The 55,776-nt window shown below is 56.2% G+C and carries 59 protein-coding genes and 1 riboswitch (2 of these 60 only partly in view); of the genes, 34 read left to right on the top strand and 25 right to left on the bottom strand.

Annotation, left to right across the window (positions count from 1 at the left end):
* On the bottom strand, positions 1–1,281 hold the 5' portion of the coding sequence (gene hemN / locus P1U45_RS02095; RefSeq protein ID WP_301057272.1) for an oxygen-independent coproporphyrinogen III oxidase. The gene continues 78 nt to the left of window position 1, outside the view; the window shows 1,281 of its 1,359 coding nt (coding positions 1–1,281); it begins with the start codon at positions 1,279–1,281; its stop codon lies beyond the left edge, outside the window.
* A gap of 203 nt (positions 1,282–1,484) precedes the next feature.
* Between hemN and P1U45_RS02100 the strand changes: the two genes are divergently transcribed.
* Positions 1,485–2,468 carry a complex I NDUFA9 subunit family protein gene (locus P1U45_RS02100; protein ID WP_301057273.1) on the top strand — a complete coding sequence of 328 codons (984 nt, stop codon included), beginning with the start codon at positions 1,485–1,487 and terminating at the stop codon, positions 2,466–2,468.
* Between the two features lie 71 nt (positions 2,469–2,539).
* The gene (locus P1U45_RS02105; protein WP_293607792.1) at positions 2,540–2,980 is read left to right on the top strand and encodes an OsmC family protein; all 441 of its coding nucleotides are present in this window, start codon (positions 2,540–2,542) and stop codon (positions 2,978–2,980) included.
* A gap of 62 nt (positions 2,981–3,042) precedes the next feature.
* On the opposite strand, the gene P1U45_RS02110 is transcribed toward P1U45_RS02105, so the two are convergent.
* The 3 genes from P1U45_RS02110 to P1U45_RS02120 form a co-directional block, all read right to left on the bottom strand.
* A complete protein-coding gene (locus P1U45_RS02110) occupies positions 3,043–4,038 on the bottom strand; it encodes a hypothetical protein (protein ID WP_301057274.1) in 996 nt (331 codons plus the stop codon).
* Positions 4,039–4,249: 211 nt separating this feature from the next.
* The gene (locus P1U45_RS02115) at positions 4,250–4,663 is read right to left on the bottom strand and encodes a hypothetical protein (protein ID WP_301057275.1); all 414 of its coding nucleotides are present in this window, start codon (positions 4,661–4,663) and stop codon (positions 4,250–4,252) included.
* Between the two features lie 87 nt (positions 4,664–4,750).
* Positions 4,751–5,605: an undecaprenyl-diphosphate phosphatase gene (locus P1U45_RS02120; RefSeq protein WP_301057276.1), complete on the bottom strand. Its 855-nt coding sequence runs from the start codon at positions 5,603–5,605 to the stop codon at positions 4,751–4,753.
* 249 nt (positions 5,606–5,854) lie between these two features.
* Here P1U45_RS02120 and P1U45_RS02125 point away from each other — a divergent pair, with 249 nt between their 5' ends.
* On the top strand, positions 5,855–7,300 hold the full coding sequence (locus P1U45_RS02125; RefSeq protein WP_301057277.1) for an NAD(P)-dependent oxidoreductase: 1,446 nt from the start codon (positions 5,855–5,857) through the stop codon (positions 7,298–7,300).
* Between the two features lie 4 nt (positions 7,301–7,304).
* Entirely contained in the window at positions 7,305–11,825 is a 4,521-nt protein-coding gene (gene gltB, locus P1U45_RS02130; RefSeq protein ID WP_301057278.1) for a glutamate synthase large subunit, read from the top strand.
* A gap of 195 nt (positions 11,826–12,020) precedes the next feature.
* Here the strand turns inward: gltB and P1U45_RS02135 are convergent, their stop codons facing one another.
* Positions 12,021–12,518 carry a DUF892 family protein gene (locus tag P1U45_RS02135; protein ID WP_301057279.1) on the bottom strand — a complete coding sequence of 166 codons (498 nt, stop codon included), beginning with the start codon at positions 12,516–12,518 and terminating at the stop codon, positions 12,021–12,023.
* 111 nt (positions 12,519–12,629) lie between these two features.
* Between P1U45_RS02135 and P1U45_RS02140 the strand changes: the two genes are divergently transcribed.
* From P1U45_RS02140 to fsa, 5 genes are all read left to right on the top strand, one after another.
* Positions 12,630–12,998, top strand: coding sequence for an MmcQ/YjbR family DNA-binding protein (locus P1U45_RS02140; protein WP_301057280.1), 369 nt, complete (start codon positions 12,630–12,632; stop codon positions 12,996–12,998).
* Positions 12,999–13,108: 110 nt separating this feature from the next.
* Positions 13,109–13,867 carry a phosphodiester glycosidase family protein gene (locus P1U45_RS02145; RefSeq protein WP_301057281.1) on the top strand — a complete coding sequence of 253 codons (759 nt, stop codon included), beginning with the start codon at positions 13,109–13,111 and terminating at the stop codon, positions 13,865–13,867.
* The gene (locus P1U45_RS02150; RefSeq protein WP_301057282.1) at positions 13,864–14,751 is read left to right on the top strand and encodes a hypothetical protein; all 888 of its coding nucleotides are present in this window, start codon (positions 13,864–13,866) and stop codon (positions 14,749–14,751) included. Before P1U45_RS02145 ends, P1U45_RS02150 begins: the two co-directional genes overlap by 4 nt.
* A 56-nt stretch (positions 14,752–14,807) precedes the next feature.
* Complete coding sequence (locus tag P1U45_RS02155; RefSeq protein ID WP_301057283.1) at positions 14,808–15,356, top strand: hypothetical protein; 549 nt, start codon at positions 14,808–14,810, stop codon at positions 15,354–15,356.
* A gap of 257 nt (positions 15,357–15,613) precedes the next feature.
* Positions 15,614–16,270 carry a fructose-6-phosphate aldolase gene (gene fsa / locus P1U45_RS02160; protein WP_301057284.1) on the top strand — a complete coding sequence of 219 codons (657 nt, stop codon included), beginning with the start codon at positions 15,614–15,616 and terminating at the stop codon, positions 16,268–16,270.
* Positions 16,271–16,331: 61 nt separating this feature from the next.
* Here fsa and P1U45_RS02165 read toward each other — a convergent pair whose 3' ends face one another.
* Both P1U45_RS02165 and P1U45_RS02170 read right to left on the bottom strand, forming a co-directional pair.
* Positions 16,332–16,709, bottom strand: a complete 378-nt coding sequence (locus P1U45_RS02165) for a hypothetical protein (RefSeq protein WP_301057285.1) — start codon at positions 16,707–16,709, stop codon at positions 16,332–16,334.
* A gap of 103 nt (positions 16,710–16,812) precedes the next feature.
* The gene (locus tag P1U45_RS02170) at positions 16,813–17,850 is read right to left on the bottom strand and encodes an alpha/beta hydrolase (RefSeq protein WP_301057286.1); all 1,038 of its coding nucleotides are present in this window, start codon (positions 17,848–17,850) and stop codon (positions 16,813–16,815) included.
* 165 nt (positions 17,851–18,015) lie between these two features.
* Between P1U45_RS02170 and P1U45_RS02175 the strand changes: the two genes are divergently transcribed.
* From P1U45_RS02175 to P1U45_RS02190, 4 genes are all read left to right on the top strand, one after another.
* Positions 18,016–18,591 (top strand): hypothetical protein, encoded by a 576-nt coding sequence (locus P1U45_RS02175; protein ID WP_301057287.1) that lies wholly within the window; start codon positions 18,016–18,018, stop codon positions 18,589–18,591.
* A 37-nt stretch (positions 18,592–18,628) separates the two neighbouring features.
* A complete protein-coding gene (locus tag P1U45_RS02180) occupies positions 18,629–19,003 on the top strand; it encodes a hypothetical protein (protein ID WP_301057288.1) in 375 nt (124 codons plus the stop codon).
* 79 nt (positions 19,004–19,082) lie between these two features.
* Complete coding sequence (locus P1U45_RS02185) at positions 19,083–19,664, top strand: hypothetical protein (protein WP_301057289.1); 582 nt, start codon at positions 19,083–19,085, stop codon at positions 19,662–19,664.
* 65 nt (positions 19,665–19,729) lie between these two features.
* On the top strand, positions 19,730–20,101 hold the full coding sequence (locus P1U45_RS02190) for a hypothetical protein (protein WP_301057290.1): 372 nt from the start codon (positions 19,730–19,732) through the stop codon (positions 20,099–20,101).
* Here the strand turns inward: P1U45_RS02190 and P1U45_RS02195 are convergent.
* Complete coding sequence (locus tag P1U45_RS02195) at positions 20,098–20,913, bottom strand: arylamine N-acetyltransferase (protein WP_301057291.1); 816 nt, start codon at positions 20,911–20,913, stop codon at positions 20,098–20,100. The genes P1U45_RS02190 and P1U45_RS02195 overlap by 4 nt on opposite strands.
* Positions 20,914–21,065: 152 nt before the next feature.
* On the opposite strand from P1U45_RS02195, the gene P1U45_RS02200 reads away from it, so the two are divergent.
* Both P1U45_RS02200 and P1U45_RS02205 read left to right on the top strand, forming a co-directional pair.
* Positions 21,066–21,581, top strand: coding sequence for a hypothetical protein (locus P1U45_RS02200; protein ID WP_301057292.1), 516 nt, complete (start codon positions 21,066–21,068; stop codon positions 21,579–21,581).
* 140 nt (positions 21,582–21,721) lie between these two features.
* Entirely contained in the window at positions 21,722–22,300 is a 579-nt protein-coding gene (locus P1U45_RS02205) for an NAD(P)H-dependent oxidoreductase (protein ID WP_301057293.1), read from the top strand.
* A gap of 8 nt (positions 22,301–22,308) precedes the next feature.
* Here P1U45_RS02205 and P1U45_RS02210 read toward each other — a convergent pair whose 3' ends face one another.
* From P1U45_RS02210 to P1U45_RS02220, 3 genes are all read right to left on the bottom strand, one after another.
* Positions 22,309–22,764, bottom strand: coding sequence for an SRPBCC domain-containing protein (locus P1U45_RS02210; RefSeq protein WP_301057294.1), 456 nt, complete (start codon positions 22,762–22,764; stop codon positions 22,309–22,311).
* On the bottom strand, positions 22,764–23,105 hold the full coding sequence (locus tag P1U45_RS02215) for a metalloregulator ArsR/SmtB family transcription factor (RefSeq protein ID WP_301057295.1): 342 nt from the start codon (positions 23,103–23,105) through the stop codon (positions 22,764–22,766). The genes P1U45_RS02210 and P1U45_RS02215 overlap by 1 nt, the downstream gene beginning before the upstream one ends.
* Before the next feature lie 66 nt (positions 23,106–23,171).
* The gene (locus tag P1U45_RS02220; RefSeq protein ID WP_301057296.1) at positions 23,172–24,542 is read right to left on the bottom strand and encodes an alpha/beta fold hydrolase; all 1,371 of its coding nucleotides are present in this window, start codon (positions 24,540–24,542) and stop codon (positions 23,172–23,174) included.
* 129 nt (positions 24,543–24,671) lie between these two features.
* Here P1U45_RS02220 and P1U45_RS02225 point away from each other — a divergent pair, with 129 nt between their 5' ends.
* The 4 genes from P1U45_RS02225 to thiC all read left to right on the top strand — a co-directional run bounded on the left by P1U45_RS02225 (position 24,672) and on the right by thiC (position 28,952).
* Positions 24,672–25,361 (top strand): hypothetical protein, encoded by a 690-nt coding sequence (locus P1U45_RS02225; protein ID WP_301057297.1) that lies wholly within the window; start codon positions 24,672–24,674, stop codon positions 25,359–25,361.
* Entirely contained in the window at positions 25,361–26,209 is an 849-nt protein-coding gene (locus P1U45_RS02230) for a DMT family transporter (RefSeq protein WP_301057298.1), read from the top strand. The genes P1U45_RS02225 and P1U45_RS02230 overlap by 1 nt, the downstream gene beginning before the upstream one ends.
* A 38-nt stretch (positions 26,210–26,247) precedes the next feature.
* Positions 26,248–26,406: riboswitch (TPP riboswitch) on the top strand.
* On the top strand, positions 26,402–26,989 hold the full coding sequence (locus P1U45_RS02235; protein ID WP_301057299.1) for a hypothetical protein: 588 nt from the start codon (positions 26,402–26,404) through the stop codon (positions 26,987–26,989). Its footprint overlaps the riboswitch before it by 5 nt.
* Before the next feature lie 4 nt (positions 26,990–26,993).
* Positions 26,994–28,952 (top strand): phosphomethylpyrimidine synthase ThiC, encoded by a 1,959-nt coding sequence (gene thiC / locus P1U45_RS02240; RefSeq protein WP_301057300.1) that lies wholly within the window; start codon positions 26,994–26,996, stop codon positions 28,950–28,952.
* A gap of 64 nt (positions 28,953–29,016) precedes the next feature.
* Here the strand turns inward: thiC and P1U45_RS02245 are convergent, their stop codons facing one another.
* Positions 29,017–30,051, bottom strand: a complete 1,035-nt coding sequence (locus P1U45_RS02245; protein WP_301057301.1) for a DUF4062 domain-containing protein — start codon at positions 30,049–30,051, stop codon at positions 29,017–29,019.
* Positions 30,052–30,392: 341 nt separating this feature from the next.
* Between P1U45_RS02245 and P1U45_RS02250 the strand changes: the two genes are divergently transcribed.
* The 4 genes from P1U45_RS02250 (at position 30,393) to P1U45_RS02265 (ending at position 33,097) form a co-directional block, all read left to right on the top strand.
* Positions 30,393–30,992, top strand: a complete 600-nt coding sequence (locus P1U45_RS02250) for a hypothetical protein (RefSeq protein ID WP_301057302.1) — start codon at positions 30,393–30,395, stop codon at positions 30,990–30,992.
* 448 nt (positions 30,993–31,440) lie between these two features.
* Positions 31,441–31,653, top strand: coding sequence for a SlyX family protein (locus P1U45_RS02255; protein WP_293607762.1), 213 nt, complete (start codon positions 31,441–31,443; stop codon positions 31,651–31,653).
* 567 nt (positions 31,654–32,220) lie between these two features.
* Positions 32,221–32,406 (top strand): hypothetical protein, encoded by a 186-nt coding sequence (locus P1U45_RS02260; protein ID WP_301057303.1) that lies wholly within the window; start codon positions 32,221–32,223, stop codon positions 32,404–32,406.
* Between the two features lie 133 nt (positions 32,407–32,539).
* On the top strand, positions 32,540–33,097 hold the full coding sequence (locus P1U45_RS02265; RefSeq protein WP_301057304.1) for a hypothetical protein: 558 nt from the start codon (positions 32,540–32,542) through the stop codon (positions 33,095–33,097).
* 74 nt (positions 33,098–33,171) lie between these two features.
* Here P1U45_RS02265 and P1U45_RS02270 read toward each other — a convergent pair whose 3' ends face one another.
* Positions 33,172–35,394, bottom strand: a complete 2,223-nt coding sequence (locus tag P1U45_RS02270; RefSeq protein ID WP_301059278.1) for a TonB-dependent receptor — start codon at positions 35,392–35,394, stop codon at positions 33,172–33,174.
* A gap of 216 nt (positions 35,395–35,610) precedes the next feature.
* On the opposite strand from P1U45_RS02270, the gene P1U45_RS02275 reads away from it, so the two are divergent.
* From P1U45_RS02275 to P1U45_RS02290, 4 genes are all read left to right on the top strand, one after another.
* Positions 35,611–36,078, top strand: coding sequence for a DUF411 domain-containing protein (locus tag P1U45_RS02275; protein ID WP_301057305.1), 468 nt, complete (start codon positions 35,611–35,613; stop codon positions 36,076–36,078).
* A gap of 362 nt (positions 36,079–36,440) precedes the next feature.
* Positions 36,441–36,656 carry a cold-shock protein gene (locus P1U45_RS02280; protein WP_293607757.1) on the top strand — a complete coding sequence of 72 codons (216 nt, stop codon included), beginning with the start codon at positions 36,441–36,443 and terminating at the stop codon, positions 36,654–36,656.
* A gap of 142 nt (positions 36,657–36,798) precedes the next feature.
* On the top strand, positions 36,799–37,671 hold the full coding sequence (locus tag P1U45_RS02285; protein WP_301057306.1) for a hypothetical protein: 873 nt from the start codon (positions 36,799–36,801) through the stop codon (positions 37,669–37,671).
* Positions 37,672–37,824: 153 nt separating this feature from the next.
* On the top strand, positions 37,825–38,754 hold the full coding sequence (locus P1U45_RS02290; protein ID WP_301057307.1) for a polysaccharide deacetylase family protein: 930 nt from the start codon (positions 37,825–37,827) through the stop codon (positions 38,752–38,754).
* 3 nt (positions 38,755–38,757) lie between these two features.
* On the opposite strand, the gene P1U45_RS02295 is transcribed toward P1U45_RS02290, so the two are convergent.
* The 4 genes from P1U45_RS02295 to P1U45_RS02310 all read right to left on the bottom strand — a co-directional run bounded on the left by P1U45_RS02295 (position 38,758) and on the right by P1U45_RS02310 (position 42,442).
* Positions 38,758–39,426, bottom strand: coding sequence for a DUF3299 domain-containing protein (locus P1U45_RS02295; protein WP_301057308.1), 669 nt, complete (start codon positions 39,424–39,426; stop codon positions 38,758–38,760).
* Positions 39,423–40,367: a zinc metalloprotease HtpX gene (htpX, locus tag P1U45_RS02300; protein ID WP_366144974.1), complete on the bottom strand. Its 945-nt coding sequence runs from the start codon at positions 40,365–40,367 to the stop codon at positions 39,423–39,425. The genes P1U45_RS02295 and htpX overlap by 4 nt, the downstream gene beginning before the upstream one ends.
* Before the next feature lie 103 nt (positions 40,368–40,470).
* Positions 40,471–41,244, bottom strand: coding sequence for a glutathione S-transferase family protein (locus P1U45_RS02305; RefSeq protein WP_301057311.1), 774 nt, complete (start codon positions 41,242–41,244; stop codon positions 40,471–40,473).
* A gap of 121 nt (positions 41,245–41,365) precedes the next feature.
* Entirely contained in the window at positions 41,366–42,442 is a 1,077-nt protein-coding gene (locus tag P1U45_RS02310; protein ID WP_301057312.1) for an NADH:flavin oxidoreductase, read from the bottom strand.
* 144 nt (positions 42,443–42,586) lie between these two features.
* On the opposite strand from P1U45_RS02310, the gene P1U45_RS02315 reads away from it, so the two are divergent.
* Positions 42,587–43,096, top strand: coding sequence for a hypothetical protein (locus tag P1U45_RS02315; protein ID WP_301057313.1), 510 nt, complete (start codon positions 42,587–42,589; stop codon positions 43,094–43,096).
* Here P1U45_RS02315 and P1U45_RS02320 read toward each other — a convergent pair whose 3' ends face one another.
* From P1U45_RS02320 to P1U45_RS02330, 3 genes are read right to left on the bottom strand one after another with little or no spacing between them, the layout of a single operon-like run.
* On the bottom strand, positions 43,097–43,543 hold the full coding sequence (locus P1U45_RS02320; RefSeq protein ID WP_301057314.1) for a hypothetical protein: 447 nt from the start codon (positions 43,541–43,543) through the stop codon (positions 43,097–43,099). It lies immediately after the preceding gene.
* Positions 43,544–43,562: 19 nt separating this feature from the next.
* Positions 43,563–44,096, bottom strand: coding sequence for a hypothetical protein (locus P1U45_RS02325; protein WP_301057315.1), 534 nt, complete (start codon positions 44,094–44,096; stop codon positions 43,563–43,565).
* A gap of 60 nt (positions 44,097–44,156) precedes the next feature.
* Positions 44,157–45,368 carry a DUF917 domain-containing protein gene (locus P1U45_RS02330; protein ID WP_301057316.1) on the bottom strand — a complete coding sequence of 404 codons (1,212 nt, stop codon included), beginning with the start codon at positions 45,366–45,368 and terminating at the stop codon, positions 44,157–44,159.
* 114 nt (positions 45,369–45,482) lie between these two features.
* On the opposite strand from P1U45_RS02330, the gene P1U45_RS02335 reads away from it, so the two are divergent.
* Complete coding sequence (locus P1U45_RS02335; protein WP_293607749.1) at positions 45,483–45,932, top strand: YaiI/YqxD family protein; 450 nt, start codon at positions 45,483–45,485, stop codon at positions 45,930–45,932.
* On the opposite strand, the gene P1U45_RS02340 is transcribed toward P1U45_RS02335, so the two are convergent.
* Entirely contained in the window at positions 45,929–47,143 is a 1,215-nt protein-coding gene (locus P1U45_RS02340) for a flavin-dependent oxidoreductase (protein ID WP_301057317.1), read from the bottom strand. The genes P1U45_RS02335 and P1U45_RS02340 overlap by 4 nt on opposite strands.
* Positions 47,144–47,450: 307 nt before the next feature.
* Here P1U45_RS02340 and P1U45_RS02345 point away from each other — a divergent pair, with 307 nt between their 5' ends.
* Together P1U45_RS02345 and P1U45_RS02350 are read left to right on the top strand one after the other, a co-directional pair.
* Positions 47,451–48,965 (top strand): pectinesterase family protein, encoded by a 1,515-nt coding sequence (locus P1U45_RS02345; RefSeq protein WP_301057318.1) that lies wholly within the window; start codon positions 47,451–47,453, stop codon positions 48,963–48,965.
* Between the two features lie 113 nt (positions 48,966–49,078).
* Positions 49,079–49,504, top strand: a complete 426-nt coding sequence (locus P1U45_RS02350) for a hypothetical protein (RefSeq protein ID WP_301057319.1) — start codon at positions 49,079–49,081, stop codon at positions 49,502–49,504.
* Positions 49,505–49,538: 34 nt separating this feature from the next.
* On the opposite strand, the gene P1U45_RS02355 is transcribed toward P1U45_RS02350, so the two are convergent.
* Positions 49,539–50,222, bottom strand: a complete 684-nt coding sequence (locus P1U45_RS02355) for a 2OG-Fe(II) oxygenase (RefSeq protein WP_301057320.1) — start codon at positions 50,220–50,222, stop codon at positions 49,539–49,541.
* 157 nt (positions 50,223–50,379) lie between these two features.
* On the opposite strand from P1U45_RS02355, the gene P1U45_RS02360 reads away from it, so the two are divergent.
* The gene (locus P1U45_RS02360) at positions 50,380–50,982 is read left to right on the top strand and encodes a YceI family protein (RefSeq protein WP_301057321.1); all 603 of its coding nucleotides are present in this window, start codon (positions 50,380–50,382) and stop codon (positions 50,980–50,982) included.
* A 64-nt stretch (positions 50,983–51,046) separates the two neighbouring features.
* Here P1U45_RS02360 and P1U45_RS02365 read toward each other — a convergent pair whose 3' ends face one another.
* Positions 51,047–51,877: a flagellin gene (locus P1U45_RS02365; protein WP_301057322.1), complete on the bottom strand. Its 831-nt coding sequence runs from the start codon at positions 51,875–51,877 to the stop codon at positions 51,047–51,049.
* A gap of 153 nt (positions 51,878–52,030) precedes the next feature.
* On the bottom strand, positions 52,031–52,705 hold the full coding sequence (locus P1U45_RS02370) for a nitroreductase (RefSeq protein WP_301057323.1): 675 nt from the start codon (positions 52,703–52,705) through the stop codon (positions 52,031–52,033).
* A gap of 233 nt (positions 52,706–52,938) precedes the next feature.
* On the opposite strand from P1U45_RS02370, the gene P1U45_RS02375 reads away from it, so the two are divergent.
* Together P1U45_RS02375 and P1U45_RS02380 are read left to right on the top strand one after the other, a co-directional pair.
* Positions 52,939–54,093, top strand: coding sequence for an iron-containing alcohol dehydrogenase (locus P1U45_RS02375; RefSeq protein ID WP_301057324.1), 1,155 nt, complete (start codon positions 52,939–52,941; stop codon positions 54,091–54,093).
* 86 nt (positions 54,094–54,179) lie between these two features.
* The gene (locus tag P1U45_RS02380; RefSeq protein WP_301057325.1) at positions 54,180–55,637 is read left to right on the top strand and encodes an NAD-dependent succinate-semialdehyde dehydrogenase; all 1,458 of its coding nucleotides are present in this window, start codon (positions 54,180–54,182) and stop codon (positions 55,635–55,637) included.
* 54 nt (positions 55,638–55,691) lie between these two features.
* Here P1U45_RS02380 and P1U45_RS02385 read toward each other — a convergent pair whose 3' ends face one another.
* Positions 55,692–55,776, bottom strand: partial view of an IclR family transcriptional regulator gene (locus P1U45_RS02385; protein ID WP_301057326.1) — the final stretch only. 662 nt of this gene lie beyond the right edge of the window; only the last 85 of its 747 coding nucleotides appear in the window; the start codon falls outside the window, past its right edge; the stop codon is at positions 55,692–55,694.

The raw sequence follows: 55,776 nt of genomic DNA on the forward strand, positions 1-55,776 counted from the left end.
CAACAGAACGCGCGCCTCTACCGGCACCTGAACAACGCTGCCTGTGACATCACAAATACCCAGACGCTCCAGCCCGCGCAAAAGCTCAAACGCGTCTGCAAAGTGAGAGAGTGGCACATCAAATCGCTGACAGACCTTGGCCACGTCGACTTGCATGTCACACATCAGCCGCTCGATCACAGCGCTGCGCAGTCGGTCCTCGTCGGTACGTCGTACGCCCCGGCGATGCGGAATATCACCCGCCATCACGCTCTCGGAATAGTCGCGAATGTCTTTGGCGTTCTGAACAAAGCCGCCCGGGAATTCTGAAATACCTGACGGGCCGAGCGCGATCAGCGTACGGCAGGTATCCGTCGTGTAGCCTTGAAAGTTTCGGTGCAGCGCACCTGTTTTCAGTGCACCGGCGAGCGCATCTTCTTCACGCGCAAAGTGGTCGAGGCCGATCTGCACATAGCCGAAATCCACCAGCGTTTCAGACAGGGCTTCGAACTGGTCAAAACGGGCTTTGGTGTCCGGAAGCGTCTTTTCGTCAATGGCACGCTGATGTTTTGCAAACCATGGCACATGGGCATAGCCGAACGCAGAGATGCGGTCCGGCTTCAGGCTGGCAGCCATTTCTGCAGAATGCGCAACGCTCTCAGCGGTCTGGTGTGGCAGGCCGTAGAGAAGGTCAAAATTGATAGCTGTAATGTCAGCGGCACGCAGCGCCTCCACAGCCCCCTTCACAAGAAGGAAAGGCTGGATTCGATTGATCGCCTCTTGAACCGTGCGGTTAAAATCCTGCACGCCAAGGCTGGCACGCGTGACACCGCCTGCAGCCAGCGACTGGATCATTTCAGGGTTCAGCGTTCGCGGATCAAGCTCGATGGATATTTCAGCGTCATCATCAATGCAGAAGGCATCGCGCAGCGCATCGAGCACGCGCAGCATGTCTTTCGGGTTCAGCGCGTTTGGCGTGCCGCCGCCAAAATGAAGATGCACACCGCCGCCATGTTGCGGTAACTTCGCCTTCCAGAGTTCAATCTCTTTCAGAAGAACATCAACGAAGCGCCCGATACGGGTATAGCCGTTTGGAACCGTCGTATGGCAGCCGCAATACCAGCAGAGCTGCTCGCAGAATGGGACATGCACATAAACAGAGATCGGCTCACTTGGCCCGATACCGGCAATCCAGCTCGAAACAGCGTCCGCATCCGGATTATCCTCGAACTGCGCGGCAGTCGGATAACTGGTATAGCGAGGGACGGGCTTCTGAGCGAGATCGAACCATTCAGGGCGCATGCTGAACTCCATGAGTGTCTGGGGAGTTGCAATATCTACGTGCAATTACCCCTTCTTAGAATGTGGCCATCTGGCACTGAGACAGTTTGAAGCGCTTAATAGGGCTTTTCATCCGATGAGAAGGTGATCTTCGGATAGACATTCGTGACAAATTTTGGTCTACAGCCTTCAACAAAAATCTCTTCAGTGCGGAGCGCATCAGCATGTCAGGTGAATTGATCACGGTATTCGGCGGGTCAGGTTTTCTCGGTCGCTATGTTGTGCGCAATCTGTGCCGCGCCGGTTATCGGGTTCGCGTCGCGGTTCGCAAGCCGCATCTGGCGGGTGATCAGCGCCTCGCAGGTGATGTCGGCCAGGTCCAGATCGTTCAGGCCAATGTCCGCAACCGTCCGAGCATCCAGCGCGCTCTTGAAGGCGCGGCCGGCGTCATCAACCTTGTTGGTATTCTGTTCGAGCGCGGCCAGCAGACTTTCGAAGGCACGCAAGGCCTTGGCGCGAAAAACGTTGCTGAACTTGCAGCTGAAGCCGGCATTACAAACTTCGTCCAGCTGTCTGCGATCGGCGCCGATGCTGAAAGCGAAGCTGAATACGCCCGCACAAAAGCTGCAGCCGAAGCAGACGTACGCCAGTACATGCCGAGCGCAGCAATCGTACGCCCGAGCATTATCTTCGGCCCTGAAGATGACTTCTTCAACCGTTTCGCCAGCATGGCCCGCTTCACACCGGCGCTTCCGCTGATCGGTGGCGGCGAAACCAAATTCCAGCCAATCTTCGTTGGCGATGTTGCTGATGCCGTTGTCAAAGCGCTGCAGTCAGACGCCGCCAAAGGCCGTACATTCGAAATCGGCGGCCCGGCTGTCTACACGTTCAAGGAAATCCTTGAATACATCACCAAAGAGATTGACCGTCCGCGCCTTCTTGCGCCGCTTCCATTCTTCCTTGCTAAACCAATCGGTCTCGTCACAGGCACGATTTTCAGCTTCTGGCCGTTTCCTGCGCCGCCAATCACTGGCGATCAGGTCGAAATGCTCAAGACGGACAATGTTGTCGGCATTAGCGGCGAAGAGAATATCGGCACGCTTGCAGACCTCGGTGTAACCGAGCTTGAGAGCGTCGAGACAATCGTTCCGACTTACCTCTGGCGTTTCCGCCCGCAGGGCCAGTTCCACGAAGTCAAAGACGCTTAAGCTTTTCAGGAACAAGTGAGGGGCCCCACCCGTTCTGTCTTCAGTAGGTTCAGACAGAATGGAGGCCCCTTATGAAACGCACAGGCACCGCTAAATGGAGTGGTTCGCTTAAAGACGGCAGCGGCACAGTGTCCACGCAGTCAGGCGTCCTCACCAACTCACCTTATTCGTTCAAAGGTCGCTTCGAAGACGAAGACGGCAAGACCGGAACCAATCCGGAAGAGCTGATTGGCGCGGCCCATGCCGGCTGTTTCACCATGCAGCTCTCGCACATGCTGGCAGAAGCAGGTCATCCGGCTGACATGCTGGAGACAACCGCAAACGTTTCGGTCGAGCCAGCCGATGGCGGCGGCTTCGAAATCACCAAAAGCCATTTGCAGCTTTCGGCACGCGTTCCAGGCATCGACAATGACGAGTTTATGAAGCTCGCGAACACAGCGAAATCCGGCTGCCCTGTATCAAAGGCGCTGGCCGGCACAGAGATTTCCATGGAAGCCAAGCTTCACGACTAAGCAGACAACAAAAAAGGCGCCTCTGGGGGGCGCCTTTTTCTTATCCGTGAACGGTGCGGAGCTTAGTATTCTCGCATTGGCTCTTCTTCCATCTCACCTTCGAGTTCCGGCTCATGCGCGTCATGCTCAGCATGATCGCCATGTTCGATGTGCTCACGATGGATAATTACCCGCGCCTCGCCATCAAGCTCGATATCCAGATCGCGCTCCAGCTCTTCCAGATCGATAATGCCTGCCAGGCCTTCCTCATCCAGCAGAGCCTGCAGCTCCTCAAGACCTGAAAGATCAATCTCTACGCCTTCAAGTTCGGCAATCCGTGCGATCTCGTCGGTATCGATTTCCTGAACGACGATAACGGCACGAGCCGCCTCACGCACAGCGGCGCGCGCTTCATCGCGGGCACGTGCGATTTCGATGCGGATATGCTCGCGGTCGGCAAGTTCCATCGCCTGCGCACGTGAGATATGCGCCTCGATTTCCATTTCTTCGATTTCGGACAGACGTTCCATTGTCCGCTCGATAATCTCCTGGATCTCTTCGTCAGACATATCCACGTCAACATTTTCGACCCAGCGATGCTCGCGAACTTCAATCTCGCCATCTTCAAGCGATCCAAGCTCGGTCCGGTTCACCGTAATGACACGGACTTCCTCGCCTTCGTCGCTGATGAAGACATTATCATTCACGCCAGTGACGACAGCTTCAGAGTTGAACTCGTCAGCCGAAATCTGGCCATCATCATTCGTATCGAGGATTTCAAATACAGCACTGTCGTTTGCAGAAATTTCGCCCGCGGTGAGAACACCGTCGGAATTGCGGTCAAGCCGCTCAAAAGCTTCGTCAGAAGCTGCGGATGGCATAGCGAGCAACATCGCGCTGCTGGCCGCGACTGCGCCGGCAGTTGCCAGCGACTTTCTAAGATTACGCTTCATAAGGGTCACAACGTCCTTCATCTGGAATTGGCGTTGTGACTGCCGGTCGTGCTCGTCGAGGAAACCCTCAATGCCTGCGCGCAGAGCTTCACTCGCGGTGAGGCCTTCTTTTCTGCATGCTTCCATGAAAGCGATTTTCTGCGAGTAAGAGAGTCTTACCTCGAGACTTTCACTCTTTTTTTCTTCACGCATAGCGCACTGCCTTTCGGGTTCACGACCATTCAGTCACGCGATCAACGGACCAGTAATTCACGTAAAAGAGAAACGAACTCACGTCTGGATGCCAGAAAAAACGTGTCCGGACACCTGAAATATCGGTCATTTTAGCCCTGGCGGCCTACCACTTAATGCCCATTTTCTGCTTCGCCCATTCGGCGAAATCAGCTGGCTGATCATAAGCGCGTTCATCCAGAGAGCCAAAGGCAAGAAGTATCTGTTCCGCCGTTTCAAGGCGAACGCCTTTCGGCGGGGCCTGCCCTTCCAGCCAATAGGACGCGTTGTTCATATCCTGGCTCGGATCGACGACAAACATGACGCGCGTGCCACCATTGCCTTCTTCATCACGGCCAAAAACAAGACCGTAAATCGTCTCACGTCCCCACATGCCACGACTGATCTGCTGCACTTTACCATCAAGCAGAACCTCGTCATGAGACATATGACGCCGCCATTGCAGAATGTGCATGTCATTCCCGTTGACGATCTTGATGTCGATTTTCCAATGCGCCATGCGCACGAGCGTTGTGTCCATGAAACCCTCCAGCATTTATCGAAAAGCAATATTACTGTTTTTCGATAAAGTCAAGCCATCAGCTTTTGTCCGGACAAAGTCCGGGCGCTAGCTGATCCAGCCGAATGCGAGCGGAGAGGCCAGAACGAGCACAATCGCGAGGACGATCCGGTAAAGCACGAAAGGCAGAAAGCTTATCTTCTCAAGCAGCTTCATCAGCGCCCAGATGGAGAAGATACCAGAGAGGAATGAGAGCGCAGCCACGATCAGACCGTCGCTTAGGTTCGCTGCCCCTGTCGTCTCTGCCGTCAGCAGCTCCAAAATCGCATAGGCACCTGTAGCCGCAAGGATTGGCGCACCGATCAGCATTGAGAACCGCGCGGCCTCTGTACGCTTATAACCAAACCAGCGCGCCGCCGTCATGGTGATGCCGGACCGGCTTGTGCCAGGAAGGAGCGCCGCAATCGCCTGCGTCGCGCCGATGAGCACTGCATGCATCACGCCCATCTCATCCATGGACTTTTCATTGCCGCCGCGCGTATCGGCCCACCAGAGTGCAATACCAAAGACCAGCGTTGTCGCCGCGACCGTGAGCGGCCCGCGAAGACCATCTTTAAGCTCGTCACCCGCCAGAATCTCAAACCCGCCAACAACGGCCAGAGTAATCGGCATGGATAGAAGAATGAGCATGGCAAGGCGCGCGTTTGAAGAAAGCGCTTTACGGGTGGCCGCAGCACCAACCAGCTCGAACCCGCCGCCAATTGCCCGGCCTACATCCTTCCAGAAATAGAGAAGCACGGCGAACAACGTTCCAAGATGCGCCATCGCATTGATCAGAAGTTCATCATGCGCGCCAAATCCGAAATAACTTGAGGCCAGAAGCACGTGTCCGGACGAGGAAATCGGCAGCCACTCGGTAATTCCCTGCAGAAGTGATATAAGTATGATCTGCATTAGCGACATAGCGTGCGTCCCGTCCCACGTTTCCGACGCGTTCTGGCATATCTGACTTCTGCAGAATCGACTAGCTGATCGCCCGATTTTTTAGATTAAAATCATTTTGATATATATTAATCCTATGCAAACCGGTCGCAATTCCTGAAACGTGCGTTATTCCCGCTATATAGATATCATATTGATACATAATATAGATTCTTCGCTTGCTAAGGCTATTTCTCAGAGATATGTTTCGGCCAAATTCAGGAGAAGCCCATGTCGACACGAATGCTCAAATTCGTTTCGACCGAGCAGGAGCGCCCGGTAAAACGGAGCGCTGAAGACCGGTCGGATGATTTCCACGAAATCTATCGTGAGTTCATCGAAGCTAAAGCCGAAGAACAGTCTGGCCGCTGTTCACAATGCGGCGTGCCTTTCTGTCAGGAACACTGCCCGTTGGGGAACAATATTCCGGACTGGCTGATGCTCACGGCAAACGGTCGCCTTGAAGAAGCCTATCAGGTCTCTTCTGCGACGAACAACATGCCGGAAATCTGTGGCCGCATTTGCCCGCAGGACCGTCTGTGTGAAGGCAGCTGCACGACCGAGCAATCAGGTCATGGTGCAATCACAATCGGCGCTGTTGAGAAATACATCACCGACACGGCGTGGGAAAACGGCTGGATCAAACCGATCACACCGCCGCGCGAGCGTGCGCAAAGCGTTGGCATTATCGGTGCGGGTCCGGGCGGCCTTGCTGCGGCTGAACAGCTGCGCCGCAAAGGCTATAAGGTCACGGTCTATGACCGTTATGACCGCGTCGGTGGCCTTCTGGTGTACGGTATTCCGGGCTTTAAGCTTGAAAAAGAGGTGGTTCAACGCCGCGCTGACTATCTGGAAGCGTCCGGTGTTGAGTTCGTACTGAACTGCAATGTCGGCGAAGACATTTCCTTCCAGGACCTGCGCGCCAAGCACAGCTCCGTTCTGATCGCGACAGGCGTTTATAAAGCCAAGTCACTGAATGCTCCGGGCGCTGGCGCCGAAGGCGTCTACCCTGCGCTTGAGTATCTGACGACATCCAACAAGCAGAACCTTGGTGACGCTGTTCCGGATTATGACAGCGGCAAGCTGAACGCTAAAGGCAAGAAAGTCGTCGTCATTGGCGGCGGCGACACAGCTATGGACTGCGTTCGTACAGCGATCCGTCAGGGCGCAAGCTCTGTGACGTGTCTCTACCGTCGTAACCGCGAAAACATGCCGGGCTCCCAGCGTGAAGTCGCGAACGCGGAAGAAGAAGGCGTCACATTCGAGTGGCTGGCTGCGCCGCGCGCGGTCATCGACAATGGTGGCAAGGCATCAGCCGTTCGCGCTGTTCGCATGCGCCTCGGTCTGCCGGACGCATCAGGCCGTCAGGCACCTGAAGAAGTACCGGGCTCTGACTTCGATATTGAAGCTGACATGGTTATTCAGGCACTCGGCTTTGATCCGGAAGACCTGCCGATCCTCTTCAACGAGAACCAGCTCACCGTGAACCGTTGGGGCGCTGTCCGCGTCGATTACTCCACCATGATGACGAGCATGGATGGCGTATTCGCTGTTGGCGACATTGTCCGCGGTGCATCGCTTGTCGTCTGGGCCGTCAAAGAAGGCCGCGACGCAGCTGAGTCCATTCACGAATACCTGCTCGCTTGCGCGACAGATCGCCCTGTAGCGGCGGAGTAAGATCATGACTGATTACACAAAAACATATCTCGAGAACCGTCAGAAGCTCATCGACGCGCACGCTTATGATCCACGTGATGAAAGCGATGCCTGCGGCGTAGGCCTCATCGTTGCTCTGGACGGCCAGCCACGTCGTGAAATCGTCGAAAAAGGCGTTCGCGCGCTGAAAGCGGTTTACCACCGCGGCGCGGTCGATGCTGACGGCAAGACAGGTGACGGCGCGGGTATCCGCGTGGACGTCCCGCAGGACTTCTTCAAAGAACAGGTTGCGCGCACAGGTCACGATCCAAGCCGCGCGCCTATCTGCGTCGGCCAGATCTTCCTGCCGCGTACAGACCTGTCTGCTCAGGAAGCTGCCCGTACAATCGTGGAAGCAGAAATCCTGAAATACGGTTTCTACATTTATGGTTGGCGTCAGCCGCCTATCGATCCGAGCATTATCGGTCAGAAGGCGAATGATACACGTCCGGAAATCGAGCAAGTCCTCTTCTATGACGCGCAGGACCGCTCCCGCGCTGATCTGGAGCGTGCGCTTTATATCTGCCGTCGCCGTATCGAGCGCCGCGCACGTGAAGCGGCTATTCCAAGCTTCTATGTCTGCTCACTGTCTCAGCGGAACCTGATCTATAAAGGCATGTTCCTCGCGGAAGACATCGACAACTTCTATCCGGACCTCAAAGACGAGCGTTTCGTTTCTGCTGTCTGCATTTACCACCAGCGCTACTCCACCAACACCTTCCCGCAATGGTGGCTGGCTCAGCCATTCCGCATGCTGGCGCACAATGGTGAGATCAACACGGTTCGCGGCAACGAGAACTGGATGAAGTCACATGAAATCCGCATGGTTGCTGATGCGTTTGAAGGTCACGAGAACGACCTCAAGCCTGTTATCTCAGCTGGCGCATCTGACTCCGCGTCTCTCGATGCTGTCTTCGAAATGCTGGTTAAGGCTGGCCGCTCTGCGCCTATGGCCAAAGCGCTTCTCATGCCGGAAGCCTGGTCGAAGCGTGACAGCGTCATGGCTGACGAGCACGCAGCGCTCTATTCTTACGCTAACTCCGTGATGGAGCCATGGGACGGCCCTGCTGCGATCGCAGCCTTTGACGGCCGCTGGGCGATTGCTGGCCTTGACCGGAACGGTCTGCGCCCGATGCGCTACGCCCTCACACGTGACAACATTCTGGCTGTCGGCTCTGAATCCGGTATGTGCCCGCTTGACGAAGAAGAGATCGTCAAGAAAGGCCGTGTCCGTCCAGGCGGCATGATTGCTGCCGATATTGAAGAGCACAAATTCTACGAGCACAAAGAGATCGTCTCCAAGCTCGCGGCTAAGCACCCGTATCTGGAATGGCTTGAAAACGTCAAAGAACTCGAGCCAATGATCGGCCCGGGTGAAGAACCTGTATCCTATGGCGCGGACGAACTGCGTCGCCGCAAGCTCGCTGCCGGCTTCACCATGGAAGATATGGAACTCATCCTCGCGCCTATGGTGGAAGATGGTAAAGAAGCTATCGGCTCTATGGGTGATGACGCGCCGCCGGCGGTCATTTCCGACACATATCGTCCGCTGTCTCACTTCTTCCGTCAGAACTTCTCTCAGGTGACAAACCCGCCAATCGACCCGCTTCGGGAAGATCGCGTCATGTCCCTGAAGACACGCTTCAAAAACCTCGGCAACATTCTGGCCTCCGACGCGACACAAACCGATGTGTTCGTTCTGGAAAGCCCGGTTCTGTCGAACGGCATGTATAAGCGCTTCCGCGAGATGATGGGCGACCGCGTTTGCGAGATCGACTGTACATTCGCGCCGCCTCGGGCAAATGCCTACACGGGTGACAGCCTGCGTGCCTGCCTCGACCGCATCCAGCAGGAAGCTGAAGACGCAGTACGTTCCGGCCATGAGCACATCGTCCTCACCGACGAATTCCAGGGGCAGGACAAAATCGCTGCGCCAATGATCCTCGCAGCCAGCGCGGTTCAGTCTCACCTTGTGAAGCAAGGCCTGCGCTCTTTCTGCTCGATCACTGTCCGCTCGGCGGAGTGTCTCGACACGCACTATTTCGCAGTGCTCGTCGGCTGTGGCGCGACATGCGTCAACGCTTACCTTGCTCAGGATTGTATCGCAGAACGCCACGCCAAAGGCCTGTTCGGCGACCTGTCTCTGAACGAGTGTGTGCGCCGCCAGAAAGCGTCTATTGAAGGCGGTCTTCTGAAGATCCTCTCCAAAATGGGTATCTCGGTCATCTCGTCTTATCGTGGCGGTTACAACTTCGAAGCGCTGGGCCTGTCCCGCGCGCTCGTGGCTGAATACTTCCCGGGCATGACAAGCCGTATCTCCGGTATTGGTCTTGGCGGTCTTGAGAAGAAAGCCATCGAAATCCACAACAAGGCTTATGATGAAGACGTCATCTCCCTGCCGATTGGTGGTTTCTACCGCATCCGTCGCAATGGCGAGCGTCACGCGCTTGATGGCAAGCTGATCCACCAGCTCCAGTCGGCGTGCGACACAGGCTCTTATGCCCGCTATAAGACATTCTCTCAGGCGCTGCGCGATCAGGACCCGATCCAGCTGCGTGATCTTCTGGACTTCAAACCGGCAGAACGCTCTGTTCCGCTCGACGAGGTTCAGTCCATCAACGAAATCCGCAAGCGCTTCCTGACGCCTGGCATGTCGCTTGGTGCGCTCTCTCCGGAAGCACACGGCGCGCTCAACATCGCTATGAACCGTATCGGCGCAAAGTCGGTGTCCGGTGAAGGCGGCGAGGACCGCGACCGCTACAAGCCGCTTCCAAACGGTGACAATCCGAACTCTGCAGTGAAGCAGGTTGCCTCCGGTCGCTTCGGTGTCACCGCTGAATACCTGAACCAGTGCCGCGAGATCGAGATCAAAGTCGCTCAGGGCGCTAAACCGGGTGAAGGTGGCCAGCTTCCGGGCTTCAAAGTCACCGAGATGATTGCACGTTTCCGGAATTCTACGCCGGGCGTGACACTGATCTCACCTCCACCGCACCACGACATTTACTCGATCGAGGACCTTGCTCAGCTCATTTATGACCTGAAGCAGATCAACCCGATCGCACGTGTCTGCGTGAAGCTGGTGGCCCGTTCTGGCGTCGGCACAATTGCAGCCGGCGTGGCGAAAGCGAAAGCAGACGTCATTCTGATCGCTGGCAATAATGGTGGCACAGGCGCCTCCCCTCAGACGTCGATCAAATTCGCAGGTCTGCCGTGGGAAATGGGTCTGGCTGAAGCACACCAGGTTCTGTCACTCAACAATCTGCGCGATCAGGTCACCCTGCGTACAGATGGTGGCCTGCGCACGGGCCGTGACATTGTCATGGCGGCTATGCTGGGCGCTGAGGAATACGGCATTGGTACGCTCTCGCTCGTCGCGATGGGCTGTATCATGGTTCGCCAGTGTCACTCCAACACCTGCCCTGTCGGCGTATGTACACAGCGCGACGACCTTCGCGAGAAGTTCACCGGCACACCGGACAAGGTTGTGAACCTGATGAGCTTCATCGCTGAAGAAGTCCGTGAAATCCTCGCTGACCTCGGCTTCACAAGCCTTGATGAAGTGATCGGCCGCACAGACCTCCTGTCTCAGGTGTCTCGCGGCGCGGCTCACCTTGATGACCTCGACCTGAACCCGCTTCTGGTCAAAGTCGAGCAGGACAAGCCGATCAGCTACAAGCCAAACCACCGCAACGAAGTAGCCGAAACGCTCGATCACCAGATCCTGCGTGACGCGCAGCCATTCTTCGAACGCGGCGAGAAAATGCAGCTGGCTTACGGCGTGAAGAACGTGATGCGCGCCATCGGCACGCGTGCGTCTTCGGAAATCGTTCGCCAGTTCGGCAATGATGCGATCCCGGCAAACCGCCTCTGGATTTCACTTCGCGGTTCTGCGGGTCAGTCGCTTGGCGCATTCGCCGTCAAAGGCCTCACCCTCGAAGTCACCGGTGATTCCAACGACTATGTCGGCAAGGGCCTTTCCGGCGCGACCATCATTCTGAAACCGTTCTCACACCTCGCGACAGAGGCTGCGACGAACACCATTATCGGCAATACCTGCCTTTACGGTGCAACGTCAGGCAACCTCTTTGCAGCAGGTCAGGCGGCAGAACGTTTCGCGGTTCGCAACTCCGGCGCAACAGCTGTCATTGAAGGCTGCGGCTCTAACGGCTGTGAGTATATGACGGGCGGTAAAGTCGCGATCCTCGGTGAAGTTGGCGACAACTTCGGCGCGGGTATGTCTGGCGGCATGGCGTTCATCTACGATCCGGACAACAATTTCGCGAACGTTGTGAACCCGGATTCAGTCGGCTGGTACCGTGTTCAGTCTTCTCACTGGGAAGGCGTTCTCAAGAAGATGATCCAGAACCATTTGAAGCGCACGGACTCGCGTCGCGCCATGACCATTCTCGATCAGTGGGAAACAGAGCTGCCACACTTCTGGCAGATCGTTCCTCACGAGATGAAAGACCGTCTGGATCAACCGATTTCAGAGACTGCGGCAGCCTGACGAACCTCCGGCTGACTGCACCCTCCGGCGAGCCCCAATATTTCGCCGGACCCTTGAGTAGAGTGCCCTTACCCCGGCTCTGTTTGCCCACAGAGCCGGGGTTTTCATTTCCCATCCATTACACTGCAAAAAGCCCCGGAAGAGCGAACTCATCCGGGGCTTTTGAAAGACATTACGTCTTATGAGGTGCTGGCTTTATGCGGCAGCTTTCTCATTCACGCCTGTTTCGGCGATCATTGTCATGCGCTTGTCGCCACCCATCGTGTCGTCAAGACACTTATAAAGGGCACGGGCCTCATTCTGTTTACCGAGGCGGCGGGCAAAGGCTGCACTTGAGCCGTAACCGGCCATCGCATAGTGCGCCATGCGTTGGTACTGGGTGATGATCACCGCGTCCTGCACTTCACTGTTTTCGAAGTCCGCTTCAATGCCATGGGCTTTTGCCTCTTTTACGAGACCTTCCATGCCTTTGCAGAACTCGCCCTTCGGGTCGGCATTATAGCTTTTCAGAATATCCGCGACGATTTCCTTACCGTCCTGAATACCTTTTACGCCATCGTTCAGCGCCTGTTTCAGGTTCGCGTCCGTTGCGTGTTCCGCCAGCTTGCGCGTTGCTTTTTCGGCCTGATTGTTCGCGCTGTAAATGTCCTGAAGCTGGTCGATATATACGTCTTTCAGTGTTGCAAGAGCCATGGGTGTCTCTCCTTTCAATTGGCGGGCACGATCATCGCGCCTCTTCAACAAATCAACGGAAAGCCCCCGCTCCATGTTCCGAAAAAATTCGGTGCGTGCTAGAAATCTTCTATGACACTGGATGAGTATAACGCCTTCTGCGACAGCCTTCCGCACACCACACATGTGGTGCAATGGGGCGGTTCTCATGTCTGGAAAATCGGCGGAAAGGTGTTTGCAATTGGCGGCGCAGATGCGCAAAACACGCTCGATCGGTGCTCGTTTAAAATTTCCCGCATGGGCTTTGATATTCTGAAGGAACAGCCCGGCCTGCAGGGCGCGCCGCATCTGGCCTCACGCGGCATGAGCTGGATTCAGCGCACAACCGACGAGACCATGTCAGACGAGGAGCTCCTCAGCTATATACGCGACAGCTATACGATTGTTGGGCGCGGCCTGACGAAGAAGCTGCAGCGTGAGCTGGGCCTGCTGATCGAATGATTATCCTCATAAAAGCCACACTTTCACCGCTACAACAGGCCGATCAGAAGGCTTGGGAAGATGCCCATCCTGATTATGGCTAGTCCGCTCTTTCATGGACGCTCAATTACATGACATATCATATACTTAAGTCACTCTGCCTTGCTCTCGCGCTTACGCCTGTTGCGGCCTGCGCAGAGGACGCGCCGTCGCATTGCGCACGCGAAACCGTTTATGACGCGCCTTTCGTCATTTGCCGGTTTGATCAGAGCGCGGACATCCGCCTGTTCCTCACCGCGCCCGACGGCGAACCGTATGGCCATTTTGAACGGCTTGAGGAAGCACTCAATGCAGAGGGCAAGACGCTCGCCTTCGCGATGAATGGCGGCATGTATCACGAAGATCGCACGCCGGTTGGCCTTTACATTGAGGATGGCGAACAGGCCCAACAGCTGATGACCCGCGAAGGGCCGGGCAATTTCGGAATGCTGCCGAATGGCGTTTTCTATATAGACGCGTCCGGCGCGCACGTTCTGGAAAGCCTCGCCTACCGCACGCTTGCGCCCGAAGCGTTATACGCCACCCAATCAGGCCCTATGCTGATCATTGATGGCGAATATCACCCCTCGCTAAACCCTGCAGGCACGTCGCTCAAACGGCGTAACGGTGTCGGCGTCAACGAAGAGACCGACGAAGTCGTTTTCGTAATCTCCGACACCTTCGTGAACTTTCACACCTTTGCCCGCGTTTTCCGCGACCATTTAGCCATGCCTAATGCGTTATACCTTGATGGGACAATTTCGCGTGTTTACGCGCCGGAACTGACCCGTAACGAGCAAGGCCTTCGCATGGGGCCAATCATTGGCGTGTTGGAGCCGCAAGACGAATGAAAACCTTCCGGACCGTGGTAGCAGGCCTGATCATCGTCTTTTCGAACGTCAGCGGTCATGCGTTTGCGGAGTCATTCACTCTGGAGTTCGATGTCGACGGCACAAGCCGCAACGCCATTATCCAGATGCCAGAGGGCGCAGGTGACGGCCCATATCCGCTCATCATGATCTTCCACGGTGGCGGTGGATCTGCCCACCGCATGCAACGCGTATCTGAGGATTTTGCGCGCAGCCTCAATTACGGTGGTTACGTCGTCGCTTTCATGAACGGAACAGCCCGACGCAACACACGTAATCTGCGCACATGGAATGCTGATCATTGTTGCGCCTATGCCGCCGATGAACACATTGATGACGCCGCTTATGTGAATGCCGTCTACGCAGCACTGACTGCGCGAACCCCGATCATCGAAGACGAAATATATCTGTTCGGGCACTCTAATGGCGCGATGCTGTCATACCGGATCGCCTCCGACCTCAGCTTCACGCCCGATGCTCTGGTCATCGTCTCCGGAGCCATGTTCGAGGACCAGCCTACCCTGCCTCGCGGAACCAGCATTCTGGCGATACATACACGCGATGACGAAACCCTGAGCTTTAGCGGCGATGGTGACCGTTCCGCCCGCCACCGCACCGCACCCATCCTCGCCTTTGACGACGTGAGAGACAGGCTCGAAGCTATGCAATCCTGCGGTGACCGAGAAACAAACACCCAGCTGAACGCCACACTCATCACCGGCGCGGCCTGCGAAAATGGCGGACGTGTTGTGACGCTCGTCTCTGATGAAGGCGGACATGCATGGCCGAAAGATCTGCCGGGCGTTCACCTCGACGGTTTCATACTGGGTTTCCTGCGCGGCGAGCGTGGCAGCGTTCCACAATAGCCCTGTTTCCCCTTACCAGCCCCCGTGCTAACGCGGGCAGACTAAAGAGGACAGGCATGACAGATACGATCACGATTGGCAGCCGCTTTAACGGACCGCCGGGCTCCGGAAATGGCGGTTACTCTGGCGGGCTGCTGGCCAAAGAGATCCAAGCCTCCGGCGCTGTGCTCGTTCAACTGCGCGCGCCGCCTCCGCTCGATACGCCGCTGAGCGTCATAACGTCAGATGATGGTCTTGATGCCACACTCGGCGAGACGCTCATTATCAAAGCCCGCCCGGCTGATCCTCTGAACGCCGCGCCCGAAGCGCCCGCCCAAAGCCTTGCCGCGAAAGGCCCTGAAACTTTCAACTCGGCTGAAGAACATGTCTTTCCGGCCTGTTTCGTCTGCGGCCCTCTGCGCGAACCGGGCGACGGGCTCTGCCTCTTTACCGGCCGACTTGAAGGCTATGACGGCGTTGGCGATCTCTGGACGCCGGACGAAAGCTTCTGCGATGAGACAGGTCGCGTGCGCGCCGAATTTCTCTGGGCGGCGCTGGATTGCCCGGGCGCCTTTGCCATTGGCAATCAGGAGAACCCGATGGTGCTCGGTCAGATGACCACGTAGATTCATGAGCGCCCGAACGCTGGTGAGACACTCACCGTTGCCGGCTGGCTGAACTTCCATGACGGGCGCAAACATGGCGCAGGCACAGCCATCTATCGCGCCGACGGCACATGCGTCGCCCAGTCCGAGCAGATATGGATTGAACTGAAGCCCAAAACCGCCTGATTGCAGCCAGTCGCGCTCAGAAAAGGCTTTCGCCAGACGCCCATTCTCCGTAAAGAGGGGCAAATCCCACCTGCCAATACAGGGGCACTCAGATGAAATTCTTTGTCGACACAGCTGAAATTGACGAAATCAAAGCCCTTCTGGAAACCGGCCTTCTGAACGGCGTCACGACCAACCCGTCGCTGATCGCCAAATCCGGCCGCAACATTCTCGAAGTTCTGAAAGAGATCTGCGCACTGGTTCCGGGTCCTGTTTCCGGCGAGGTCACAACGACTGTCGCTGCAGACATGATCGCCGAAGGCAAGAAGCTCGCAGAGATTGCTGACAATCTCGTCGTGAAACTGCCACTTACATTTGACGGCATCAAAGCCTGCTACGCGCTGAGCCAGGAAGGCATCAAGACGAACGTCACGCTGTGCTTCTCTTCGGCGCAGGCGCTTCTGGCTGCAAAGGCTGGCGCGACATACATCTCACCATTCGTGGGTCGTCTTGATGACATCGCACAAGACGGCATGGGTCTCATCGCTGACATTTGTCAGGTCTACTCCATGTACCCGGACATCCACACAGAGGTTCTGGTCGCGTCCATCCGTAACCCGATCCACCTGATGGAAGCTGCGAAAATGGGCGCTGATGTTGCAACCATTCCGCCAAAAGTTATTCACCAGCTCTTCAAGCACCCGCTGACAGATGCCGGTCTTGAGGCGTTCATGAAAGACGTTGCGTCCACCAAGCAATCAATTCTGTGACACGTCACACAAATTGAACAGAATAAAAGCGCAGGCCTCACGGTCTGCGCTTTTTCGTTATCTAATCAACGCAGAGCGTAGCGCCGACCTGTCCATTCTCAACGGTCGCATAGCAACCGAACGGGCTGGTCGTCATCTGGCACGTTCCTGTCATCGAGCCTTCCGGCAGCATGTTGCTTCCCGCAATATCTGCGCGGCACTGGCCCTCACACTCTGAACTGTCAAAGCACGGCTCACCGGCATCCGGATAAGGGTAGACGCACTGATACCATCCGCGCATACCGTCGCGCACATAATCACCGCCTGCGTCCCGGCAGGTTTCCGCATTCGCCGCCACAAAAGCTTCTGTTGCTTCGACCTGCGGGCGTTCAGCCACCGGAACCTCGGTCGCACAGGCCGCGAGCAGCACGCCAGATGTGATGATGATCAGATTTCGCATCGTTTATCCCCCTTGTTTCAGGTCAAGCATGCGCCCCGTGGGGACTATCGGCAACAAAAAAGGGCGCCAGCACAGGCGCCCTCTTCCAAATGGAGCTGTCAGATCAGCCTTCAGATGCAGCGATCTTGCCGCCTGATGCACTGAGCATCAGCTCAATCAGCGCCTGCGTGACTTCAGGTTCCAGCCCCTCGGTATGGCCTTTATCGAGGCGAATAACGTCTGCCACCACGCGTCCGTCATCACAGTCTGGATAGTTGAAGACTTCTGCTGTTCCCGGTCCCGGCATCAGACCCCAGACAGGGTTCGGATTGGCCTGCGCCTGCGAGTCGAACACATACCCGCCAAGCGTATCGACGATGTCCTCTTCGCGAACGCGCGCATCACAGCCAAGTTGATCGGCCCAGCTGGATGTATCCGGCAGTTCGACGATCTCAAGCTCGCCGGTTGTGTAGATATGGCTGAACTCGCACTGAGGCAGAACTTCCGGCGGATATTCACGTGGCGGACGCGGCCCCGTTTCACCACGGCTCGGGCGGTAGAAGTTCGGCGAGATCTGCGCGCGGCTGATCCGGCCACCCGACAGGCTGAGAAGACCATCCACCTTGTCCTCAAAGAATGGCGTGCAGACGATGCGGCGCGATGTCATTCCGCCCTGGGAGTGACCGGCCAGCCAGAAGGCATCAATATTCTCTGCGCCAATCTCGTCGATCAGATTGGTGACAATGCCCTGCAGATGTTCGTCATCGACTTCGGCCCAGCGCTGCGGCGGCGCATTCGGGGTCGCGACAACAAGATTATACTCGTCCACATAATCGGCGATCGGGAAGTAATGACGCTGCCAGTTCCCAAAGGAGCCTCCACCATGGAGGTTCAACACGACCGTTACGGGTTCGCCTTCGCGCAAATCGCATGAGTAATCGAGATAATAATTCCGGCCTGTTTCAGGGTTCACGGCAGGCCCCTGTTCGATGACGAGCGCGCCGCAATCCTCACCGCGCACGCAGCGGTCCACCGGTGGCGGCGTGCAAGCTGCAGCACTGAGCGTGAGCGGCGCAGCAGGCGGCGTTGTCTCACAAGCGGCGAGCGCAAACAGCGCACCGCATATCCCTGCGACACTCGCAGTAGATCGTTTGATGTTCATGATATTCTCCCTATTCACCCCATTATTTTTTCAGGGTTATCGGAAGGAACTCATGAGAGTCCGCTACAGTCAATATGACTGCTAAATTTGTTTAGTTTTTACAGCGCGGCGCTTCCCAACATCCGCTGCCCGCTCTAGCGTGGCGGATGGAACGGGGGACAGAGAATGAGCGCAGAGTTTGCCAGCCGGAAGTTGAACCGGAAGCTACAGAAGAAACTAAAGCCCGGCGAAACCGTGCTCTGGACAGATGAAAACTGCCGCGCAGCGCTGGATCTTCAGATCTTCTATTTGGTCTATTCGGCCATAGGCGCTGCCGTGGTTTACCTCGCGGTCTTCTACATGCCCTCCCATCTGATGTTCGACATCTTCCGCGACACCAATCCCTTCTCCTTCGTCTACTATATCTGGGCGACGGTGGTCACGCTGGCCGCCTTCGGCATGCCGGCCTTTGCCTTCCTCCAATCGTTCAGCTTCGCTTACGCAATAACAAGTGAGCGCTTACTTATTATGAACACATTTCCGCCCTCACTCTGCCGAACCATGCCGCCAGAAGAGATTCAGTTCGTGAAGGTTTCTGCAAACGGGACGCGCGGCAGCATCAAGCTGAGACGGCCTCAGCTGGTTCACATGTTCCGCAAGTATCGCGGGCACTGGAACTTCCTGATGCCGCGCAGGCTGATGAACATCACGAATGTTGAAACGGCGGCCGACCACCTCAACGCGCTGATGAACAGGCGTTGATGGCCGCTCCAATGTGAGGACAAAAAGGGGACGAAACATGACTTTCTCACTGTGGATTCAGGATCTCGATTACAACAATGTCGTGGACCAGCCGGTTGAATCGGCAAGCCCGGCCATCTCGCTCCTGAACGAATATGACTGGCCACCGCATCTTCAGAAATTCGAAGCTTCCGGCGGCATTCAGGGCGAGGCCTGCCCGCCTGTTCTGGGCGTGACCGACCAGACAACCGAGAGCTGGATCACCCTCCTCCCGAAGACGGACGGCAGCTATCACATCAGCTGGAACATGATCAGCGATGGTGGCGCCAATGCCGCGACGGGTGACCGCCAGGGCGTTGGCCATGCAGATGCCGAATTTGCCATTCGCTGCTTTATGGCGCGCGACACAGACTGGCTGCGCGAGCACATCTGACCGGCCATCTTCTGCTTGCAAACCGCCTGTTTTACGGTTCCACTAAGCGCAAAACAGGCGTTTAAGCGACAGGGGCCAGATGCCAGAACACTCAGTCACTGACGGCACGGAGAACGAACTGCCCGTAAAGGCGGTAAAACTGCTTCAAAGCATGATGCTGCCTGAAGAGCAGCTGATCTGGTCCGGCCAGCCCGCCCGCATCAAAAAGGCGCCGATCATCATCATGATCGTCTGCGCGCTGGTCGTCCTATTGATGCAAATTCCGGTGATTATGGATGATCCTGAAAGTCTGCCGATCGTGCTCGGGAGCTTTGGCGTTGTGATTGCGATTGCCGCCGTCAGCCTGTTTTTCATCATCCGAGGTCAGTTTCGCAATACCTGGTATCTCGTGACGACCAATCGCGCCATCGCCTTCATCCCGATGCTGGTTATTTGGGGGAACGCGTTTCAGTACCTGATTGGCCCGAATTCCTCGATTGAACTGAACGAGCGAAACGAGGTCGGCGACATCGTCATCCGCTCACCTGATTACTACACAAACACTCATAAACCGGGGCGCTTTTTGCGATTGTCCAGCGTCGCTGCACCGCGGGACGTGCAGTACAAAATCGCCTGGGTGATCGCTGCCAAGCGGCAGGCTGACGGGACGACCTCTCTTTAAGTTTTACGGATTTCCTTAACCGGAGCGCCAGCCTCCATTGCTAAACTGCAGGTGGAGGGACGCTTATGCTCATCACACCCAAGAACATAACCCATGTCATCATCATGGCGGCCTGCGTATTCGGCATGGCCTTTTTCGTGTTCCTCTGGGCCGTTGAAGACCGAAGCGCCGGTGAGACCAGCTATTTCTTCGGGCTGATCGCCGCTTTTGCCTTCGGAGCGATCTCACCGTTCAAAGCGGGCGCATGGATTGGCCGGATGATCATTGCATTCAGCCTGTTCGGGCCGACCATTCTGATCCTTGTGTTCCATACGGGTCCCGTCAGCCACTTTGACCTCTGGCCAGCTTTTGTCGTCGGCGGGCTGATGGCCAATTCCCACTATATCGAGAACACCATCCGGTTTGTCATGGACATGCAGCGCAAGTTTGCGCGCTAGGCATCAGAACGCGGAAACATCTGCCTGCGGCGCGCCGTCAGCATGGGCCAGAGGCGTTCAAGGTCCGGCTCTTCCAGCCCGAACAGATCACGCAGCACGGTTCTCATCTCATCGACCGATTCAATGATACGCGGCGCGTCCTTACTGCCCGGATGATTGGTTTCGAGCACCTGACCACGCAGCGTGTGATAGGACCGCCCACGCCTGATCTTCGCCGTCATCGTCTTGCGAAAGATCGAGTTCGGGTCTTCCACCTGCACATCGTGCTGGCGCTGCAGAAGCGCGTTATCAGCTGGCTCGGCGCGAAAGTCATAACTCATGGCAGAGCGCCAGCCGCCCTCATGCATACGCCAGTATCCATCCCCCGCATCCAAGAGAGCCATGCGTAGCGGACGATGCAGCGTTTCGGCTTCCTCCAGCGCAATGGCTGAAATCTGCGAGCCGCCAAAGCCGACATCCACCAGATAGTCGCGGTCCAGCGACACCATCAGGCAAAGGTGGTTTCCAAGCGCGACATCGCCCATTTTCTTGCGCCGCACACCGCCAGACAGTCGTGTCACCTCAAAACCGATTTCGCTGAGCACCCATTCAAACAGCGTGTTCATTTCAAAACACCAGCCGCCCTGTTTGCGCGTGACGATCTCGTCATAGGCGGCCTCAAGCGACCACTCGACAGTGCGTTCGGCATAGATATCGAGATTTTCGAACGGCACCGCCCGCACATGTGCCTCAATCAGCCCGTTCAGCGTCTCAAGATCGACACGCAGCGGCGCGCTATAGCTGATACGGTTGAGGTAATCGGTGAGGTTCATACCCGCCTTGTGGAGCAGTTACATAGCTACGGCAAGCGCTCGGAAGTCGCTTACGCATAAGCGTAAAATCAAGCGTCATCAAAGCCCTTTACAGACACCACACGCACAATTAGCAATTTAAGTCGGAGCGAAATGCACAAAAAGGGCAACGCATGGACAGCGAGAATGTGACACAGACTTTTCTCTGGAGTCAGGATCAGAACGATCGTGTTTCAATCGTGCCCTTCGCCATGCGCTTTATTCTAAAGCTCACTTTCTCGGCGATGTTAACGACGCTTATCATCATCGTTATATACGGATCGAACTTTCGCTGGACCGATGCTTTCATTTATCTCTGGCTTGTTATCTTTGCACTTTTCTCTGTCGGTCGTGAGTTAATTAAGTCCAAGGCCGACTCATTTTTTCTTGCCAGAGGACAACTGATTGTCATCAACAAGAAGTCAGGCCAGCAAATCGATATTTTCCCGGGCGACATCAAAATAGTCAGGCTCATGCGCGTGGGTAAGCCTGTGATCCTTATCAATCGGACCCCGTCGGGTCACAAACGAATCGGCAAGGCGCTACGCCGACCGCTTCTTATCTTCCCTGACGGCGACGCAATCCAGATTGCCAATACCATAGCCGATGCGCTTGGCACTACTGTCAGGCGCACAAAAAGAACATCCTGATATAAAAGTCCGGCGCACGCAGTCGGCGCAAATGCTCTACTACCGCGGCGATGACTAAAACTCCCACCTGCGACAAGGGCGCACCTTATAAAGTCTGACCTTTAAGGTATGGTACCGGAGTCGATTTGGGGAACGAAGCGTTGAAACTCTTCATCTGGGTGGGGCATCCACGCGAAACGTCTTTCTGTCACGCACTGGCAGATGCTTACGCCGAGGGCGCGGCCGAGCGAGGCGCCGACATCCGCCGGATGAACCTCCACGATATGTCGTTCGATCCGGATCTCACCTTTGGCTACACGCAGCGCAAAACACTGGAGCCCTGCCTTGAAGAATGGCGTGAAACGCTCCTATGGACCGACCATATGCTGTGGGTATATCCGCAATGGTGGGGCGGCATGCCTGCCAAGATGAAAGGCGTTCTGGACCGCGCCTTTCTGCCCGGCTTTGCCATGAATTATCATGAGAATGATCCCTGGTGGGACAAGCTGCTCACAGGGCGCACAGCCGACGTGATGATCACCGCCGATGCACCAGCCTTCTTCGACCGGCTCGCCTATGGCTCACCCGCACAGCATCAGGTAAAAAACCTCGTCCTGAAGTTTTCCGGCATCAAGCCGCTTCAGGTCAAACAAATGGGCACAGTGAAGTCCGCTAAGCCGGAGAAGCTCACACGCTGGATCAATGAAGCCAGAGCACGAGGCGCAAAGATCGCCGGCTAGCGAGCCGTTTACGCCTCCAGAACGGCTTGCATTTTCGCCATCGCCGCAGTCCACCCTGCTGCAACTTCGTCAAGAATATCGCCACTAGAGACAGCCGCCGTCTGCAGCGTTACCACCATATGCGTGCCATCCCCTTCAGGGGCGATGCCGACAGACACCTGACTGACGCCCTGCACCTGATCTTCCGACTTGATGATTTCGGTATAGATAATCTGCTCGCCTGCCACGATGTGGTGATAAACGCCCACCACCTCAGCCACGATATGGTCCCCCACCAGACAGAGCGATACGTCTTTTCCACCTACAGAGAAGTCATCTTCGGTGTAGCGGATCACGACATCATCAGATGGTGAATTCCATTTCGCCCGCTGCTCCAGATCAGCCCAGGCGGCAAACACGCGTGCCGGGCTGACGTTAAAATGTTTCTCTAAAACCGATGTTCGGTGCTGCATAAGTGCGGTCATTATTCGTCCCCTTCATTGAACATGGCGTCCATCCGGTCCAGCCGGTTCTGCCACCCTTTTTCATACTCGTTGATCCACCCTGAAAGCCGGGCGAGCGCCTTCTGATCAAGCGAGCAGATACGCTTGCGCCCTTCCTTTCGCGTGGTGATCAGCCCCCCGGCTTCCAGCACTTTCAAATGCTTCATGAAGCTTGGCAGGGCCATCTCGAACGGTTCGGCGAGCTCTGTTGCTGCCGCCTCCCCCTGCTGAAGCCTCGCAATCACGGCCCGCCGCGTTGTATCGGCGAGCGCATGAAACCCGAGATCAATCTGACTTTGCGTAGATGAATTAAAGTTAGCCATAAAGCTAAGTATCAGCGCAGCAGGCACCCGTCAAGATAGTTAGCCAATTGGCTTTGTATTGTTCGATTAGTCGTTCTGAGCTGGCACGGGCTGGACCGGCTCTGGCGCCTCAGCATCAGCCTCAGCACCTGCATCGGCTTCATCTTTGCTACCGTCCTCGGCACCAGCTTCGCTCGCAGGCTCTTCAACCATCACCTCGATCACTTCACCGTCTTCAACCGCATAGGCAGGCCTGAAGCGCGGGAAAGCGCCCGGCGCCTGATTATCCTCAGGCATGTCACGCGGCACAAACACCAGCGGATCAACCTCATCACCAATGCGAAGCGGCGCTGTCAGCAGATGGCCGACATCCAGCACTATGCCCCGTGTCGCATCATAGTTTCTGACCAGAGCATTCTCATTGAGGATGGCACTGCCCAGATGGCCCACAATATCTGGCGCTGTCAGGAAGCTTGAATGGCGCATACGGTCACCGCCCGGCACATCAGTCAGGTCCAGAACCGTGATCCCGCCCGCTTCCTGCAAACGCTCCAGCACTTCAGGGCTGGTCGGGTCTGTACCGCCGAGCCGGGAGGCCCCAGCAATCAGCCGCGAAAACCAGAGCGCGCGGTCATCCTGCGTCACCAGAATGGTGAAAGGCGGACGATCCGGACCGAGCGTTTCCATCTGTCGCCAGAACACATCCACATCGAGATCGGGAGACGCGAGGACAACATTCGTAATCTTGTCATTCAACCCGCCATTCCGGATGGAATACTGTCGAAGCGCTTCCATGGTGAGCCAGCTGCCCATGGAGTGCGCGAAGATAGTGATGTCACGCACTTCCTCGCGGTTGGCGATGCCGGTGATCAGATTTTCCAGATCATCACGTGAGTAATTCGCGCTCTCACGGTCATATAGATACCCGTTCAACCGCCCGCTGGATGGCCATGCAAACAGAACAGGTGCCTGACGCATGCCAGAGTCGAGCTTCATCTGCGCGAGGCCAAACACAGCCGCATCAAAGGTCACATTATAGCCGTGCACGAAAATCAGCACACTGCCGTCTTCGACTTGTTGCTCGAACCAGGACACAACCCGTTCGGTCGGGTTCTCGCCGATATAATCAATGCTGTTCGTGACGAAATGCTCGTTCGCATCCAGCCTTGAGCCATCATGCGGCAATTCAAGACGCCCTGTCTGGTGATCAGGTGGCGCGGCAATGTTGATGATAGAAATCTCGCCTCGCGGAGACCGCTCGCCGGAATAAACAACGCCCGGCTCATCAGAACGGGCCCGCGTTGATACCACCAGTACGCTCGCGGACTCACGCGCTTCCTCGTCGGGAACCGGCCTCACCATCAACCGGTTGTTCGGCCCCGAGATACAGGCCGAAAGGCTGAGTGCCGCAAGAACGACAGGAAAGAAACGCGAAAGCGGCGTACGTCTGAACTTCATCCCTGATCTATGCATCACCGGTGAACACTGTTCAATCGAAGAAGTTCCACACGAAGATGTTTTCAGCTTGCGCTTGTAGAGGGTGAAGACGCGGCTAATATCAACCTGCCCCGTTCTCAGGAGACGTTCTTGTCGCAACCCGAAATACGCTTCAAATCAGACCGCATTGATGCGTATCTTCGCGAACATCTGGCGCCGGATGAAAACGTTCTTTGGGTCGCTGAAAAATGTCGCGCAACCGCAGACGTGAAGACACTGTATGTTTTGCTTCTGATTTTTGTTCTCATCGGTTGGTCGATGATCACGCTGACGCCAATGTCACAGATATTTTTAGCATCGTGGCGGTCACTGTCTCTCTTTAGCATCTTAGCTCTTATGATCGCGATAGCGTGGCTCTGGCACGGAGTAGTATCGATTTGGTGCGTTGTGCGGGCGAACCGCTTCGCCTACGCCGTGACCGATGCTCGGCTCATCATTCTAAATGATTTTTTCCCACACATGGTCCGATCAGTTCCACCCGACGAGATCGAATACGTCGTTGTTCAGGTAATAGATGGCAACCAGGGCAGCATATTTCTCAGACCCTTCGTTTACACGTTCCGGCTGCACCTGTCTGGCAGCGTCATGCCAAGAAAAATCATGAATGCATCGGACATTCACATAGCCGCAAAACATCTAAACGCTCTGCTCGCGCAAAAGCAAAAGAACATCGCGCAACGGGAAAAAATCGCGCAACAGGAACAGAGTGAGGCGTCGAAACCACCCGAAACCGAAGAAGAAAAAGCTGCACGCCAAGGTCTATTCAGGACCTGGGGCTGATGCCTTCCACGCTTCGTATCCTCCTTCTTGGCAGTCTTGCCATGATCGCCTTTGCCGCCAATTCGGTGCTGGCGCGCTTTGCGCTTGTCGATGGCGCGAGCGGCGCGTGGAGTTTCACACTCATCCGCCTCATTTCCGGCGCATTGGCGCTCTCCATTCTGGTGCGCCTGAAGCTGAAAGGCACTGGCAGCTGGAGAGGGGCGGCGAGCCTGCTCGTCTATGTGGCCGGTTTCAGCTACGCCTATCTGGCGCTTGGCGCAGGCTTTGGCGCGCTGGTCCTGTTCGCCGTTGTTCAGTTCACCATGGTCGGCTGGGCTCTGAAGACAGGTGAGCGGCTCTCCGCCCTGCAATGGGCTGGCCTGATTGCGGCATTCGGTGCGCTCGTCTGGCTGTTATCGCCGAGCCTCAGTGCGCCGTCTTCCGGCCTTGCCATCCTCTCCATGATGGCCGCCGGCATGGGCTGGGGCGCTTATTCGCTGATAGGCCGGTCCAGCAAAGCGCCAACGCGCGACACAGCCGGAAACTTCCTCCGCGCCAGCCTGATCGCCCTACTCCTGACGCCTCTTGTCTTTGTCACTCAGCCCGAAGCCCTGCCGGGCAATACGGCGATTGCGGCAGCCCTCGCCTCTGGCATCATCACATCGGGTATCGGCTATGCGATCTGGTACGGCGTCCTGCCTGCCCTCGGCCGCGCTCAGGCCGGCATATTACAGCTCACAGTTCCCGCGATCGCAGCCCTTGGCGGGGTGCTTTTCCTGAGCGAGCCGTTGACGCTCCGCCTTGCCCTGTCTGCTGCGGTTATTCTGGGCGGCGTCGGCCTTGCCACGCTTCGCCGAAAGCCGCGCTGACGCCCCTTCCCAAATCAGAGCAACTGAACTAGGTTTACCCAATATCCGAGGGGCGCCGGTGCACCGGCTGAGATCAAGCCTGCCAGTTAGGAAAAGTGGGAACCGGTTTTCCGCCCGAACTGTCAGGCCACTGTAAATGAGCACCCTTTGAACCTGATCCGGTTTAGACCGGCGTAGGAACGGAGACGGCACATGCAGAGTTTCACCAAAGACCCCAAGGCCAGAGCCTTATTTGCACCCATGTTATCACCGGGTGAGAAAATCGTATGGGCCGCAAAAGGTACGGAAACACTCACGCTTATCGTCGCTGCTATGATCCTTGCAGACGTGATCATGCTCGCCCTGGCAGCCGTTTTCGCGACCGGTGCGCTGGAGGAACTGACTGCGAGAGAGGGATTAGTTATGCTTGGTTTCACGGTCCTCACTGTGATCGGGCAATTCCTTATCTTCAGAACGCGTCTGACCCGCTATTTCTGCCTGACCAATCAACGCCTGCTGAAAGCGGCCGAAGGGCACATCTACGAACTAACGAACCTTCCGCAGGCGCAGCTTTATATGCCTGAAGGCGCACGGTTTCTGGCATTCGGTGACACGGTAGAAGTCCGCCGTATCTCCGCTGAGACGACGCCGCCCAACACAAAGCAATGGGTGTTACCGTCGATTGCCGGCGTGCCAGACCTTCCTCAAATCGCGGATCACCTCACACAAACCTATGACCTGAAACGCGAGCAGAAAAGCGCCTTTATAATGCGCCTCGCTCGCCAAATTATGGAATTCTGAGACCATGAACAAACCTACTGACCAGTCCGAATTCGAGACCCCGAAAGTCACAACCGGCCCGCTGCCAGCCAGCCGCAAGGTCTACACACACCCGAAGGCAGACCCGAGCATTGCCGTGCCGCGCCGTGAGATCGACCTGCACCCGACAGCGAACGAACCGCCTGTGCCTGTGTATGACACGTCCGGCCCGTATTCAGACCCGAACGTAGAGATCAACGTCGAAAAAGGCCTGCCGCGCACCCGTACCGCATGGGTGAAAGAGCGTGGCCATGTCGAGGAATATGAAGGCCGCGACGTCAAACCGGAAGACAATGGCGGCGCGACGGGCAAATATCTTGCCCGCGAATTCCCGATCCGCAACACGCCTCTGCGCGGCACGGGCACCGGCCCTGTCACCCAGTATGAATTCGCCAAAGCCGGCATCATCACCAAAGAGATGATCTACGTCGCCGAGCGTGAAAACCTTGGCCGTCAGGAAGCGCTTGCCAATGCTGCCGAAACCGTGGCGCAGGGCGAAAGCTTCGGCGCGGAAATCCCTGAATTCATCACCCCTGAATTCGTCCGCGACGAGATCGCCAAAGGCCGCGCCATCATTCCGGCGAACATCAACCACCCGGAGCTGGAGCCGCAAATCATCGGCCGCAACTTCCTCGTGAAGATCAACGCCAATATCGGTAACTCTGCCGTCGCCTCCTCCGTTGAGGAAGAGGTGGAGAAAATGGTCTGGGCGACCCGTTGGGGCGCAGACAATGTGATGGACCTTTCAACGGGCCGTAACATTCACAACACCCGCGAATGGATCATCCGCAACTCGCCGGTTCCGATCGGCACCGTGCCGATCTATCAGGCGCTGGAAAAAGTGGACGGCATTGCCGAAAACCTCACATGGGAAGTCTATCGCGACACGCTGATCGAGCAGTGTGAGCAGGGCGTCGACTATTTCACCATCCACGCCGGTGTGCGCCTTGCCTATATCCACCTCACCGCCAACCGCGTCACGGGCATTGTCTCGCGCGGCGGGTCCATCATGGCGAAATGGATGCTCGCCCACCATAAAGAGAGCTTCCTCTACACCCATTTCGAAGAGATCTGCGAGATCATGCGCGCTTATGACGTCAGCTTCTCGCTGGGGGATGGCCTGCGTCCGGGCTCTATCGCCGACGCGAATGACCGCGCCCAGTTTGCAGAGCTTGAAACCCTTGGCGAGCTGACAAAAATCGCCTGGGCGAAGGGCTGTCAGGTGATGATTGAAGGCCCGGGTCACGTGCCAATGCACAAGATCAAGGTGAATATGGAAAAGCAGCTGCGTGAATGCGGCGAAGCGCCATTCTATACACTCGGCCCGCTTACGACGGACATCGCGCCGGGGTATGACCACATCACGTCCGGCATCGGTGCGGCTATGATTGGCTGGTATGGCACGGCCATGCTCTGCTATGTCACGCCGAAGGAACATCTCGGCCTGCCAGACCGCGACGATGTAAAAGTCGGCGTCATCACCTATCGCCTCGCCGCCCATGCGGCAGACCTCGCCAAGGGCCATCCGGCGGCGCAGGTGCGCGATGATGCGCTCTCACGTGCGCGGTTTGAATTCCGCTGGGAAGACCAGTTCAACCTCGCGCTGGACCCGGAAACCGCCCGCGATTTCCACGACCAGACCCTGCCGAAAGAGGCGCACAAGGTGGCTCATTTCTGCTCCATGTGCGGCCCGAAATTCTGCTCCATGAAGATCACGGCCGAAGTCCGCGACTATGCCGCGAACATGACAGATAATGAGAAGAAGGCGCTCAATCTGGAGGCCGGCCTCACAAGCGACCGCGCAGGCGCAGCTGCGTCGGCGACAGCCGACCTTAGCAGCGAGCAGATCAAAGAAGGCATGGCCGAGATGTCGGAGAAATATGCTGAGATGGGCAGCGAGCTGTATCTCTCGGAAGATGGTAGCAAACGTGAGGCGATTGATTAGGCATACAGTTCAATTTATTAGCCAAATCCTAATCATCGCCTCAAAGCTTAAGCTCCTTATAGCGCTATTTCGCCTTACTTTGTTTCGACTTTTTGTTCGACGACTCGGTAGGGCGACTAGCGCTTTGGGCCTCACGCTCTTTATTTTCCAAAAGCTTCCGCTCAAATGCAGCGAAGAGATCTATCCCACGTTGGTTTAAAAAACTTCTCCGCCACTGCACCCCCGCAACTTTTTCGTTACTTGCCAATCCGTGTGTTTGAAGCTTCGGAAGTAAATTAAAGTAAAAGAAAGTCTCCGCATCCGATGCCGAACCACTGTTCGACGCGCCACTGATGAGCGCATCCTTATTGAGAAAGGCGATATCAAATAAATTTCGCACTTCCTCTTCCTCGCCGCTAGCTAGGTGAGCTGGAATAATCAGATCGACGTTTCGAAGCAGCTCGACCAACTCCATATCGAGCGATGGCTTCGACATTTCCTCCGTCGGCTCTCGGTTGACTTTTAATTGCTCTACCTCATTGCGAAGTGCGTCATTTTCATCTCGTAGATTATTGATGTCTTGCAACAGCGTAGAAACGTCTTGCGCATCGCCCGCCGAAACCCAGCCCTTCAACGATGAATCCGCAGAAAAGTCAGACAAGCTTTCATATACCGCCAAGCGAACATCACTCTCATTCGAAAAAAACGACGACATTTTCATTAAAACTTTTTCTCTGAATTGCTTCAAGGCTTTAGGGTTTTCGGTCTCCATTACACTAGAGCCCTCAGTTTTTATTTTGGTCTCTAAGGCATCTTCTTTGATCACCACAGCAAACAGCCTCTTACCAGCGGCCGCGGCGTAATCATACTCTAGCTCAGTATAGCTCAGACCAGTGGTTTCTTCGATTGAACCATACCGCCCGCCAAGAATCAGCATGTACACATCAGATTCGTCGATCCATCTCTCAATGACCGTCATCTGCGCCTTATCACCCGCCGTAAACAACTCCATTCCTGCAGGAATATGACCGGCCTTTAATATTGCCAGAACCGCCGCTTGACGTTCTTGATGCAAGTCCGTGTAGGTGCTCGACACAAATACTTGAAGCTTCTTTTTCATTTCTTCCCCCTGAGAATTTCATCACCTCATATTGGAGAAAAATATATATATTCAACCTCTAAGATTTTTAGTTGGCGTCACTCCGCGACACGTAGGGTGCATTAGCCTTGGATAAATTCCGGGGCGTAACGCACCAGAAGAACCCGCCTCAATGGTGGATTACGGCGCCGCCTAATCCACCCTACAATTGACCTCACATTGTCATCCCGGAATGGCCGCAGGGCATATCCGGGACCCAGCGAAAAAAACTGGACCCCGGACCGTCGCGCGGCGATGTCCGGGGTTTCTAGTTTCCAAACAAACTTATCCTACCAATCAATCCGCGAGCCTAAACTTGGCGGATGATTACCGCGCCTGCCTCTGACACGCAAAACACCCTGCCCGGCCCGAACCGGCTGGTCGGGCTATTTCTTGCGCGCTTGCTGAGCTATCTCCTCCGCCTCCATCATGCGGGTCATACAGTCGTGCCCGCCGATATCGTCTCTATGGTGCGCTCTGCCAATGCGATGGTAGCAGCCTCCATCCGGTATCTCGCGGCCGGTCAGCTGAACGCTGCCGGATGCCCGGCTGCGGCGCAGGCTCTACGCTCAACCCTGGACAACCTCGCCCCTGCCACGTCTCACACATTTGCCGAGCCTGCCTCCCCTGCGGAGCTGATCGAGCAGCTTCAGACCACGCTAGACACCTTTGAATGCGCTGAGGCGTTGGCGCGCGAGCTTGCCTGCCTGATGCTCTGCGTGCATTGCCTCATCACCCGATGGCAGCGCGGACCTCGACATGCCCCCTCCGCCCTTCGGGCACGGTCTCGCGGACATGGATTCACAGGATCCGTGTCTATCGCTCGAAGCCCACAAACAGCCATAAGGGTTGCCCGAGGTCCGCCCATTCGCGCGCCCGACACCTGGCCACCGCACGAGCCTCACATTCGGCTCGCCGCGTAGGGTGTTATTAGCCCCGGATAAATTCCGGGGCGTAATGCACCAGAACGCCTCCCCTTCCATGGTGGATTACGCGTGCGCTAATCCACCCTACAAATCCCCACATCATTCCCCCGCGCGACAGAGCCCCCCCTCTGTGGCGATAATTGTGTTGATGTTTTTGTTAGTTTTGCTCGCCTTTGCGGTTCGCCATTCGGCTCACCCGGCTGCGCCTTCGCCTTGCTCGTATAGAGCACCCAGAACTAACGTCGGTATTGTGCGCGCCACAGCCCGACCGGGCGACGGGCGGGTAGCCCGCCCCGCCGGAGCCGCCGCGCGGCGTGAGGCGAGACACAAAACCTCACAAGCGACCGCGCAGGCGCAGGACGGTCGAGCCTGCGAGACACACGTCCGAGCACAACAAACAAAACCAGACATTGCACCGATTACCCGACAGGCGTATCTCCCTTCCATGACCGACACCACATCACGCCTCGACGAACTGGAAATGCGCACTGCCCATCAGGAGCAGACGATTGAGGACCTCAACACCGCGATTACCGAGCAGTGGAAGATTATCGAGCGTATGGAGCGCCAGCTGGCAGCGCTGCGGGACCGTGTCGCCGATGCCGAGCTTTCAGCGGGTGAGGCCGCGCCTGTCGACCGGCCTCCGCCGCATTGGTAGAGTTTTTTATCTCACGCCATTTCGCTTTGCTCACGGCTCCGATTGGGCGGGCATTCGCCCGTCGCCCAGTCGGGCTCTGGCGAGCCCAACCCAGACATTCGTCCAGGCCTCACAAGCAACCGCTTAGGTGCAACAGAGCCGTGCAAGAGAAACAATGCGCGCAGGCCAAATAAAACCCATCACCGGAATTCAGAAAAACGAAAAATAAAACCAAATAAAATTATGTATCCCGCGGGCCGGAATTTATTTTTATTTCGACCGGTGCAAAATATTAATCAGCGCCTATATATATGGAACACTGATGAGTATTTCAGCTCATCTGAAAGACCGGAACATTTTCGGCATATACGGAAACGACTCCAGAAAGACCCGCTGACCTTACCCGGACTGGCCGCTTTACCGCGCCGTCAATTGTCGCGCCCGTCTTCTGGACATTTTCGCAGCCCGCTTCCGCCCTCCTAAGGCAGACGCCGCTGCACCTCTCCGAGCCCGCGCCGTCACGTGACATGCGCGCCAGGCCCGGAAGAGCTTATCGGAGCCAAAGCTTCGATCACGAAAGACAAAGACATGACGATTATCACTTACAAAAATCCGCGCAGCCCGAACGCTGTAAAAGGCAGCCTCGCCGAGCAGGCTTTCGCGCCGCGTGCTGCAAAGCCGGTCTCTCAGCCCGCAATAATCCCGAAACGCCAGGATGCCGAGAAACGCCTACGCGGCACGCTCACCCTGTTTCACCCGGCCACGGCTGGCTGATTTGCTGCAGCCTTCAGAACATCCGGTTTGCGAAGGCTGAGCCCAACTAAAAACGCGCCCGAAGCCCAACAGGTCAGACCTGCATCAGGCGGACGGCGCAGACTTCCATTTCAGAGTGCACTGGACCCGTCTCATGAGTATCGACAAAGTTATCGAAAGCCTTCCAGGCATGTCCGCGAAAAATCGCGAGAAACTCAAATTCAACGCTGAAGCCATGCGTGACAATGGCAAGGAAGGTCAGGCAGAAAACGCCGAACGCGTTCTGCAGGCACTGATCGACGTCGCCGCTGAAGAGAAGCAGGCACGCTATGACGACCTGTCAGCCATGAGCATGGCTGAGCGCGTGCATGACGTGTTCATCACCTCGCCGGCGACCGCCACCGAAGCCAAGGCCATCACTGCACTGATCGACAATCCAGGCAAGACGGCCAGCGAACTCACTGCGATCTGCGGCTGGAAAACCCAGTCCTGGCAGACCTATTTCGGCAATATGTGCAAGAAGCGCGAAGCTGTGCTCTGGCCGGATAACGAGACAGACAGCATGACCGCCAGCAAGATGATCGGTCTTCTCGTCGACGAAAATGAAGAGGCAAGCGGCCTCACCATGAAACCCGATGTCGAAGAAATCTTCCGCAAAATGGGGCATGGCACGAAGCGCCGCCGCTCTAAAGCGGCGCGCGCTGCGGCTTAGGCGCAGGCACCGCATTGCAAACAACTTAAACCCCGGACAGCGCAGGCTCTCCGGGGTTTTTACCTTTATTATGGCTAGAATACATACTCCAGAGAGGCGCCGAATGTACGCGGCTCGGACCGGAAGGTGTTATAGCCGATAAAGCCATAGCCGGAGACGGCATAGTCTTCATCAGTGAGGTTCCGCCCCCAGAGCCTGAGCGTCACATCCGTGCCTTCAAAGCCGAGATCGAGCGCAGCCTGAAGCGTGGCAAACCCATCCTGACTACGCGCGGCGAGGCCTTCAGCATCGAGGAAATACTCGCTGCGATATTTGCCATGTACGGATGCAAGTGCAGAGATCGTATCCGTCACATCAAACGCGTAAGATCCGCCCAGCGTGAGCGATGTGTCCGGCGCGAATGGCAGCGGATTGCCATCAAACAGAGCCGCATTGCCGCCAATGTTGGAGGTCTGCTGGATTTCCGTCTCATTCAGGGTGAGCGAGCCGTTCAACGTGAGCGCATCGGTCGGGCGAAGGCTGAACTCGGCTTCAAAGCCGTAGGATTCTGCTTCGTCGAGGTTGGAGAGTGAGTTTGACGTAATCGTGCCGCCACCCGGCAGATCGAAAGAGACGAAAATACGGGCCTGCGGATTATCATAATCCAGATAGAAGGCCGCGAGGCTATAACTATAGCGCGGGTTTGGTGCGGATTTGAAACCGACCTCATAGGCCGTCACGGTTTCAGCTGCGAACAGGCCTTCATTCGCGTAATGGGCAGCATTGTTCGCGACTTCGCCGTTAAAGCCACCGGACTTGAAGCCGTTCGAAATGCTGGCATAGGCCATGCCGGCAGCAAAGTCGTAAGACAGCGCAGCGTTACCTGAGAGGCGCGTTTCGCTGATCTCGTTACCGCCAATCGCAGCGCCCAGACCGTCGCGATTATTGAAGCCGACCACGCCGTCATCAAAGATGTGAACGCCCTGCCCGTTGCCCTCAATCGTCTCGTCTGTCAGGCGCGCGCCAATGGTGAACTGCAGCGCCTCGGACAGATTAATCTGATGACTGGTGAACAGCGCGAACGTCTCGCGGGTCTGCTCGATATCAGTGACGAGCGTCGTTGCTGTGCCTAGGCTTGCTGGTGTCGGGCCTACACGTCCCGGCGCGCCGACATAGCTGCACGTGCCAAGCTGTGTGGCAGGGTCGAGCTGGCCGCACCAGATGGTGTAGCGCTGCTGGAACTCATCAGCTGAAAGCGCTGCGCCATAAAGCGCCGTGCCATAGCTCGTTTTCCCCGTCAGGCGGAGCTCCTGCGACAGCTGCACATAATCACGATTATAAGAGAGGTTCGCATTGAGGTTCTGATTGCCGAACGGCGCTGGCGTGCCATCAAAGTCGAATCCGTAATTCTGCTCATAGCCTTCAATGGCTGTGAGGGAGAAAAGCTCCCACGCGCCCAGAGTGCGGGTATATTCAGCAGACACGCCATAGAACGCGTTATCCGTTTCCTGAATGCCTTCGCCCTCGCTGGAGATTTCATGATCGCCGAGCGTCAGGCTGTCATTGCGCGGCGTCGTGTTCACGCCATTGTCTTCTTCATAGTGTGCGCTGAGGAGAAGTTCGCTGGCATCAAGATCGAAGAGGAGTCCCGCACGCAGGCCGAATTGGTCCGTTTCGCCGCCGGCAGCAGACGGGCCAGATACATTGTCCAGAACAGGGCCGCGCGAGGTGTAATTGCCCGCGACCCGATAGCTGACATTGTCTGTCAGCGTGTCACCAAAGGCGGCCGCCGCGTCATACCGGTCATAATTGCCAACGCCTATACGGATATAACGTGTCTGGTCATCAGACGGACGCGCAGAGATGAGGTTCACTGCACCGCTGGAAGCGTTACGCCCATAAAGAGTGCCCTGCGGCCCTTTCAGGATTTCAACGCGCTCAAGATCATAGAGCATCAGACCGGTCTGAACATTGGTCGCGAGGAATACCCCATCGGAATACACCGCAGCCGCTGAAGGGGTCAGCGCCTGATGGTCTACCGCGCCAATGCCGCGGATCTGGAACGCAACCTGAGTGCCGTTTGCGACAGCCGCCTCAACACCGGTGGCAAGGTCAGTCAGATCAGCCGCGCCAAGATAGCTCGACGCCAGATCAAGGCGTTCGCCATCCAGCACGGAAACAGAGGCAGGCAGATCGGAGACAGGCTGCTCGATACGGGTGACCGAAACGGTCACAGGGTCCAGACGACGATCCGCGCTGACATCATCCTGCGCGGCGGCATTTCCGACTCCAGCAAGGAGCGCGGCACTCAAAAACACGTTCAGATTTTTCATCATGGGGGCGCGTGTAATGACATTATCCCTGCGGGGCAATTGTAAATTTCTGATCATATCGATGAGCAAATTTGAACGACGAACACGCAGGAACTATACGGAAAATACTCCAGCTCCATTTCATCACACGTTAAGAGCTAGCTGGTGACATAACACGCTTTAAAGGGGACTTTCACATGACTTTTCTACGGGGAACCTGACATGATCAAACGCCTTACGCGCACCCTCTTTGTTGCCTTCACAATCAGCGCTTTAACCTTTGCTGCAATGGCGCAAACTGTGACCGTCCATAAAACGCCATGGTGTGGATGCTGCGCGCATTGGGTGGACCATCTGCGTGAGAACGGGTTCGAGGTTGAGGTCCATGAAACAGAAAGCATGACACCGATCCGCGAACAGCTAGGCGTTCCGCAGGAACTCACCAGCTGTCATACGGGCGTGGTGGAAGGATATGTTCTGGAAGGCCATGTTCCTGCGCATGAAGTCCACCGCCTTTTGGCTGAGCGCCCCGACGCGACAGGCCTCTCAGTTCCGGGCATGCCTATGGGCTCACCGGGTATGGAAACACCCGGCATGCCGGACACCTATAATGTCGTCCTGTTTTCTGACGACAGCGCAGAAACCTATGCGACTTATACGGGCGCCACGGCCATTCATCTTCGTGATTAATGCAGGAATCGCCCATTCCCGCAATCTATGGGCGCGGGGCGAAACTTATCCCCATCAAGCTACGCGCTTAAAGCAAATCAGAAAACACGTACCAGCCTGACGGTAGGGGCTTCAACATCGTCTCGATCAGCACCTGACCAAACATTTTTGCAACGGGACGCAGATTATTGCGTCCCGTCCAGTGATGTCCTTGCTAAAATTGCGTAAAACGCGTAGAGAGCGGTTATCGACATTCAGCTGATGATTTTAGCGCGACGCTCTTTCCAACTTTGCGGACCGGCTGAACCCTCTTCTCAATTTCGGTAAACTTAAAGACCGCAGACGAGGTGCGCCTCGCTGCAAACCCCCAAGGAATATACTACATGGCAACCGGCACTGTGAAGTGGTTCAATACCACCAAAGGCTACGGGTTCATCGAACCTACTGATGGTTCAAACGACGTTTTCGTACACATCTCCCGCGTTGAGTCATCTCCGCTTGGCACACTGAACGAAGGCGACCGCATCTCTTACGACATGGAACAAGACAAACGCTCCGGCAAAATGTCTGCAGGTAACCTGCGCCCAGCTGAAGACTAAGTTTCTGGTCTGAGCTCGAAAAGGAGCCGTAAAACGGCTCCTTTTCGCAAGTCGCCCGGTGCAAGCGACCGCTAAACTGCCCACGACATTTGCTTTCTGCCCAAAATATCGGACACTAGTCCGACATCAATGGGAGGGAACATTGTTTAATCATTTAAAACCAGCACTGATTGCGTCATTCAGCTTAGCGAGCGCATGCTCCACTATGCTGATTGGTCCAAGTGCATCGGCTCAATCGTCGGCGCCAGCACCAGCAGGCATGGTGGCGGCTCATGCCAATTGTCGTGTTGGCGGCGCATGTATCGATCGACGATACCGTGTATCCTCAACGCCCGTATTCGCGGTCGATGGTGTCAATGATGCCGGTGCCCCTTGCGTTACCTGGATAGCAAGCCTGCCAAACATGGTTTATGAGCTGAACGCCGACCTTTCGCAGGGGAATATCGCAAACGCTCCCTCGCACATCATCTCGATTTATTCAGATGGCGTCCAGGAATACTTCAACGCCGTCAAAAACCAACGTGACCATTGGGTTCCTACGACCTTCATTGGAAGCACGGGCGTCCGCACTGAAATGCGAAACGGATGCTTGCAAACCGTTGAGATGCCATCGAGCCGGATGGACTACGTAAACAGCAGCTCTACGCCTATCGTGAGGGCAAACGTCAACTTTCGGCGCGATGCACGAGTAGCCCTGCGGTTTCTGGAAACTGATGAAGGTAATTTGGCCGAAACGTCCCGCTATGTTTACAATCAACTCGAGGGTTACCTCCCTGAGGATCCTAACTCAATTTATCCTGCGACCCGCGTAGGTGAACCTCGCATCGAACAGATCTCACCGACTTCGTTTCAAACAACAATTAGGCGCAATAATCTGCAGCGTCGCTATCGCGCGTCAGCAGGGGCCAATAACGTCGTCAGTTTTGAGCGAGACAGCGTTTGCGAGAGCGTAAGTGACGGCCTGATTGTGGACGAAGGCCAGGTCTGCAATACAGGAATGGTTTTCACGGAATAACGATCGCCCAATCAGTGCAAATGAGAAAGAGCCGGGTTCCGGCTCTTCTCCTGCGTCTTTTGACGCGAACCCTGCCTGATATTTAAGGTTACAGCGCACCCACACCGCCCTAAGCTCGCTTCGGACGTGTTGGCGAAGTAAGCGCAAAACCTGATGGCCCTGAAACCTCTCCTTTCAACACTCACACTGTGCCTCGCAATCGCTCTGCCATCTGGCGCTGACAGCGACCGCCGCATTGCCCTCACCTATGATGATGCACCGCGCGGAGACAGCGCCATGCAGGGTGATGAACGCGTCAAGATGCTGATCAGCGGGCTCGACGCTGCTGGCGTGGAACAGGCCGCGATCTTTGTGGTCACCGAGCGCATCAACTCCCCGGAACGCCTCGCGCGTATTCAGAGCTTTGCCGAAGCGGGTCATGTGATCGCCAATCACAGCCACACCCATCCTTGGCTCAGAAACGTCACCGCCGAAGAGTATCTCGCCGAAATCGACACTGCAGAGATGATCCTGCAGGTGTTTGAAAACCGCCGCCCATGGTTCCGCTTCCCCTATCTCAATGAAGCGCCCGACATTGAACGCCGCGACGCGTTACGTGCAGGCCTTGCCGAGCGTGACCTCTTCAGTGGCTATGTCACCGTCGACACCTATGACTGGCATTTAGACAGCCTGTATCAGCGCGCCGTGAACAATGGCGAAAGTTTCTGCCTGTCCGGCCTTCGCGACCTCTACACGGGCATGCTGGTCGAGGCAGCGAACTTCTATGATCAGGCCGCGCGCGAATATCTGGACGAGGTACCGGCGCAGGTCATGCTACTTCACGAAAATGATGTGGCAGCCCTGTTCGCAACCGATCTTGTTGCGGCGCTTGAAGCCGATGGCTGGGAGATCATCACCGCTGATGAAGCCTATGAAGACCCGATTGCGAGCGTTCTACCTGACACCCGCTTTCTGGGCATGGGCCGCGTCGCTGCGCTCACCAGCCTCGCCGGAAAGCCAGGCCCTGAGTTCACATACCTCGCGGTAGAGGAAGACCAAATCAACGCGGCTTTTGAAGACCGTGTTCTTGGCGCGTGCGACTAGGCCTTATCGAGGCACCGGAAACAGCTCGAGAGAGCTTAAATCCACCGTATAGGCCGCATTGCCGAGATCATTCTCATTGCGCTCAATACTGATCACGCCTTCCAGATAATAGGGCGCCCAGATATCCTCCACACGCGCGGCGTCTTCAGAGCGCACATAAATCACCTGATTGGGCGGAGGCGGCGGGGTGTGAATGCAAGCGCCCTGAGACGGGACGAATAGAAACTCGGTATAGCGGTCGTCAGTTTCGAAGGTGAACGGCACAACATAGCCCGGAATACGGATCAGCGTGCCGTCTATATCCTCAACCGTATCAAACGTCCCGAATTGTGGCATATAATCGAGGTCTGAGCCTTCCTCGATTTCAGCGCCTGCCGTCAAATCAGACAGACGCGTCGCCTCTGCCTGAAGGCGCATTTCGAGGCGCTCATAAAACTCTTCCTGCTGGCGGAAATATTCGTCCAACGCGCCCTCTGGCAGAAGGTCGCTCCAGACAATCGGCAAAGGCTCACCGGGCTCGACGCCCCAGTATGGAGAGCTCTCTTCTTGCGACGTTTCAGAAGGCGCTACGGGCGGTGCAGTGTCGCTCACCTCCGATGACGGGTTTTGTGGCGAGTCACTGCAAGCTGAGAGGAGAAGAAGCGCAGAAACGGAGAAGAAAAGTTTCATCATCCCCACGGGCCCTTGCGGCGTGCTTCACGCGCTTTGGCCCAGGGAGAGGTGACCGTCTCAGGTTCTGCGACATCAGCCGGCTGGTAGGCGCCACTTACCTGCCCTTTCAGGCTCATGAGTGCCTCAATCCGGTTTTGTGTGGCCGGGTGCGTAGAAAAGAGATTATCGCCCCTCTGCCCCGCGAGCGGGTTCACAATGAAAAGGTGCGCCATAGACTGGTTAGCTTCAGTATTGCGATCCGGCATCAGCTCAGCCTGCCCAGAGATTTTGGCCAACGCGCGTGCGAGCGGTTCTGGATCACCCAGAATTTCAGCGCCCTCGCGGTCAGCTTCGTACTCTCGCGCACGGCTAATCGCCATCTGCACGATAGAGGCTGCAATCGGCGCCAGAATGGCAATTGCGATACCGGCAATCAGGCCGCCGCGATCACGGCCACCGCCGAAGAACATGGCAAAATTTGCAAGCAGACCAATCGCGCCAGCAATGGTCGCTGTGACGGTCATGGTCAGCGTGTCACGGTTCTTCACATGGGCAAGTTCGTGCGCCATCACGCCAGCGATCTCATCGCGGTTCAGCATATTGAGAAGGCCAGTCGTTGCTACGACGGCCGCATTCTCTGGGTTCCGGCCGGTTGCGAAGGCGTTTGGCTGGTCCATTTCGATGACACAGATTTTCGGCTCTGGAAGGCCTGCACGTTCCGCAAGACGGCGCACATCTTCAAGATAGGCCGCGACCTTAGCGTTGTTGCGGTAATCCTCTGCGGGCTTGGCGCGATAGCTGCGCAGAACGATCTGATCAGAGTTCCAATAGCTGAAGACGTTCAAGCCAATCGCCACAACGAAGGCGATCATCATACCGGCGACGCCGCCAACCAGATAACCGACTGCACCGAACAGCGCTGTCATCGCCGCAAGCAGCATAAAGGTCTTTGTATGGTTCAGCATGTTCATGCTGCGAGGTCTCCGATTGAACAGGCAAAAATATGCTCAATCGAAAATGTAGGAAGAGCGCGGCAGGCTGAAAAGAGCCTGCCGCAATAGGACCTTAATTACGCTCAGATGGCGGGCGCACCTGAACCGGCGTCAGATTGCCGGGCACGCCATCAGGCCGCGCAGTTGCCACCATGCGCTGATAGGCAGGACGCGCCTCTACGCGCTCTTTCCACGCGGCAACTTGCGGGAACTGGTTCACGTCCACCAGATTGAGCTGTGTCGCGACATTAAGCGGGAACCACATAATGATATCGGCAGCAGAAAATTCCGGCCCGCCGAAATAGTCGTAATCTTCCAGCCAGTTTTCAGCGTATTGAACCACCGCTTCGCTATCCACCAGAGGTGAGCGGCTGGTCGGCGGATTGGTCCGCCATGCGCGATAATCACTGAACAGACGCGCGGCGAGCGAGCCCTCCGCATAATGCAGCCACATCAGATGGGTCGGGTAGAACTCGCTATCGATTGGCGGGGCCAGTTCGCCCGGCGCATAGCGCGTGAGGATCGTCTCCATAATCGCGCCTGATTCAACGAGGATCTGATCGCCAATCACAACGGTCGGCACTTGTGGCATTTCATGGCCAAGCGCGCGCACAAGATTCATAGATGCCTGAAGATCGCCGGGCACATATTCCAGCTCATATGGAAGATCAAGTTCCTCCATCAGCCAGACAATACGTTCCGACCGCCGCCCTTCGAGGTGATAAATGGTGACAGGCGGCAAAGGCATCGCCTCGGCTTCCTGAACCCGCGTATGCGTTGTGGTGTTCACCGAAACGCAGGCCGCAAGCAGGGGTAATGACGCCAGAGCGCCAATAAGTTTTTTCATGATTTCCTCCCAGTTTATGGAAGGAGGCTATCGCTGTTTTACAGTGTAAGATAGATGCCATCCGGCGCTCAAAGACACCGGATGGTTCACATTTTTTTGAACTAAAATCTGTGAGTACAGACTAGCTCACCATGCGGAAGGTGGTGCGCAGATACTCAACGAATGTCGGGCTGATACCTTCTGCCAGATAATGCTCTGCAGGCAGTGGCCATTTCGGTGAGGCATAGTCAGCATCAGCGCGAACCTTCTCAGGAAAGTCGTGCGCGAGGATTGCCGCGCGCCCGATCATCGCAAAGTCACAGCCTGCTTCCAGAACTTTGCGAACATGCTCTGCATCGACGATTTTACCGGCTGTGCCGACTTTCACATTGCCACGCGGCAGATCCATAAAGTGCTGCAGGAGAGGCTTGTCTTTAAACTCTTCTTCTTCCGGCATTTTGAAGGAATCCCAGAGCGACAGGTCGATATAATCCACCTCGTCGCGGGTCACGAGCTCAGTGAAGAACTGCTTCATCTCGCCGAGACGCTGCCCGAAACGTTCAGGTGAGAAACGCACGCCAATCTGGAAGTCCGGACGACAGGCCTCACGAATGCCGGTGATCACCTCAAGGATCAGACGGCAACGGTTTTCAAAGCTTCCGCCATACTGGTCATCGCGCAGGTTGATCTCCGGCGACAGGAATTGCGCGAGAATATAGCCGTGCGCGCCGTGCACTTCGACGCCGTCAAACCCGGCTTTTTCAGCACGTTTAGCAGCCGTGATGAAGTCGTCGCGCAGCTGTTCGACTTCTTCTGTTGTGAGGGCGCGCGATCCGGTGTCTGCATCATCAGATGCGCCCACCGGCTGGCCGACAATCTCTTTCGGAGAGCGAATGCCTGCATGGTGCAGCTGAAGCGACGAGACAGCCCCGCCAGCGCGCAGGCCGTCTGCCAGACGCGTCAGGCCTTCAAGGTGATCATCGCTCCACACGCCAAGCTGGCCGGGAAAGCCCTGACCATTGGCCTGCACATGCGCAGCGCAGGTCATCACCATGCCGAAGCCTCCGGTGGCACGCATGGTCAGCCATTTATACTCATCCTCGGAGAGTACACCTGTATCATGGCTTTGCTGGTTGGTGAGCGGCGCAAGCGCCAGACGATTTTTCCAGTCCGGTCCACGCGTAAATGAAATTGGCGAGAAGATATCTGCAGCTGTCATTGTTTCCTGTCCCTTATTTTGCCCTGATTTAAGAGCAGTCTGTCACGCGAAGAGCAAGCCGAAACCGCCCTGACTGGACTTCGCGCCACGCGTCTCACATGATCTGGGTGTAAAGCATCAGGCCGCAAGAGCCGGGAGGGAAACATGAGAAAGCTGATCATCACCTTGTTTGCGCTGGCACTGAATTTCAGCGTCAACACGGCTCCTGTTCATGCTCAGGGATCAAGCACCATCAACATTGCTGGGCTGAACTTTTATTGCAACGCCAATAATGGCGCGCGGGTGCCAATCTATTTCACCGAAAACGCATGGCGGGGCGGCGGCGCTATGGCGGGGATTGATCCCTATCGCGGCTTCTACATCGATGTGAGCCCGAATTATCTCTACTCACTCAACCAATATGCGGCGGCTTACGTTTTCCTGCATGAGTGCGCACATGTTGCCCTGCCATTCGGTGTGGGCCTTGCCACGCCGTCGCAAGAAATGAACGCAGATTGCTACGCCATCCGACAGATGCGCAATCTACGCCTGATCAACAATCCGTATGAGTTCAATGCCGCTGTTTCAGCCGTCGCAAACATGCCGGGCTCGCCTGCAGGCCATCTTCCAGGCCCTGCCCGCATTCGGCATCTGGCGCAGTGTATCAGCTTCTGATCAGGCTTTCTCGGCCTGACGGAAGAAGAAGGCGCCCAGAAGCCAGATAAGCGCGAAAGCGACGGTCGCAGCGATTACATCCCAAGGCCATTTGGCCGCCTCAGAGCCCCAACCGAGCGCCAGCGCACTACTGCCAATGGCGACCTGCATAATCGCCATAATGAGGAGCGTTTTCTTCATCGCATCCGGGCTGAACCGACCGTAGACGCCGCCAACGACGCCCACGAGCAGCACGACCAGATAATAGAGATTGGCCGGATTATCGGCATCACCGATCAAGCCGACCGCCCCGCCAGCCCAGAACAATAGAACCGAGCCAATGATATGGGCAACAAAGCCCAGCCGATAGGAGATCGGACGCTTCAGGCGCAAAAAGATCAGGCCTGCAACGCCCAGCATGGCGAGCAGAACGCCCGCCACGATAAAATCACCAATCGACCAGTTCATTTAGGTGTGTCCTGAAAGCCTATTCCGGAATAGGCGGCCAGACGGTTGCGTCGACGAAGTCGCAGTCCGCCGGTTCCATGACCGCGTCATCCCAGTGAGCGCTATATGCACCTTCTGCGGAGATTACCCAAGGCTCTTCACCATATTGCGTGTCGCCGTCGACTTCGGTGACCGCGGTGAAATTCACGACGCCTTCATCATTCAGCTGGCCATCGCTGAGAGTGGTTTCAAACGACGCAAAATAGGCGTTCTCCGCATCGTGGATCGTGCCGTAATGACGGCCGGAAAATACACCTGCGATATCCAGCGTGATTTCCAGACCTTCCGTCGAGCTGTCTTCCTGCAGGAAGTAGCAGTACTCGCCCTCTGAAAGCGCCGAAATGGCTGTCGTCGCAGCGTCAGAAACTGCCTCAGTGACTTCGCCTGCAGCTTCCGCCACTGGAACAGCTGCTTCAACGGGCGCAGGTGCTGCTTCTACCGGTTCGGCTGTTTCAGACTGCCCGCACGCCGCGAGCACAAGCGCAAAAAGCGCTGGTGAGATAAGATGTTTCATAATTTCCCCTCGTATTCCCATGTCACACTCGCACCAGAGTCTTGTATTTACAAGGCAGGTTTAAGGCAGGCGCTGTTCGATAGGCACGTAGTCGACATCGTACCCAAAATAGCGCGGATGAAAGACCTCAAGGCCCGCATCACGTCGCCAGAGCGGATCACACTTCATTCCGAGCACCACAACGGCTTGCCCTTCCACGAAATCAGGATTGTTCACGCCTTCGCAGGTTTGGCGGTCAATAACCGTGATCAGATCAGGACAGGTCGCGATGACGTCGCCATTGCGGCGCGCCACGAGATGTTCGTTCTTGTAATCAAGCAGCATAGACTGGCCCTCAAACCTGTCCGTGCCCGAAAGGGTAAGATCACCAACAAGGAAACCGTCCTCATCGCGCCAGGTAAAACCCGTCACCTCGCCGGTGAACAGCTCATATCCGTCACCAGCGGCGCGTGCCGCCTCAATCGGGTCTGCGCCTGATGCCCTTGCCTCACGTACAGCCGCCCCGATCGCCATAGCCAGTGAAACTGACCCTTTCACCAACGCACCTTCCGATTTGGCGACCGCGCCAGTGATCGGCGCATCAGCGACACCAACCAGCTGGCTGACGACGGACAGCGCTCTGAAAATGTCTTCCTCCCGTGACGGGTCCTGCACCCCCTGAAGCACCACTTCATCGCCGAAATAGGTCACGCCTGCGGCGGGTGTCAGCGGATGACCGGCAACACGGACCGAGTGTTGGTTGATCTCTGGCGTTGCGCGCCCGACGGTATCAGCGTCCAGCGACGGAATGCCAAGCCGCGCTGCGCAGGACAGACCTTCAGCAAGACTGAGAGGACCAATCTCCCCCATAATCACGCCCGAAAAAGGCGTCCCCATATGGCGCTCGAGAAGCCGGAAGGCATCAAGCGTTGGCGCTTCAATTTTATTCTCAATCCGGTCAAGACGCGCCTGCATATCCTCACTCACAGGCGCAAGGCTTGCGAGCGCATACGGACAGGCGACGCGATCATCATCTGCAAGCTGATCGACGCCGATCAGAGAGAACACATGCCCGTTTGCAAGGTCTGAACGGATCAGCTCACGCGCTTCGGCAAGGCTTCCTCCGCCGCCGCACCCGAGATAGCTGCTTCCGATCAGAATATCGTCGAGGTTCTCCGCCGTGAGGCCGCGCCCCGAAGGCGTAGATGACTGGCCGCTGCTCGCCGAAGCGCAGCCACCGAGCGCACCTGCTGCAACCACTAAACCCTGAAGAAAATGTCGCCTGACCAGCATACTCACACCCCCGAAAACGCTTGCTGTGTCAGATTGGTCAGGAATGCGGCCCGAGGCAAGGTGGGTAGGCAAATAGAGCCTGCACCTGCATCCAATGCCATGCTAACAGGGCGCATGAAGATTTATATCGATGCAGATGCCTGTCCGGTGAAGGACGAGGTCTACAAGGTTGCCGAGCGTCATCGCGCGCATGTGTTCGTCGTGTCGAACAGCTTTCTGCGCGTCCCGTCCCTGCCCTATATAACGCAGCAAGTCGTTGATGCTGGCCCTGACGAAGCGGATAACTGGATTGCCGAGCGCGCGACGGCGTCAGACATCGTCATCACGAATGACATTCCGCTCGCCGAACGCTGCCTGATGAATGATGCCCGCGTCCTGCAGCCCACCGGCAAAGCCTACACCAAGTCAAATATCGCCGCAGCCATGGCGACCCGCGCCCTGATGGAACAGCTGCGTTCGACCGGCGAGCAGTTTGGCGGCGCGCCGCCTTTCAGCCAGCGCGACCGGTCACAATTCCTGCAAGCGCTCCACGAAGTATGCGTGAAGCTGAAACGCGGCGCTTAAGCAGACTTCTTAAGCCCGGTAAGCTGTTTGTAGCGATCAGCCATTTCCTTCAGCTCACCCGGCGCGAAGATGTCTTCGAGTGCTTTAAAGCCATCCGGTGCGCGTTCATGCGCGAGCTGCATACACTGTTCAGGACCGTTCTGACGGTTCGCACGAACAATGGCTGCCGTTGCAGGAAGGCGTTCGCCTTCATAGCGCGCAAGAATGTCTGCCACGCTGCCGCCTTCGGAAATCGACCGCGTAATGCAGAGCGCATCGATGATAGCCTGCGTCGCACCGTTAGAGCCGATCGGGTACATCGGGTGCGCTGCATCGCCCAGAAGCATGACATGACCATCCACCCAGGTTTCGACTGGATCGCGGTCGACCAGAGGAAATTCGTAAACACCTTCGGCACCTTCAATCAGACCGGCCACATCCAGCCAATCAAAATCCCACTGTTTGAACACAGGATAGAAGTCATCAAGGCGGCCTTCCCGGTTCCAGTCTTCACGGTCGAGAAGCTCCGGCACATTAAGCTCTGCAATCCAGTTGATCAGCTGTTTGCCATCTTCGCGAACCGGTGAGATCGGGTAGCAGACAAACTTCTCTGACTGATGCCCCGCCATGATCATGCTTGCGCCGGTCAGATAAGGCTTGGCCCATGTCACACCACGCCAGAGCACACGTCCTGCATAGCGTGGCAGTCCCTGATCCGGGTACATCTGCTCACGCGCGGCAGAGTGGATGCCATCAGCGCAGATCAGGATTTCAGAACGCGCTTCGACGGTTTCGCCATTCGGACGCTGCATGACGGCCACGGCCTCATCGCCCTCATTACGGAATGATTTAAGGCGGTGACCGGCAAGGATCTTATCCTCTCCCAGACGTTCACGAGCGTGCTTGAGCAGTGTCATCTGCAGATCGCCGCGACCGAGCGAGATTTGCGGCGTCGAAAACCCACCAAACTTTCCGCGTGGTTCTGTCCAGATATGCTGCCCGTATTTGTTGTAATATGAGAGCTCGCGCGTCGCGACGCCTGCCTCAAGCAGCTCGTCCACAACGCCAAGCGACTGCAGAATGACAGAAGCATGTGGCAGCAGATTAATGCCTACGCCTAAAGGCTGGATTTTCTCTGTTCCCTCATAGACCGTCATATCATGGCCAGCGTCATGAAGCGCCAACGCCGCTGACAGTCCGCCCATGCCTGCACCAATGATATTTATCTTCACAGTTATCGCTCCAACGGGGTCTCTTAACTCCGGTTATGGCTCTGCACAGGGACGACACGCAACCGTCCAACACCAACTTTGTACTCCTGCGCGACACAAAACCGGCGCAACGTTTCGTTTCCGCCACACGCCATTTGGCGCAATGAAGATGCTATAACTTACAAATTGGTACGCCATTTCAGAATATTATTCCAAACCCGCAACTTCTCTCGAAGAGACTAAACGCGTTAAATTCGAGCTTGCGTGCAGGCTTCCTCATCTGTCAGTCTGCAGAAAAAAGCAGGGTGAGGATATGAGGATGAAAATCATGAAAACAGCGGCCCTTATCGCGTCAGGATCACTGGCGCTGATTGCCTGTTCGCAGAACACACCAGCGCCGGAGGCCGCTGCCTCGCCAGGTGCGGTTTTCTTTCCGGCCGATGATGACACCGGTATCAGCCCGGATACGCCGCTTCGCATCACATTTCCCGATCCGCTCACCATCCATTCTGAAGGTGTGATAGAAATCACCGATGCAGAAACCGGCGAGGTCGTAGACCGGATCGACGTTTCTATACCTTTCGGCCCATTCCCGGACGGGCGTATGTCGGGCGCAACTCAGGAGGACAGGGTTCGCCTCGGCCGCGAGTCGGTCATGTCGGACTATCAGGTGAACACGCTTCAGGGCGTGGACTTCCACTACCACCCGGTCCTAGCTCTCGAGACCACCGCCATCATCACGCTGCACAACGGCGCGTTGGACTATGGCGAGACCTATAACGTGCATGTGGATGGAGACGTTTTCGGTCTCAGCGACACAGATTTTGAATGGAGCTTCACAACACGCGAAGCGCCACCCGACGCCGATACAGGTCGCGTGACTGTCGCCAGTGACGGGTCAGGCGACTTTGTGACGGTTCAGGGCGCTCTCGACTTTGCGCCCGCGACAAGCACTGAGCCCTTTGAAATATTCATCCGCAATGGACGCTATGACGAGCTGGTTTTCCTGAACGGTAAGTCAGACATTATTCTGCGCGGCGAGAGCCGTGACGGCGTTGTCGTGCGCTATCCGAACAATTCCGCCTTTAACCCGCCGCGCGGGAATCCATCCCGCCGCCCCGCCTTTCAACTCCATGAAGTGAGCGACATACAGCTTTCGGACTTCACCATACAGAATGATTTCATTGGGCAGGCAGAAGCGCTGCTGGTCCGCGGCGACCGCGTCATCATTGATAACATGCAACTCAATGGCTCTGGCGATGCGCTCACCACATATGGCTCCATCTATATGCAGGATTCAGAGCTGATCGGGGACGGCGACACCATCCTCGGATATGCGACGCTGTTCTGCCTGCGCTGCACAATCAAATCGGTTGGCCCGTTCACATGGACCCGCACCCCTGAAGGCCAACATGGCAACATTTTCGTCGATTCAGAGATGATTTATCTGGACCAGCCTCTGCCCTGGTCTGTCACCGAGGATAACCCTGAGGGACAGAAGACGCGCGGTGTGCTGGCCCGCCTGCCCTTTAATGGTCCGCGAGAGGGGCCGCGTCATGAGAGGTCTAATTTCCCGTTTGCCGAAATGGTTCTGATCAACACGCGCACGGATGGTATTCCACCGGAAGGCTGGGGGCCGGTTGAAGAAGAGCACGCTGAGTTCAGCTGGGAAAACATCCACCTCTGGGAATTCAACACCATGGGTATGGCGGGCAATCCAGTCGACATGTCAGAGCGCCATCCCCTCGTTCGTGTGCTTGATGCAGAAACAGACGCAGAGCTGATCGATAACTATTCCGACCCGACCTTCATTCTCAATGGCTGGACCCCCGAAGTGAAATAGACAGCGCATTTTAACCTGAAGGGCTTGCGCGCAAGCCGGTCGGCATGGAACGCTCGCGAACTGCCGGACGCAAGCCACCACCGGCCAACAGAAAATCGGGAAGGAAGTTTGAAATGAAGGCTATCAAAACTGCACTAATCGCAGCATCAGTGCTTGGCCTTGCAGGCGCGGCTCACGCAGATGAAGTCTGGTCATCTGATGAAGGCAATATCGTTTTTCTATCCGAGCTGGAAACAGGTGAAGCCATTATCGGCGCGCCGGTTGGCAACACGATGATCCGCATGATCTTCCCGGGGCTTGCAGGAAATTATGACAACCGGAGCATGCATGATGGCGTCTGGATCAGCTCCTCTTCATTCGGCACCGAACCGTGCGGCATCTCCGTTCAGGACCCTGAAACGGGTGAAACCTCTGCCTATTGGGGCCGCGCACAAATGATCTTCACCTCCACCGGCTACCCGTCCGACGTCGTGCTGACAGCTGGCGTCTGTTTTGGTGATCCTGAAGAAATGCTGTTTGGCGAAGCGCTGAACCAGTAAGCGACAAAGACCGGACTGACCGGCCTTTCTTATATCAGATATCCGGATTGACCGGCGTCGTCGCCTGCACGGCCTGAAGGCTCGGCGCGATGCCGCGGTCATTCACGCGGAACCAGCCTGCAATGGAGTAGCGGTCACGCATAGCGGGTAGGACTTCATGCGGGATGTCTTCGCTCAGAAAGATAACCAGCGTGCCGAGCTCTGGCAGAACCAGCTCGACGGCCTCCTCTGCCTCTTCACGATCAAAGATTGCCAAGGCGCCGCCATCTGTCTCGTCCCAGTCCTCATTCAGATAGAACACGGTTGAGAGCACACGGTTACGCGCACCTTTGAACGAATCCATATGGCGCTTGTAAAACGCGCCCGGCTCATAAACGGCAAAATGGGCTTCGTATGAAAACAGGCCGAGATAGAGCGCCTCGTTCACCGCAAGACGGACCATCTCCATCACGTCGAGATAGCGCGCCTGAACCTCTTCATCGCGGCTAAGCCAGCGCGTTTTATCGCGGCGAATGTCAGATTTGATGGTGTGGTCACCCGCACGCCCGATGCCGGCTCGTTCAAGCATGGCTTCGCTATGGAGCGTTTCAGCTTCAACACGCAAGGCACGTGATAACTCAGGCGGCACGACGGTACGGGTGACGACCCATCCAGTGTCCGCGAGCTGGTTGATCCAGTTCCACCCCTGAGGCGGGACCAGTAATTCGGCTGTGTTCAAACGCGTAAGGCCCAAACAAACAAAAGGTGAGCGCCGATACACTCACTCCGTGCACCTCGCAAGAAAAAATCCCCATAGTTACCCGAAAGTGCGGACTTAAAGCCTGCAATAACCACTCTATCTTTGTGTTTGCGTCACAGGACGGAAAGGACAGATCATGACTAAATTTACGCGTACACTTCTCGCGTCTGCAGTTGCAGGTGCGGCATTCCTTCTTCCAGCTCAGGCTGAGGTCGTTTCATATCAGGCAGAGCCTACACACTCATATGTCCGCGCGACATATACCCACCTTGGCCTCTCCCATCAGGGCCTCGAATTCCCAGCGATCAGCGGCACATTCGACATTGATCTGGAAGATCCGGAAGCATCCGTAATCGACGTCACAATCGATATGCTCGCGCTCGACACAAACACGGGCGGCGAAGAGTTTTACACCCACCTCTCCAGCAGCGACTTCTTCAACTTCGAAGAATTCGCGACGGCACACTTTGTTGCGACTGAACTGAGCGTTAGCGAAGAAGACGACACAAAAGGCACCATGACTGGCGACCTGACTATTCACGGCGTTACTCAGCCGGTCACGTTTGACGTCACGCTGAACTTCCAGGGCGACCACCCGATGATGGGCGTGCCAGCACTTGGCGTTTCGGCAAGCGGCGAAATCCTTCGCTCAGACTTTGGCGTAGGCGCTTACACGCCATACGTTTCTGACGAAGTTGAACTGAACATCCAGCTCGAACTCATCGTTCCAGCGGAATAAGATATCAGTCCGGGCGGGGACCAGTCCCGCCCGGACCGCTCTCCTCTACCCGTCAGCCCTTCGGCTATTCGTCGAAAAGCTGTGTCGCGTAGGTAGGAAGCTGGTTGGCGATATTGAGGGACTGGACACGCAAATCGCGTTTGGTCTGCTCGGCCTGAAGTTTTGCCGCCTCTCTGCCGAGATCGGCATCGACCAGTTTTCCAAGATTATTGCTCAGAACATCCGCCGTCTTCATGACGAGCGTCCGCATCGTATCAATCGTACGGATGCGGCCTCCCAGAATATTCATGACTTCATGATGCTTTTCGAGCGTCGACTCGATGCGCGACAGGGAATCCTTTGCGTCCTGCAGCGGGTCAATCACCATGCTCGGAATCATATCGGTATCGGCGCCGCCAGGCTTCAGATCATAGCCCGGAACCGAGATTTCCTTGCCGCCCTTTACGTCCGTGATCGGGCGCATGTTCGACGTGCTTCCATCGATCAGATTGAAGTCGTTAAAGCCGGCATTATTGATGATGGTATCGATCTGGTCACGAAGCTTGATGAAATCCTCATTGAGGATACCCCGGCTTCGATCATCAAGGCCCGGATCAGCCGCTGCCAGCGCCTTTTCCTTCATTTCCATGATGAGGTCAGTCAGCGACTCCGTCGCCGTAAGCGCAACATCACCAACCGCAACCGAGAGGTCGAGAGAGTCCCGCACGACGCCGAGGCCGGAAATATCGGCCCGCAGCGTTTGCGCCATCGCGTAAATGGCACCATTATCCTTAGCGCCATTCACCTTGCGCCCGGTATTCATTCGGCTTTCAACAGTCTGCAAATCCCTGTCGGATTTGTTCAGGCTGCGAACGGTCGTCATAGAGCTCGAATTGGTATTCACGCTGATCGGCATATCGGCACGTTACCTTCCTGGTCTTTTTTCCGCGCCGGCCGTTTTTTTGATGGCTCTTCTGACGCTTTTACAGCGTAGACTAACCTTCATTATTGAATGTCGGTTTGAATCCTTCTGCCAAAATCAGAACAGTTCAAAAGGTAAATGTTAGGGTTAATCAAACCCGACAAACACCGCAGCGTCATCGACAGATTTACGGCGCGAAACAACCGCATTCGCAGGGAAGGTTTCATCCGGCCAGCCCATAGCAATCGCCATCATGATGACCTGATCATCCGGAATACCAGCTTCTTCGCGCACGACAGGGCTTTGCATAATACCCTGCGAGTTGATCACGCAGCCAAGCCCGCGAGACCATGCCGCATTCACAATGCCATTACAGACCGCGCCGCAGTCAAACGTGGTGATGTCGTTGCCCTCAACCTCTTTATCGAAGGTGATGATAACGGAGACCGGCGCATCAAACTGGCGGAAGCCGCGCAGAATCCAGTCCATGCGCTTTTCCTTGTCATGGCGCTCAATACCCATGGCTTCGAACAGCTGCACAGCGATCTCGACCTGGCGGTCACGATGCACACCCTGATATTTGTCGCCGCCACGGAATTCGCGGCTGTCCGGCACACCCGCCATATTGCGCTCGACATTGCCTGTACGGATGCGGTTCAGAACGTCGCCGCCAATCACATAAAAATGCCATGGCTGGGTGTTCATTGAGGATGGCGCGCGAATGGCGAGTTCCAGAACCTCTTTGATCACCTCTTTCGGAACGGGCTTATCAAGATATCCGCGAATGCTGCGTCGACCGTTGATGACCTCATCATATTCCATGTTTCTTCCCCGTGACTTTGTTTGAGCGAAGTCTGAGCACGGGTGACACAAATTTCCAATCCTTCCCCTAGCGTCAGGTCGCAATTGATTTCAGATCGTGTCAAAACGCTCCTAAGTTTCGAACTGATCTTTTCAAGTAAAGTGTAGTCAGATACACCAAAGCCAAATGGACGCCGGACCAACCGGCACAAAACTCAGCTCATGTCAGTGAGCAAGGACCCGGAAACGCCCAAATGACGTCTTTTGAATTCAACACCACCCGTTCCATCATTAACGAGCCGGGCTCGATCAATCGCCTTGGCGAGATTTGCACGCGCCTCGGCTTTGAACGCCCGCTGGTGGTGACGGATCCGGGTATTGTGAAGGCCGGCCTTCTGGAGAAGCTGACGGCGTCACTTGATGCCTCCGGCACGTCTTACGCGCTCTACACCGACATTGTGGCCGACCCGCCGGTTGAGACCATTATGGCAACCCTCGAAGCGGCTAAGACGCATAACGCAGACGGCATTATCGGCTTTGGTGGCGGATCATCCATGGACGCCGCAAAAATTGCAGCTCTGCTGCTGCGTTCCGGTGAGAAGCTTGAAGACATTTACGGCGTTGGCATGGCGAAGGGCGAGCGCGCACCGCTCATCCTGATCCCGACGACAGCAGGCACTGGCTCTGAGGTGACTGCCGTTGCCATCGTGACCACCGGCCCGAACACCAAAGCGGGCGTTGTTGCCAATCAGCTCTATCCGGATGTTGCCCTGCTCGACGCGGAACTCACGCTCGGCCTGCCTCCAATCGTAACCGCAGCAACCGGCGTGGATGCAATGGTCCACGCGATTGAGGCTTATACCTCTATTCACCTTAAAAACCCGTATTCGGACATGCTCGCCCAGAAGGCGCTTGAGCTTCTGTCGAAGAACCTAAAGCCAGTCATCGCAGACGGTTCAAACCTTGCTGCACGCCAGAACATGCTATTCGGGGCCTGCCTTGCCGGACAAGCCTTTGCCAACGCACCTGTTGCGGCGGTTCACGCCCTCGCCTATCCGCTGGGCGCGCGCTATCACATCGCGCACGGCACATCGAACGCTCTGCTTCTGCCGCACGTTCTGCGCTTCAACGCACCGAATGCTGCAAGCCTCTACGCTGAACTCGCGCCGATCTGCTTTGACAATGTCCCGACAGGCTCTGACGAAAAGACCGCCCTCTGGTTTGCAGACCAGCTTGAACAGCTGAGCCTTGATGTCGGCCTGCCACCGCGTATGCGTGATGCCGGCGTTCTGGCAAACGATCTCGATCTGCTCGCAGAAGAAGCCATGGGCCAGACCCGTCTTCTGAAGAACAATCCGCGCGAAGTGACACAAAGTGATGCGCGCGACATCTACGAAGCGGCTTACTAAAAAACACGGGAACAATGGGCGCTGCACAGCGTCCATTGAGTAACCTCACACTATTCCGAAAACGGGACTCAGGGAGAATTTCAGGGATGACGGACCACAAGCTTTCCGACCCGGCACTTCTGTGCACGAAAGCCTATATCAACGGCAAATGGACTGACGCGGCAGACGGCTCGACTTTCAATGTCGATAACCCTGCGAATGGCGAACTGATTGCCGAAGTCGCCTATTGCGGCGAAGCGGAAACCAAAGCTGCCATTGAAGCGGCCGAAGCCGCGCAACCGGCATGGGCTGCCAAAACACCTAAAGAGCGCGCAAAACATCTGCGCGACCTCTTCAATGTGATGATGGCCAATCAGGATGATCTCGGCCGTATCCTCACTCTGGAACAGGGCAAGCCACTTGCCGAAGCTAAGGGCGAGATTGCCTATGGCGCGAACTATGTCGAATGGTTCGCTGAGGAAGCAAAGCGCGTCTATGGCGAGGTGATGACACAGCCGTCTCCGGACAAACGCGTTGTTGTGATCCGTCAGCCGGTGGGCGTTGCAGCGCTCATCACGCCGTGGAACTTCCCGAACGCTATGCTGACCCGCAAAATCGCGCCCGCGCTTGCCGCAGGCTGCACAGTCGTCTGCAAACCGGCATCTGAAACGCCGCTCTCAGCTTTGGCGATTGCCGAGCTTTGCGACCGCGCAGGTATCCCGCCTGGCGTCGTGAACATTGTCTGCGGCAATACACGCGCAATTGGCGGTGAGCTGACCTCTAACCCGAGCGTCAAAAAGTTGTCCTTCACCGGCTCTACCGAAGTCGGCAAAATGCTGACCGAGCAATGCTCCGGCACGCTGAAGCGCCTCTCCATGGAGCTTGGTGGCAACGCACCTTTCATCATCTTTGACGACGCAGACCTCGACCTTGCGATTAAAGGCGTCATGGCCTCCAAATTCCGCAATGCCGGCCAGACCTGCGTCTGCACGAACCGCATCCTCGTTCATGAGGATGTGAAGGATGCTTTCGTTGAGAAGCTCCTTGCAGCCACCAACGCGCTTAAAGTTGGCAATGGTTTGGATGACGGTGTCGATCTTGGCCCGCTCGTCTCTGTCAAAGCCCGCAAGACGGTTGAAGAGTTTGTGGCTGATGCGGTCGAAAAAGGCGCAAAAGTCCATGAAGGCCCGTCCACACCAAACGGCGAATGCTATTCGCGTCCGCTGGTCCTGACAGAAGCAACCCGCGAGATGCGTGTCTTCTCTGAAGAGATTTTCGGCCCGGTTGCGCCGGTCTTCACCTTCAAGACCGATGAAGAAGCCATCGCCATGGCGAATGACACAGAGTTCGGCCTCGCATCCTATTTCTACTCAAAGGACGTTGCCCGCTGCTGGCGTGTGGCTGAGGCGCTGGAATACGGCATGGTCGGCATTAATGAGGGCATCATCTCAAACGAGATGGCTCCGTTCGGCGGCGTGAAGGAATCCGGTCAGGGCCGTGAAGGCTCACACCACGGCCTCGATGATTATCTGGAAATCAAATCGCTGACATTTGGCGGCATCTGATCTCGCATCGACACGAAAAGAAAAGCCCGTCAGGACACTGGCGGGCTTTTTTGCTTATCCCAACGCACCGGTCTCTGAGATCATCGCCGTCACCGACATGAGCGCTTCGATAATCTGGCGGCGTTTTTCGGGGGAGTAT

Origin of the sequence: Ponticaulis sp. (assembly GCF_029210165.1) — a bacterium.
Taxonomy (GTDB): domain Bacteria; phylum Pseudomonadota; class Alphaproteobacteria; order Caulobacterales; family Hyphomonadaceae; genus Ponticaulis.

Excerpts from the sequence above, each read along its gene's own strand:
- P1U45_RS02100 (WP_301057273.1), top strand. The coding sequence starts at position 1,485 with ATGTCAGGTGAATTGATCACGGTATTCGGCGGGTCAGGTTTTCTCGGT.
- P1U45_RS02105 (WP_293607792.1), top strand. The coding sequence starts at position 2,540 with ATGAAACGCACAGGCACCGCTAAATGGAGTGGTTCGCTTAAAGACGGC.
- P1U45_RS02110 (WP_301057274.1), bottom strand. The coding sequence starts at position 4,038 with ATGGAAGCATGCAGAAAAGAAGGCCTCACCGCGAGTGAAGCTCTGCGC.
- P1U45_RS02115 (WP_301057275.1), bottom strand. The coding sequence starts at position 4,663 with ATGGACACAACGCTCGTGCGCATGGCGCATTGGAAAATCGACATCAAG.
- P1U45_RS02120 (WP_301057276.1), bottom strand. The coding sequence starts at position 5,605 with ATGTCGCTAATGCAGATCATACTTATATCACTTCTGCAGGGAATTACC.
- P1U45_RS02125 (WP_301057277.1), top strand. The coding sequence starts at position 5,855 with ATGTCGACACGAATGCTCAAATTCGTTTCGACCGAGCAGGAGCGCCCG.
- gltB (WP_301057278.1), top strand. The coding sequence starts at position 7,305 with ATGACTGATTACACAAAAACATATCTCGAGAACCGTCAGAAGCTCATC.
- P1U45_RS02135 (WP_301057279.1), bottom strand. The coding sequence starts at position 12,518 with ATGGCTCTTGCAACACTGAAAGACGTATATATCGACCAGCTTCAGGAC.
- P1U45_RS02140 (WP_301057280.1), top strand. The coding sequence starts at position 12,630 with ATGACACTGGATGAGTATAACGCCTTCTGCGACAGCCTTCCGCACACC.
- P1U45_RS02145 (WP_301057281.1), top strand. The coding sequence starts at position 13,109 with ATGACATATCATATACTTAAGTCACTCTGCCTTGCTCTCGCGCTTACG.
- P1U45_RS02150 (WP_301057282.1), top strand. The coding sequence starts at position 13,864 with ATGAAAACCTTCCGGACCGTGGTAGCAGGCCTGATCATCGTCTTTTCG.
- P1U45_RS02155 (WP_301057283.1), top strand. The coding sequence starts at position 14,808 with ATGACAGATACGATCACGATTGGCAGCCGCTTTAACGGACCGCCGGGC.
- fsa (WP_301057284.1), top strand. The coding sequence starts at position 15,614 with ATGAAATTCTTTGTCGACACAGCTGAAATTGACGAAATCAAAGCCCTT.
- P1U45_RS02165 (WP_301057285.1), bottom strand. The coding sequence starts at position 16,709 with ATGCGAAATCTGATCATCATCACATCTGGCGTGCTGCTCGCGGCCTGT.
- P1U45_RS02170 (WP_301057286.1), bottom strand. The coding sequence starts at position 17,850 with ATGAACATCAAACGATCTACTGCGAGTGTCGCAGGGATATGCGGTGCG.
- P1U45_RS02175 (WP_301057287.1), top strand. The coding sequence starts at position 18,016 with ATGAGCGCAGAGTTTGCCAGCCGGAAGTTGAACCGGAAGCTACAGAAG.
- P1U45_RS02180 (WP_301057288.1), top strand. The coding sequence starts at position 18,629 with ATGACTTTCTCACTGTGGATTCAGGATCTCGATTACAACAATGTCGTG.
- P1U45_RS02185 (WP_301057289.1), top strand. The coding sequence starts at position 19,083 with ATGCCAGAACACTCAGTCACTGACGGCACGGAGAACGAACTGCCCGTA.
- P1U45_RS02190 (WP_301057290.1), top strand. The coding sequence starts at position 19,730 with ATGCTCATCACACCCAAGAACATAACCCATGTCATCATCATGGCGGCC.
- P1U45_RS02195 (WP_301057291.1), bottom strand. The coding sequence starts at position 20,913 with ATGAACCTCACCGATTACCTCAACCGTATCAGCTATAGCGCGCCGCTG.
- P1U45_RS02200 (WP_301057292.1), top strand. The coding sequence starts at position 21,066 with ATGGACAGCGAGAATGTGACACAGACTTTTCTCTGGAGTCAGGATCAG.
- P1U45_RS02210 (WP_301057294.1), bottom strand. The coding sequence starts at position 22,764 with ATGACCGCACTTATGCAGCACCGAACATCGGTTTTAGAGAAACATTTT.
- P1U45_RS02215 (WP_301057295.1), bottom strand. The coding sequence starts at position 23,105 with ATGGCTAACTTTAATTCATCTACGCAAAGTCAGATTGATCTCGGGTTT.
- P1U45_RS02220 (WP_301057296.1), bottom strand. The coding sequence starts at position 24,542 with ATGAAGTTCAGACGTACGCCGCTTTCGCGTTTCTTTCCTGTCGTTCTT.
- P1U45_RS02230 (WP_301057298.1), top strand. The coding sequence starts at position 25,361 with ATGCCTTCCACGCTTCGTATCCTCCTTCTTGGCAGTCTTGCCATGATC.
- P1U45_RS02235 (WP_301057299.1), top strand. The coding sequence starts at position 26,402 with ATGCAGAGTTTCACCAAAGACCCCAAGGCCAGAGCCTTATTTGCACCC.
- thiC (WP_301057300.1), top strand. The coding sequence starts at position 26,994 with ATGAACAAACCTACTGACCAGTCCGAATTCGAGACCCCGAAAGTCACA.
- P1U45_RS02245 (WP_301057301.1), bottom strand. The coding sequence starts at position 30,051 with ATGAAAAAGAAGCTTCAAGTATTTGTGTCGAGCACCTACACGGACTTG.
- P1U45_RS02250 (WP_301057302.1), top strand. The coding sequence starts at position 30,393 with ATGATTACCGCGCCTGCCTCTGACACGCAAAACACCCTGCCCGGCCCG.
- P1U45_RS02255 (WP_293607762.1), top strand. The coding sequence starts at position 31,441 with ATGACCGACACCACATCACGCCTCGACGAACTGGAAATGCGCACTGCC.
- P1U45_RS02260 (WP_301057303.1), top strand. The coding sequence starts at position 32,221 with ATGACGATTATCACTTACAAAAATCCGCGCAGCCCGAACGCTGTAAAA.
- P1U45_RS02265 (WP_301057304.1), top strand. The coding sequence starts at position 32,540 with ATGAGTATCGACAAAGTTATCGAAAGCCTTCCAGGCATGTCCGCGAAA.
- P1U45_RS02275 (WP_301057305.1), top strand. The coding sequence starts at position 35,611 with ATGATCAAACGCCTTACGCGCACCCTCTTTGTTGCCTTCACAATCAGC.
- P1U45_RS02280 (WP_293607757.1), top strand. The coding sequence starts at position 36,441 with ATGGCAACCGGCACTGTGAAGTGGTTCAATACCACCAAAGGCTACGGG.
- P1U45_RS02290 (WP_301057307.1), top strand. The coding sequence starts at position 37,825 with ATGGCCCTGAAACCTCTCCTTTCAACACTCACACTGTGCCTCGCAATC.
- P1U45_RS02295 (WP_301057308.1), bottom strand. The coding sequence starts at position 39,426 with ATGATGAAACTTTTCTTCTCCGTTTCTGCGCTTCTTCTCCTCTCAGCT.
- P1U45_RS02305 (WP_301057311.1), bottom strand. The coding sequence starts at position 41,244 with ATGAAAAAACTTATTGGCGCTCTGGCGTCATTACCCCTGCTTGCGGCC.
- P1U45_RS02310 (WP_301057312.1), bottom strand. The coding sequence starts at position 42,442 with ATGACAGCTGCAGATATCTTCTCGCCAATTTCATTTACGCGTGGACCG.
- P1U45_RS02315 (WP_301057313.1), top strand. The coding sequence starts at position 42,587 with ATGAGAAAGCTGATCATCACCTTGTTTGCGCTGGCACTGAATTTCAGC.
- P1U45_RS02320 (WP_301057314.1), bottom strand. The coding sequence starts at position 43,543 with ATGAACTGGTCGATTGGTGATTTTATCGTGGCGGGCGTTCTGCTCGCC.
- P1U45_RS02325 (WP_301057315.1), bottom strand. The coding sequence starts at position 44,096 with ATGAAACATCTTATCTCACCAGCGCTTTTTGCGCTTGTGCTCGCGGCG.
- P1U45_RS02330 (WP_301057316.1), bottom strand. The coding sequence starts at position 45,368 with ATGCTGGTCAGGCGACATTTTCTTCAGGGTTTAGTGGTTGCAGCAGGT.
- P1U45_RS02335 (WP_293607749.1), top strand. The coding sequence starts at position 45,483 with ATGAAGATTTATATCGATGCAGATGCCTGTCCGGTGAAGGACGAGGTC.
- P1U45_RS02345 (WP_301057318.1), top strand. The coding sequence starts at position 47,451 with ATGAAAACAGCGGCCCTTATCGCGTCAGGATCACTGGCGCTGATTGCC.
- P1U45_RS02350 (WP_301057319.1), top strand. The coding sequence starts at position 49,079 with ATGAAGGCTATCAAAACTGCACTAATCGCAGCATCAGTGCTTGGCCTT.
- P1U45_RS02360 (WP_301057321.1), top strand. The coding sequence starts at position 50,380 with ATGACTAAATTTACGCGTACACTTCTCGCGTCTGCAGTTGCAGGTGCG.
- P1U45_RS02365 (WP_301057322.1), bottom strand. The coding sequence starts at position 51,877 with ATGCCGATCAGCGTGAATACCAATTCGAGCTCTATGACGACCGTTCGC.
- P1U45_RS02370 (WP_301057323.1), bottom strand. The coding sequence starts at position 52,705 with ATGGAATATGATGAGGTCATCAACGGTCGACGCAGCATTCGCGGATAT.
- P1U45_RS02375 (WP_301057324.1), top strand. The coding sequence starts at position 52,939 with ATGACGTCTTTTGAATTCAACACCACCCGTTCCATCATTAACGAGCCG.
- P1U45_RS02380 (WP_301057325.1), top strand. The coding sequence starts at position 54,180 with ATGACGGACCACAAGCTTTCCGACCCGGCACTTCTGTGCACGAAAGCC.